The following is a 57,671-nucleotide window of genomic DNA, read 5'->3' on the forward strand; positions in this document are numbered from 1 at the left end:
AGGGCAGGTTGCCTACGTGTTACTCACCCGTCCGCCGCTAACCATCAGAGAAGCAAGCTTCTCTTCAAGTCCGCTCGACTTGCATGTATTAGGCATGCCGCCAGCGTTCGTCCTGAGCCAGGATCAAACTCTCCAATAAAGTATTGAAAAGAGCGATAAGCTCATTTTGAATCTGACGAGATTAAAAATCTCATTTGTGCTTCGAAATCATACAGTCCGAAGACTTGTACTCATTTCTCAGCGTCGATCTTGCAAGCAAGATCGTTACTCACTCGTTGTTCAGTTTTCAAAGATCAAACTTGTTTGTCATTTCTTGTGTTTCCCGTGTCAGCCGTGTGTTTCAGCGGCGACTTAAATAATATATCATACGGCTGAATCTAATGCAACAGTTTTTTTCATTTCTTTTCTTTCGTAGTTTTGCACACCAGCTAAAGCTATCGTATGGGTACCCTAACTTGTCTATCATAAATAATGTGCTCACAGGGTACAAATATATTAACACAATTATGAAAGGGTTTACAATACTTTAGCAATAAAATGCCTTTATCAATCCTAAACAGCCATATCTCCGTTATGCTTACGTGAGTCAATCTATACTCAAACAAACGGGAAGCCAGCTCTCTATTACAGAGCTGGCTTCCCGCTGATATAACAATTCCCCTGCTTCTTTACCAATCGCAATCCTCTAATTTAGTTTTGTATCCATGGATTACGACGCTTTTTATTGGATTTCCGTTGGTTGGAAGTTGCTACACCTTCCCTGGATGTTTTCCCGGACACGGATACCTTGGATTTATTCTTCAAAGGAGCCTTGGTTGTTCTACGTTTCGCAGCGGTCGGCTTATTCCCGGCTTGCTTGGACTTCGCCTCTGAATCCGCTCCAGCCTCTTCAAGCCCTACCTGACTTAAGTTAGCGTCGTCACGCCCCCCTTTTTTACCACCCTTACCTTGGCCTTGTGGAGGGTACAATTCACCGAAAGCACCAAGCGGGGACGGTGGGACCATGTTCTGGGTAGGGTACGGGTTCTGATAAGCATACTCGATAGGCTGGTTTGGCATCGTTGATGTGGACATTTCAGGCGGCATACCGTACGAAGGACCGTACATATTCCAAGCTGGATCCTGATAACCATGTGAAGGATAAGTATACTGAGGCACATGTGTATGTGAACCACATCCGCATGGAGGGTAAGGAAGCATCGAATATGGGGATATAAAAGGTGGCTGATGATTCATATGACTAGGTGCGACATACGATGGAAATGGACTATTCACATGGCCAGCTGGCGATATTGGAAATGAATTGTTTTGCATTTCTGGGGATAAATTTGGCATAACATTGTTGTGATTATGGCTCTGCTCCGCCCCAGTCCATGGACTGTTCGGCAGATCACTGCCACTATAAGGACTAACTTCCGGAATCCCCGGGAACGGTGCATTGTTGCTCGCTCCTGCCGTGTACATGTCTTGCTGAACACCATACACCTCTTGTACAGGGACAGGGATTTGAACATAAGGATGCTCCGCTGGCGCATGATGCAACTTATTACCACAACCGCAAGGTTTTTTCGTTGCTGGTGCAACCTCAGCTGGAGACTTTGTATTTGGCATTACAGGCAAGGGCATAATTTCAGGCGAAAGATTGGGCATTGTGTATTTCTTGGATTCTGCTACCGGTTTTACGTTAACTTCAGGTTTAACCTCTTCTTTTTTGTGCGTTTCCTTTTCAGGCTTCACTTCAGGAAGTACAGGCAACTGTGGCAGTGCCTCCAGTTCAGGCTTCACATTTGGCTTTTCCGGATTGGCTGGTGGTGGTACAGGAACTGGGACCGGAACTGGAACCTCTGCTACCGGAGCAGGAGGAACTGGTGCAACTGGCGCCGGTGGTTCCGGTTCTTTGACTCCTGTGTATTCCTTACCTTCTGGCGAAAGCTTTTCATGCGCAGCAATGTTGCTGGCACCCGTATTAGACGTGGTGTTTCCTTGTGCATGCATCGAGGGAATGTAGACCGTTTCCCCCACCAGCAGAGCGTTCGGATTTTTCAACTGCGGATTGGCATTGATCATATCTTTTAAAGGAACTCCCCAGGCTTGTGACAACTTCCATAACGAATCTCCTTGCTGAACCTTGTGACTGTGCAGCACGCCTTCCGGTTTCGGTGTTACTGGCTCTGCAGGGATTTTGACCTTCATGCCAATATCCAACTTGTCGGGATTTGTGATTTGCGGATTAGCCGCGATTAATTTGTCCAGCGCTACATTGTATTTTTGGGACAGCAGATATAATGTGTCGCCTTTTTTCACCATGTGTATTTTCACAGGGAACTAACCTCCTAGACGTCATACTTGGGCAGTACATTCGCCCATACCGTTACTACATCCTATGCAGAAACCGGGCTAATGACATCAACTAAACAAAAAAAATCCTCCTGCCTCTAAAATCCCCATACGCCAGGTATGCTGAATTTTATCGGACAAGAAGGATTCCTGTTCCCTATGCTATTCGCTCAATCTTAAGATTCCCACACTTTATAGCCATCTTTGTCAACAATCTGACGGAATGCTTCAAGCAGTCTCAGCGTTACCGGACCTGCTACACCCGTACCAATTGTTCTTCCATCGACTTCATATGCAGCGATAACTTCTGCAGCTGTCCCGGTGAAAAAGACTTCGTCTGCGATATACACATCATGCAGAGTGAATGGCACTTCTTTTAATTCAAGCTCCAGTTCGCCACATAGATCGATAATCGCTTGACGTGTAATCCCTTCAAGTGCTCCGAGATAACAAGGGGGCGTGTACACTACACCATTTTTGATGATGAAGATGTTATCACTTGAACCCTCAGTTACGTAACCTTGGGAGTTCAGCATAATCGCTTCACCAGCACCTGAATAGTTAGACTGAATTTTAACCAGGATGTTATTCAGGTAGTTCAACGATTTAATTTTCGGATTCAATGCGTCCGGAATGTTTCGGCGTTGGGATACAGACACTGCTTTCAATCCAGTAAGATATGCTTCCTCCGGATAGATCGCCAATTGCTCCACAATGATGATTACAGATGCCTTAGGGCAACGTAGCGGGTCCAACCCCAGATTACCAGGGCCACGCGATACAATAAGACGAATATAACCATTACGCATATCATTACGGCGTACCGTTTCAGCCATGACTTCCAGCATCTCATCAATGGACAGCGGGATGTTCAAACTGATGGATTTCGCTGAATCATACAAACGATCCAAGTGGGCCTTACATCTGAAAATGTTTCCGTTATAGATCCGAATACCCTCGAAAATCCCGTCTCCATACAAAAATCCATGGTCATATACCGAAACGGTTGCGTTCTCCTTGGTCACATACTGACCATCCAAATAGATCCATTGTTCTGCCACCGATGACTGCACCTCCATAAAATATCCATTCCTTAAACTCCGAAACGTTATTAACCCGTCCATTGTACACCAAATGACAAGCGATTACTCGCTCATTCTACCCCGACTTATGACAACCTTCTAACATTCACAACCACCATCAGGTCGATTACCTCGAAGGATATGTATAACAAGGATAGCTACCCAAAACGCGCACCTGACAATTCAATGCTTCAATCTCGGCCATGGCTGCGGTCAGTAAAACCGAATCGACCGTTTCCACAACATCAATGTAAAAATAGTAACTGCCCAATCGTTTCTTCGTTGGACGTGATTCAAGACGGGTCAGGTTCAGCTTCCGCCAGGCAAAAGCCGACAATACCTGATGCAACGCACCCGGTGCATCTTCTGGCAACGTCACCAGCAAGCTGGTTTTCACATGATCCGGTTTACGCGGAATGTTCACAGGTTCATGACCGATGAGCACAAAACGCGTATAGTTGTTGTCATGATCTGTAACTCGTTCAGCCATAATGTCCAGGCCATGCTTCTGAGCAGCAAGCTTTGTACCGATCGCCACCCAGCCCTTACCTGGATTTTTTTTCACAATTTCTACAGCTTCGGCTGTACTGTTCACGCCTTCAAGGTCTGCCCCAGGCGAATGCAGGCGAATAAAATTCTGACACTGTGGAATAGCCACAGGATGGGACATGATCTTGGTAATTCTACCGAAATCATACTCGCCGCTCTCCGTCTTAAATTCCGAGCCATGTCCAATAACATTCTGGATGGATGGGTACACCCATTCCGCTTGCATCGGAATGTCCACCTCGTTCACAAGCCAGTCCATATGGAGGCTAACAGAACCTTCAATTGTATTTTCAATTGGGATAACACTGTATTGTGCATTCCCGCTATCCGTTGCTCGAAAAACATCCGAAATCAGCTTGGAGTGAAGCAAATCTAACGGTTCACCGTTAAAAAGGAAATCAATCGCTTCATGAGAAACCGAGCCTTCAGGTAATACTGCAATTCGTTTCATGCATTAACTTCCCCTTTGATTCTGTCCAAAAATGGACGTTCGTCTTGATCAGGCAGCACGGTTACACCGTCCAAATCCGGATCGAGCCACAGTGCAGAAGCAGATATGCCCTCCCGCTCCATGGTGTCCAGCAAATATTGTTCCAATTCCGCTTTTCGTGTGTCATGACGATCTACCAAAGTCAACACAGTTGGCCCAGCTCCGCTCAGTGCAGCTCCCAAAGCTCCATGATCGACAGCGTGCTCCAATATTTCAGACATACCTGGTACCAATGATGCCCGGTATGGTTGGTGAATTCGATCTGACATCGCCTTCTGTATCATATCCAGTCGTCCACTTGCCAAAGCTGCAACGAGCAGCGAGGATCTGCTAATGTTATGCACGACATCAGACATGCCAAATTGCTCTGGAATCACATTCCTTGCTTTTGAAGTAGACAGCTGAAATTCAGGTACAATAACCAAAGCTTGCAGATCTTGATGTGGCTCAATGCGAATATGATCCACCCGCTCACCATCCCATGCAGCTGTAATAATACCGCCATATAGAGATGCACCCACATTATCAGGATGTTTCTCAAGGGATGTGGCCATATCCAAGAGCTTGGCATCGGATAATGGAGCGCCAATCAATACATTCGCTGCCGCCAGTGCACCAACGATGGCCGATGCACTGCTCCCGAGTCCCCGCGTAAGCGGAATATCGGAATACATAGAAATCTCCAATTCAGGTACGGATACCCCAGCTTCATTGAATACCATCTGTGCAACTTCGTAAATCAAATTCGATTTATCTGTTGGCAGGCCTGTCAAATGATTGCCGTGAAGATGAAATGTCGTCTGCTCGGCAGGTTTCATTTCCAACCAGGCATACAAAGACAATGCCAAGCCCAGGGTATCAAACCCCGGACCGAGATTGGCTGTGCTTGCAGGTATTTTTACGGTTACCTTTTCACGCAAACTCATACAGATTGCTGCTCCAGTTGTGCAATGGCTGCCATTACTGCTTCTTCCGTATCTTCAACAACAAGTGGCTCAGTCGCTACCGTTTTGATCGCAATATTAGGATCTTTCAGGCCATTACCTGTCAGCACACAAACGACAGTCTCTCCGCCTTTAAAGTACCCTTCACTCTTCAGTTTGTATACACCGGCAAGGGAAGCGGCAGAAGCAGGTTCTGCAAAAATCCCTTCACGAGAAGCAAGTGTACGATACGCTGTCAGGATTTGTTCATCCGTTACATAGTTAATCTGTCCGCCAGATTCCTCAGCTGCAGCTACTGCTGTTTTCCAGCTTGCCGGATTACCAATTCGAATCGCTGTTGCCACCGTTTCAGGTTCAAGGATCGGCTCACCTTTGACAATAGCCATCGCACCTTCAGCTTCGAAACCAACCATGCGTGGCAACGTGTTGGATTTGCCTGCCTCTTTATATTCCTTGAAACCTTTCCAATAAGCCGAGATATTACCCGCATTACCGACTGGAATAGCCAGAACGTCCGGTGCTTCGCCAAGTTGTTCAATAACTTCAAACGCCGCTGTCTTCTGTCCTTCAATCCGGAACGGATTCACGGAGTTTACAAGTGTGATCGGATGCTTGGCTGTAATCTCACGCACAATCTCCAGTGCACGGTCAAAGTTACCATTGATTGCGATCACTTTAGCTCCATAGATCATGGCTTGGGCCAGTTTACCCAGTGCAATGTTGTTATTCGGGATCAGCACGATACAATTGAGACCTCCACGTGCGGCATAAGCCGCTGCCGCTGCTGATGTGTTACCTGTAGATGCACACATGATCGTACGGCTGCCCTCTTCCATGGCTTTAGCAACAGCCATAACCATTCCGCGGTCTTTGAAAGAACCCGTAGGGTTCAAGCCTTCATACTTGAAGTAAACATTTAAGCCGAGTTCCTCAGACAGATTCTCTGCATGAATCAAAGGTGTGTTTCCTTCCTGAAGCGTAAGCAGGGGTGTATTTTCGTTAACTGGAAGGTGCTCTCTGTATGTTTGCAAAAGTCCTTGATATCTCATTGTGGGTAAACTCCTTTATGTTTTAATAATCTGAAATGATGACCTGTTGTACCGGATATGATTAACTTGTACGTTATAACTGAACTAATTGAGATGCCGTACGGGATACGAACAACTATCCTTCCACCCGATACACACTCTTAATGCGGCGAATGACACTGAGTGATTCAAAGTGTTTCAACACTTTATCCATGCTTGCCTTACTTGCATTATGTGTAACGATAATGATCTCGGCATCCGGGTTGTGCTCATTCGGCTGTTGAACAACCGAGGCCAGACTGACATCATATTCTGCGAAAATTTGTGTGATTTGTGCCAATACACCGGCTTTGTCGTCAACGTGTAGTAAAATAAAGTTTTTCGACACGATCTGCTCGTCGCTTTGCAGTCGCTTCGTCTTATAAGGCACAATCGCTTTTAGACCGTTTACGCCAAGTTTAAGGTTTTTGGTAACCGCCACAATGTCAGCTACAACAGAAGTTGCCGTTGGGAGTTCTCCCGCACCTGCACCGTAGAACATCGTCTCCCCTACAGCTTCGCCGTGTACATATACTGCGTTGAAGACACCGTTGACTGAAGCAATCGGGTGATTCTGTCTAACCATAGTCGGCTGAACGCTAATCGTGATCTCATCGTCAATACGGTCCGCAATACCAAGCAATTTCATCTCATATCCAAGTCTTCTGGCATACGTAATGTCTTCACGGGTTACGGAGGATATGCCTCTGACAGTTACATCCTTCAACTCCACATTGGTGCGGAAACCGAGTGTACTCAAGATCGCCATTTTGCGAGCTGCGTCAAGTCCTTCTACATCGGAGGTTGGATCCGATTCAGCGTATCCCAAAGCCTGCGCCTCGGCCAGCACCTCTTCATAGGATGCACCTTCCTGACTCATTTTCGTCAAAATAAAGTTCGTTGTTCCGTTCACAATACCCATAATGCGGGTAATTCGATCGGAAGAGAAACCTTCAATCAACGTACGAATGATTGGAATACCACCCGCAACACTCGCCTCATAGAAGACATCACATTGTTTTTCCTGTGCCTTCGCCAAAATCTCCGTACCGTGCAGGGCCATAAGATCCTTGTTCGCAGTTACGATATGCTTCCCCCGTTCCAACGCTTCAAGAATATACTCCTTCGTCTGATCAATACCGCCCATGACTTCAACGATGACATCAATATCCGGATGACGAATGACTTCCCAAGGATCTTCCGTAAGTTTGGCACGATCTACAGCAATGACACGGTCTTTCTCTGTATTTTTCACTGCGATCTTCTCGATGACAATCGGCGATCCAACCTGACTGCTCAGATCCTCCTGATTTCCTTCCACAATGCGAACGACTCCCGTTCCGACAGTTCCTAGACCCAACAATCCGACTTTTACCGGTTTCACTAACGATCTACCCCCTAATGTCTATTCTTGTCCGTCAGTCCTGTATGTTAAAGCCTAATTAACCTTGGCCTACAATACGCGTGCGCCTTACTCCAGGCATATCTTGCATTCGATCCAGCATTTCACCAATTTCGCCATGAAGATGTGTTGTTTCCACCGAAATGACCACATTGGCCCTTCCCTGAAGCGGGATACTCTGATTAATGGTAAGTACATTGGCCCCATAACCAGCTACATGTCCAAGCACACGAGACAAGATACCCGACTGATGCTCCAGATCAATGGAGATGGTTACAATTCTCTCGCGCTCAAGCTGGTTGATCAGATGAATTCCATCCTTGTACTTATAAAAGGCACTCCGGCTTAATCCGACCTGCTCAACCGCCTCATGCACTGTTTTAACATCACCGGAAGCCAGTAGCTCTTTTACCTGCATGGTCTTCACTACAGCCTCTGGTAAAATATCTTCCCGTACTAAGTAATAGCGTTCGTTCACAGAACGTCCTCTCCTCAAAGACTCATGTATTCATATAGTGGACATTATATAGGATCTATGCCAAAAGGGCAATACATGACACGCCTATTTTTTGAAATACGTTCCTCACAGTATACAAGTTTATCCCTCTCCCATGTCAGAAAAAACAAAAAAACGCAGAGCCGTGGGTCAACTTCCCACTTCTCTGCGTCCATATATTAATCTGTCTCTCCATGGAAGACGGCTACTTAGTAGTAACTGCTGCCTTCCACGAATTCGAATTCAAAGTCTCCGATGCGCACGATGGTGCCTTCTACAGCTCCGCGCTTACGCAACTCAGCATCCACACCCATATAACGCAGTGTACGTGCGAGTTTCAGTATAGCCTCATGCGAGTTCAGTTGCATCCGTTTCATCATGCGGTCAATCTTGGCACTTTCGACAACGAACATTTCATTCTCACGCACAATTTTGAAACCATCGTCTTCTTTTTTGTCCAGACTATATACTTTACGTTCAGATACATCTGCTACCTCTTCAACCACTCGCTCGTCTGGAGCCTGATCCAGCAGATCAGCTGCACGATACAGAAGTTCTTGAATCCCTTTCCGGGTCAAGGATGAAATTGGCATCACTTCAATATCAGGTTGAACTTCACGAACTTGCTGTAAGAATTGCTCCAGGTTCGCTTCAGAGTCTGGCATATCCATTTTGTTAGCTGCGACAACTTGCGTTCTCTCGGCGAGAAGCGGATTGTACAGCTTCAATTCGTCATTGATTTTCTGCCAGTCTTCAAAAGGATCACGTCCTTCTGAACCCGACATGTCCACCACATGAATAATAATACGGGTACGCTCGACATGACGTAAAAACTCATGTCCCAGTCCGATTCCTTCATGTGCGCCTTCAATCAGACCAGGCAAATCGGCCATAACGAAGCTACGACCTTCACCTACACCAACCACACCCAGATTCGGTGTAATAGTTGTGAAATGGTATGCACCAATCTTTGGCTTGGCTGACGAAACGACAGAAAGCAATGTGGATTTCCCGACACTTGGGAAACCAACCAAACCTACATCCGCCATAACTTTTAATTCGAGCACGATGTAACGCTCTTGTCCTTCTTCACCGTTCTCAGCAAGTTCAGGCGCAGGATTGTTCGGTGTGGCAAATCGGATGTTCCCCCGTCCGCCCCGACCACCACGAGCAATAACAACCTGTTGACCGTGACGTGTCATATCCGCCAGTACTTCTCCACTGTCTTCATCCAAGATGATAGTTCCTGGTGGAATGCGCACAATCATGTTCTCCGCGTTTGCACCATGCTGACTTTTATTACGTCCCTTCTCACCACGTGGGGCCTTGAAGTGACGCTGGTAACGGAAATCCATCAACGTCCGCAGACCTTCATCCACACGGAAAATGATGTCAGCTCCTCTGCCTCCATCGCCCCCGGCAGGTCCGCCGTTTGGTACATACTTCTCACGACGGAACGAAATAATTCCGTCCCCTCCGTCTCCGGCTTTCACATAAATCTTCGCTTTATCTACAAACATTGGTTAACCCCTTCTTCCTATATTCCACACGGCATTCTGAATTGTATAAACGTATCCTCAGACGGAAGCTGCTCCGTTCTGACTTTTTTTCCTTTGAGTACGGCAGTAAGCTGCCGCAGTGTTTCCGGATCGGGTGTTTGATCCCCATCCAGTCGGACAACTACATCTCCATGATCCTGTCCGAAGTTCAAGGTCAGTTTGCGAACCTCTCCCCAAGAAGACCGGCCGCCGCCATATTGATAGGCCCTAATTGCATCCGCAATCGCCCCGGTAAGTGACTCGCCATCCTCGGGAGAGACCAGAGCACTAAGCTGCAACTCATCTTCTATTTCCACATGCAATTCCAGCGCGATTCCACTGGCGCGAAATGACTGAAGATAAAATACGAGGGAAGGAATACCCAATCTGGAGATTCGGCTTTCTTCTGTAACCCGCTCTTTTATTCTTTCCACACATTGCAAGGATTTATCAAGTTTGCCCAGCCGAAGATATCCATATAACACCTGAAGGTCGTTCATCCAGTCGTGTCGATGATGATTTAATGAAGCAATTGCTGTCTTTTCCATGGATTGTATGATGGCTCTGCGTTCCGCCTCCGCCTGTTTCTTCATCGCATTCACAGAAATGAGCAATACTGCGACGGACCACAATGCGCACACGACGCTTGAGATCATCGCCGGATACAACATAACGAAAACCAAAGGAATCAGAAGTGAACATGCCGCAATCCACGGCACTCTTTTCCAAGATTTCATGGCTTCTCCCCGTTCTACAAAACTCGGTTGGTCTACACCCACCGTAACCAAGTATAACATGTCTTTTCTGCCAGTTCATTATCGAATAACCGTTGAATACAAAAAACCTCCGGCAAAAATGCCGAAGGCTCCTTAGGCGGAATGCCGATATTACGCTTCTACTGCAGCTGCTACAGGAGCAACGTTAACAGGATAGATGCTTACTTTTTTACGATCGCGACCCCAACGTTCGAATTTTACAACGCCGTCGATTTTCGCGAACAAAGTGTCATCTTTACCGATACCAACATTAGTTCCTGGGTGAATTTTCGTTCCGCGTTGGCGAACGAGAATGCTACCACCAGTTACAGTTTGACCATCAGCACGTTTAACACCCAGACGTTGAGCATTACTGTCACGTCCGTTCTTCGTGGAACCTACACCTTTTTTCGATGCGAATAACTGAAGATTTAATTTCAACATGATTGGTTGTCCTCCTTCTTTACTTATTTGAATTGCTGTATTTTAATATACTTCCCGTATGACTCTGCAATATTAGAGAGCATAACCACCATGGATTCGAGTAACAATTGTACCTGGGACCAGGTTTCCCCTCTCTCCAACAAAGGTAAAGAACCACTTAAAAAGCCATTCTTCATCTTGGCATCCATTTCGACACCGGTCAATGTTTCAATCGAGTTCACCGTACCCACTGTAACAGCGGATACCCCGGCACATACGATGTCTTCTCCCCGCTTGGCAAAATTAGCATGCCCTTCGATGGAAAAACGTTCGATGTTCCCGTCCTCATCACGAAAGATTTGAACGATAATCACTTATCGCACCTTCTTTACGCTTTGATTTTTTCGATAGTTACTTTAGTGTACGGTTGACGGTGACCTTGCTTCACATGGTAGTTCTTTTTAGGTTTGTATTTGTATACGATAACCTTTTGTCCTTTGCCATGTTTCTCCACTTTAGCCGTTACAGTAGCTCCGGAAATCAATGGTGTACCTGCTGTCAAACCTTGTTCGTTAGATACAGCCAGGACACGGTCGAACGTTACGCTTTCGCCATCGTTCGCAGTCAATTTCTCGATGAACAGAACATCGCCCTCTTGGACTTTGTACTGTTTGCCGCCTGTTTCAATAATTGCGTACATTTGCCTTGCACCTCCTCATGTCTCAGACTCGCCCGTTCTCAGGTGACAGTGTCCTTGCGGAACTGTTCTTATACCCGGCCAGTGCGGTTACAGCATGTGCAAGACCATTAGGCTAAACACATACTTGAAGATTATATCACGCAATATATCAAAAATCAATGCAAAGGTGAAATATATCTTTTTCCCGTACCATGACAGGAAGAACACGGCTCCACATAGGGTAACGTGCTCTCTTCCCGCACTTTTTTGCGTGTCAGTTCTAGCAAGCCCAGCTTGGTCCAGCCCATCACGAACGCTTTGGTCCGATCCTTCTTGAGCTCACCCTCCAAGGTCGCCGCCACTTCATGCCGATTCGAAGCTTCCTCCATATCAATGAAGTCGACAATAATCATGCCACCGATATCTCGCAGGCGCATCAGACGGGCAATCTCCACTGCTGCCTGCATGTTCGTCTCTGTCACGGTCTCTTCCAGACTGTCACCGCCAGCTCCCGTATATTTGCCTGTGTTCACATCCACTACAGTCAGAGCTTCGGTATGATCAATGACGATATATCCGCCTCCAGGCAACCACACTTTCCGGGCAAAATCCTTGTTCAACTGCTCCTGCACACCATAAGCAGCAAAGATGGACTCTGTTCCCCGATACACCTGTACTTTGGGTTGATGACCGGGACTTATCTCTTCCAGCAACGCTTTTACCTCGCGGGCTTGTCCTTCACTATCAGTGATGACTTCGTCACTGCCTGGCGTATACACATCTCTGATGATTCGCTGTACCATGCTATGATCCCGATGCAATAGGCTCGGGGAAGGCAAACTGTCCGCTTTTTCGCGAATCAGGTACCACTGCGCACGTAATGTTTCCAAGTCTGCCTGAATGGCTTCATGCTGTTCTTCTGCAGATACGGTTCGGATAATAAGCCCCTCTTCATCCCGTCTCAGTTGCTCTCCAAGTGCCTTTAGGCGGGAACGATCCCCCTCACGGCCAATTTTCTTGGATACCGCCACATAGTCAGCAATAGGCATGTAGACAAGCCAGCGGCCCGGAAGTGAATAATGAGTCGTCACCCGGGCTCCCTTGCCTCCTACCGGTTCCTTCAGAACCTGAACAATGACTTCCTGACCCGGACGAAGCAACTCCGAGATGGAAGGCTTCACCTTGGGCTGCTTCTCCAGATGGGGATGCAACACATCGTCCACATATAGAAACGCATTCTTTTTCTGACCGATATCCACAAAAGCAGCCTGCATACCCGGTAACACATTCACGACCCGTCCCTTGAAAAAGGAACCCAGCAGTCCACGCTCGCGTGTACGTTCTGCCGTGAATTCCACAGCTTTGCCTTCTTCCAGAAGCGCCATTTGCATGAGGTTATGTTCATTATGTACAATCATTTGTTTCATGGCTTCACCTCTAGAAGACAATTCAATTCATCCACATCCATTTCAGTATCTTTACATTTCTCATTGTACATGTATTAACCCATTTCAGAACAGGTCCACCAGAACACTACAACTTATCGCCATTTTGTTGAAAATAGGAACCGATAATGCGTTGTTCAGGCAATACTGCCATAATTCGTCCCTGTCTGTTCATCACGTATACCATATGGTATCTTTCTCTCTTTAATAGACGCAAAATAGTGTCCAAAGGTTTCGCTGGAAATGAGATTATTGGCTGCGCCAAACTGCCAGTAGCCGCATGCCGAGCGAAAGCACCCTCCCGATTCATGAGAAAACGGATAAAGCGATAGGGCACATTTCGGTAATCCGTCAGGTTAGAATAGAACAAAAAAAGACCGATTAACAGAATGTTGAGCGGTAGGCCGTAATCTCCGGTAAGCCATCGGCTGATGGCAACCAAAATTACCCCTACGCTACAGAGGATGCTAATTCTGTAAGTCCACATTAATGTTGTATAGTAGGGTGCCCACAGACTGACAAGCGCCTGCACAATTTTACCGCCGTCCAGAGGCAGTAAGGGTAGCAGATTAAAGAGGGCAATGAGCAGATTCCCCTGAATGATGTAGTTCAGAAAAACAGGATCGCCCAGATTGCCATACTGCAGCAGCCATACCACGCCTACCATTAGCATGTTTTGCAATGGACCTGCCAGAGCGATCATGATTTCCCGGAAGGCCGTGATGTTGCCTCCATCTTCAATAACCGCCACCCCTCCAAAAGGGAGCATCTGGATGGATACGACACGACAGCCCAGAAGGGCCGCCGCCGCAGCATGTCCACATTCATGAATGAATACGATGGCAAACAACGTAATGAGTTCAATGAAATGTCCAGTCAGAAGAGAAGCCATCATGATAATTACAAAAAATGGGTGAAACGTAATACGCACTCCCCACACCCTAATCAAGGGCAACGACTTCCGCTGGGTCTACGTACTCCTCACCCTCTTTGACCGCAAAATAGAGCGTGGCCGGTTGTTCACCACCCGTAGTCTTGAGACTCCCTACCGCATTCCCCGCTTCAACCCAATCGTTCACGTTCACTTCACTTTCGTTCAACCGACCGTATATTGCCGTGACATTGCCTGTATGCTGGATGACAACCGTGAATCCACTTGCTGCATCTCCGATAACCTCCATGACACGCCCTGCATCCGAACTGGCGACCTGTATAAGTTCTGCACCTGCGGCATCCGGAACGATCTCAATTCCCTTCATGCTAAGCGCAAATGGCTGAACCACTGTGCCCGAGATCGGTTTGCCCAGTAACTGCCGAATACCGGAACCATTGACAGCATCCGTCGTATGTCCGAGAACCGGTAGAAACGAAGGCGTTCCTCCAAAGTGCCGTTCATACCAGGCTGCAGCAGAGGCAAAATCCATATCTCGATGGAGTGCATCGGCAATTACTGTTTTGGGTGATGTGGTCCACGAGGTATCCAATTGAAACAGCCCCCATACTCCGCCAAATATCAAAGCACTAATGGCTGTCCGCCTTAAAAGTGACTTGAACAGGTTGAATCTCGAATGCCCGCCTGGAACGAAATGACCATTCTCTTTTTTCCATAACCATTCCGGGTCTCTTTCCTGCATCCCTTCGCTAGACGTAAACGGCTTCCGGTGTATGATCTCATTCTTGTCCAATAGTGAACCTACTTTTTGCTCCTGCAAGACTTCCACAGTCGCACCGTCCATCAGTCGCCGAATGCGTTCTTCTCGTCTCTGCTTGATTCTGAGTTTCGTGTTCATGGAATGTCCTCCCGCCGAGGCTTGTTTACTACATCCTATGAAGAGGCGGTTGATAATATGAACAAGCCTGACGGCAGGCAACAAAAAAAGCCGGACTATAAGCCACGGCTGTCATGTATTCAGGTGATGAATAAGTTCGTTTAACGAATTAACCCATTCCGAAGAACTTTTTGAAGCGGGTAAAAGCACCCTTTTTCTGCTCCAGCTGCATCAATGGGACCGTATCTCCCAAAATGCGTCGTGCAATATTCCGATACGCAATCGCTGCAAGTGAATCCGGATTCATGACCGTAGGTTCTCCTGAATTGGCCGCTTTGATGACTAGCTCATCATCAGGTACGATACCAATCAGGTCAATATTAAGTACTTGTAAGATACCATCGATATCCAGCATGTCACCCGATTTAACCATATTATTGCGAATTCGATTCACCACCAGCTTCGGTGATTGAATGTGTGAACTCTCCAGCAGCCCGATGACACGATCCGCATCACGTACTGCAGCATTTTCCGGTGTAGTGACCACGATGGCCTGATCTGCTCCTGCTACCGCATTTTTGAAACCCTGCTCTATACCGGCTGGGCAATCAATAATGACGTATTCAAAATCTTTTTTTAGTTCAAGGATAATATCCTTCACCTGTTCTGGCGACACCGAGTTTTTGTCTCTCGTCTGCGCCGCAGGCAACATATATAATTCTTCGAAACGCTTGTCTTTGACCAAAGCCTGATTCAGACGGCAGCGGCCGTCCGCAACGTCGCACAGATCGTAAATAATACGGTTTTCGAGTCCCATCACGACATCCAAATTACGAAGGCCGATATCGGTATCTACCAGACAAACCTTTTTGCCGAGCAGCGCCAGCGCTGTCCCGATGTTTGCCGAGGTGGTTGTTTTACCCACGCCGCCTTTACCCGAAGTGATCACGATCGCCTCTCCCATGAGCTACACTCCTTTAAACACATTAAAATCTCGGCGCAACCGAACGATATTGCTCATCTTGTCTATCTGCATCTGATTGTCCTGTAAGTAAGCAAATTCCATTCCGGTCTCTCGGCTCTCCCATTCATCGGGAGGACGACTGATGATATCCGCAATCCGCAGCTGCGTCGGTGCAAACACCGAAGCGGCAATGATGGCTTCTTCGTCCCCGCCAATTCCGGCATGAGCCATACCTCTGAGTGAACCCAACACATATATATCTCCGGTACACGTCACCGTGCCCCCCGGATTGATATCCCCAAGAAACAGGAGATTTCCTTCATGATGAAGCACCTGGCCTGAACGCACCATACCACACATGGTTACAATCGGCGGCGGTCCTTTAACCTCCGGTTGGAGTGCAGGTGAGTCAATGGATCGAATAAGCAGATTCCCTTTTTGCTTCAATATATCGAGGATCGCTTCTTTCTGGTCCTCTGTCACTTCGCGGGCACCCAACTTGATATCCACATGAACAATCGGTCCGGTCAAAATATTTTGATGGCTGTGTTCCAGCTTATAGCGGAGCTCATAGAGCAATTCCTCGAATTCACATTGATCGTCCAACAGGAAAACCAGGCCGTCTCGGATGCCTTTAATCGTTACGTGATTCGATTTTACCGTCATAAGCCTGTCCCTCCCATCTCATTACATTTCGTGCCCGGGGCCCCAAGTTCCTGCTTTGCGCTCCATAAATGTATTTAAGAAGCTTCTTCTGTCTTGCTCCGTCTCTTGCCGATCCGCTCCAGTTGTTTCCGAAGCGGGACATAAATGATCAAGGCAAACACAAAATGAACGAACAAATTAGGAATCATGTATTCAAGCAACGCCCAGTCAAAGGTCACATGGTTAAGTTGGAAGAGCTTGTACAGGAAGAACAGCATGGTGTCATTAAGCAGACTTCCCAAAATGACAACCGATACCATAACCGGCAGAGGTGCACGCGGTGCTTGAAAAATGAGTCCCATCATGTATGCCGATAATCCCATGGAGAATCCGTAAGGTCCAATCATCTCGCCGTAGAATACGACGTCATGTAATAGTCCAAAAAATATACCGAGCACTAGTGCTGTGTGCCGATGATGATATACAGCGATAAACAAAATTACGATATAAACCAGATTGGCAGAAATACGCATCTGCCATCCAGAAGGAATGAGCAGAGGTAAAATCGTGCCTTCCGCAATGAACAAAACGAATAACAGCAGGAACAAGACTTGCTTGCGCGTCACCATTATTCTTTTACCTCAGGCGGGATAATGACAATCAGCTCTTTCCAGTCAAGGAAGCTTGCATACGGCTCAATTGTAGCTGTTTGCGTTAAACCATATTCACTTTTCTCTACACTCTTAACTTCGCCAATCCGCATATACTTGGGAAAGTTATTAATAATCCCGGAGGAGATGATTTCATCACCCTCTTTGATGTTTGAATCCTCTGAGATTTTGGTCATCTTGAGCATGCCCGTCTTCGGATCATAACTCTCAATCATACCAAACACTTTCTCCTTACCTACTGCCGTTGCTGCAATGGCATTGGATGTCGGATCATTGGCGTCCATAGACGTTAACAGATTAACCGTTGATGTATATGAGCTGACATGACTGATTACGCCGACCAGCCCTTCCTGCGAGGTAACGGCCATCCCAGGCTTAATTCCCGCATTATCACCGATATCAATGTTAATGGTTCTGCTGTTTGGATCTGAATTGGCACTGATAACCTGAGCAATTCGTGAACCATAATTATACCGATTCTTCTGTTCTTCGGTGAAATTGAGCGCTTTCTGAAGCTGCTCATTCACTTGCTCCATATCATTGTACTTCAGCCGATCTCGGGTATAGTGCCCCATCGCGATGCGAAGCTCTTCATTCTCTTCATATACCGTACGCATGTTCGCTACATCTTTGAAAAAGCCCGCTACATAGGAAGCGGGCTTGTAAAATACGTATTGTACAAATCCAACTGAATCCTTCAGGAATTTCTCCGGCCAGGATAGAGTGGTTCGCGGACTGAGCGTAAAGCCCATTAACGCGATAAATGTAACAAGGCCCACCAGCAAAACAAAAAGTCTTTTGTTGCCTAGCAGTTTAAACAGTTCGAACACCCTCTAACATCCATTATTCTCTTCCGAGCCATGCCCGGCGGGGAGACTGTCAGACCTGTAGTCCCTGCGAGAATATCAGCTGATCCTCCCCTGTTAAGCGGGTAATAGCTCATCCCCGGGGTTAACCGGGTACTCTATAACGATACCTTGCCACTTAGTCGCAATGCCAAGTTAGGCAAATACCAATTAACGTTTGGAACGAACTGCCGAACTGCTTCTGCTTTTGAACAAATGAATATTCTCTAGCGCTTTACCTGTTCCGATCGCTACACAATCCAACGGGTTCTCAGCCACAATGACAGGCATTCCTGTCTCACCAGCAAGAAGCTTGTCCAGATTGCGGAGCAGTGCTCCACCACCTGTAAGAACGATACCGCGGTCCATGATATCGGCTGCAAGTTCAGGCGGGCATTTTTCGAGTGTTACTTTTACCGCTTCAACAATCGCATTCACGGTATCAGCCAGCGCTTCGCTGATCTCGTCCGAAGTAATCGTGATCGTCTTCGGCAAACCTGTAACGAGGTCACGTCCACGAATTTCCATCGTTTCTACTTGCTCCAGTGGCATTGCTGATCCGATGTCCATCTTCAATTGCTCTGAAGTACGCTCACCGATCATCAGATTGTATTGGCGTTTGATGTACTGGATAACGGATTCATCCATCTCGTCACCCGCTACACGAACCGAACGGCTCGTTACAATACCGCCAAGAGAGATGACAGCCACTTCCGTTGTACCGCCACCAATATCGACAACCATACTACCCGTTGGTTCCCATACAGGCAGATCTGCACCAATTGCAGCTGCAAAAGGCTCTTCAATCGTATAGGCTTCACGTGCTCCAGCCTGTTTGGTTGCATCTTCAACCGCGCGTTGTTCTACTGCCGTAATCCCGGATGGTACACATACCATCACATTTGGATGACGCTGGAACATGGAGCGTTGTTTTTGCGCCTCACGGATGAAATATTTGATCATCGTTGCCGTTGTATCAAAATCAGCAATAACGCCATCTTTCATTGGACGAATAGCACGAATGTTACCTGGTGTACGACCAATCATTTTTTTGGCGGCTTCACCTACTGCCTCGATGCTTTTTGTATCTGTCCGTATAGCAACAACGGAAGGTTCCCGCACCACAATTCCTTTTCCTCGTACATAAACCAACGTATTTGCTGTCCCCAAGTCAATACCCAAATCTTTCGTAAAACCACCAAACATAACATAATCTCCTTTTCTGCCTCATATAGCCGCTCTATTCTGATCCAGAGCGTAACAATTTCATTCCCACGCAACACGTGGAGCTAATATTCGCATTTGTTTTTTTGCATTTGTAAAGTGAACCTATCTTTTACGGACAACGCCGTTAACATTCATAGGAAAACATCAACGCCAACCATTATATTATACTAAGCCCTTCTCCTTCAAACTTACGTAAGTTCCATCTCCGATAATAATATGATCAAGCACGTCAATGCCGACAATAGCACCTGCTTCAATCAGTCGCTTGGTTATTTGGATATCCTCCGGACTCGGCGTAGGATCACCACTGGGATGGTTGTGTGCGCACACAATCGATGCGCTGCTGCATTTGATGGCAGCCCGGAACACTTCACGCGGATGTACAATCGAAGCGTTAAGGCTGCCCATGGAGAGTGTTTCCTGGGCAATAATATGATTTTTGCTATTCAGAAAGAGACACACAAAATGTTCTTTCTGCAAGTAACGCAATTGTTCCATCAGGATGTCAGCTGCATCACGCGGTGTACGGATTGAAGTCGACTGTGTGAGTCTGCTCTTGGCAATCCGATGCCCCAGCTCAATGCCGGCTTTCAATTGCACAGCCTTGGCATTGCCGATCCCTTTCATCGCAGTCAATTCTTCCAGGCTCAGATCCATTAACGAGCGAATGCCACCCGCTTCGGCGAGAATCCGCTGTGCCATATGCACCGCGGATTCCTGTCTTGTGCCTGTTCGAAGTAAAATCGCCAGCAATTCAGCATGGCTTAAGGCGCCCGCCCCGTATTCCATCATGCGTTCTCTCGGGCGTTCTTCCTGGGGGATGTCGCGCATCATGTATTGAGGCGACTCCATATGTTCCCTCTTTTCAGTTCAAAACGTCAGTTGGCTTAACTCAAGTTCGCGGCAACACATGGACGCCAAACCCATCCAACATATCACTCAGCAAGGATAAGGGCAGGCCAACCACATTAAAATAACATCCTTCAATACGGTCGATCAGTGAAGCGCCAATGCCCTGAATGGCATAAGATCCTGCCTTATCCGAAGGCTCTCCTGTCTGCACATAGGCACGGATGGTCGCATCCGACAGTTCTTTCATCGTTACATCGGTTTGACGGTAATGAACAACCGACTGTCCGTTGCCTGCATCAATACAAGCTACGCCGGTAAACACCCGATGTACACGTCCCTGTAGACGGGATAACATACGTTCAGCATCCGCTTCGTCTATGGGTTTGCCTAGAATCTCACCATCCAAAACAACAACGGTGTCACTACCAACAATAATCGCTTCCTGCTCACGGCCTTCAAGCCCGCGATACACGGCAAGTGCCTTGCGCAAAGCAAGCTCCTGTACCGTCTGTTCAGGTGTCCACTCTGGTGGTGTGTCTTCATCGGCATGACTTGGTATTACATCAAACGCTAAGTGGAGTGATGCGATCAGTTCTTTGCGCCGAGGCGATGTGGAGGCCAGAATAATAGGGCGCTGCTGATTGTTATCCATAATGAACGGCTCCTTATGCTACGGCAACATCCTGTCCGGATCACGATAATAGATGTCACTGATTTTAATTTTTTTCGTCATAACTCGTCATTCTCCTACAGTCTGCGATACAGCCACACAGCGGCAATCATACCGATCAGACTAAGAAGGCTCATTTGAAATTGAAGTGAAATATCATAACTGATAATGTCCAGATCAGCCTGTGGCGACCAACGTATGGTCGTGGCTTTCGTAAGAAAGGCTACTGCCTTTACAGGCTGCAGTGCCTTGGCGATCCACGCTCCGGCCATCCAGCCGAGCAGCAGAAACAGCAATAACATGCCGAAGTTTTTTTTCATCGGTAATCTTCCCTCGCCATTTTTTGACACCCACATTATTATACGGGGTTTTGTACGTCAATACAAACACAAATCCGGCAAGGGGAACTATTTCCAGTTCCTTGCCGGATAGGTATTTCCAAGCGTTGTTATGGGAAAGAGCGTGTTACTGCTTAATCGCTTCAAGCCATTTCTTCTGCTGCAGTACATATTCCATCAGATCGGATTGTACGGACCACATGTGCACATCATCCGGGTTTTTGTTGTACTCTGCGATAGCCGTAATTGCACTGTTCATCGATTTCTCCATACCGCCGATAATAGGTTGTACTTCTGCGGTCAGACCGGGTGAAAGACTATTCAAACCGGTCATCCATGACTGGTGTTTATTCTGGATCGCGGTCATCGCTTCTGCAGAGACTGCTGCCGGAGCAGACTGTCCCAGCTGCTGAATGGACAAGGTAGACAATTGTTCGACCAATGCAGAACTGTTCGTAAAGAAAAGCTGTACATCCTCTTGCTTGCCACCAAATATAGCCGGATTGACCTCAGGGTTCACGATCTCCTTAACGTACAGTTCAACTCCCTGAGCTTTAAGTCTGGTGCTAAGCAGCTTAGCCTCTTCACGATCAGCCGAAATGCCTGCATATACCCGATTGCCATCTTCAGGATCAGAACCTGCGGCTATACCTGCCTGTGCCAACTCAAGCTTGGCCTGCTCCGCTCGTTCGGGGGAACTGAATACACCGTATTGAAGTGCATAATACGTGCTGCCAGTTGCAGCTGTCTGGAGCTGTTGCTCTGTGCCTGTACCGCCCTCCTGACCTGTCACGGTGGAAACCGCCTGATTGACGGGAAGAAGATCGCCTGGTTTCGCGGCTCCTTCTTTATTGAAAAAGGAAAGAATAACCATGCCAAAGAGTGCTCCTGTAACGAGTGCCCCGGTGATTGAACCAATCATTTTCCAGCCCCTTGGGGGGCGATTGCGCTTATAGGAATAGTTCTCTGAATCTGCAAGCCAGTCGTGGCCTTGATCATCATGCGTATTGGACAGATCACGACGCTCTTCTTCAGGATCTCCTGAATGATTATAAAAACCGTAACCGGATCGGTTCCCAACATAATGGGCCTCATCCAAGTTCAAGTTCGAATCATGGCTCGCTCGCTCATCAGGTTCAGGTACAGTAGAGCTTGTCAGCACCGTCTCTCCCCAGTCTCCGGGGATATCCTCTGGCGTCCAAGACGGGGTTGTATCCACCCGCTTAGGCACTAGCGGTTGATTGTTCTGTAAATCTTCACTCAACGTCACCAATGGACTGGACGCGGATATCCTCTTGTTTTCAGGCTTGTCCGACTCTTGATCCCCGAAGCGAAACGTCATTCTAGCATTGCTCACCCGTACCCTCTCCTTTGTCCCATTTATATCAGCTATATGCAGAGACGGGAGAATACATTCCGTATAACGCAAAAAACCGCCTGCTTCTTATCGAAGACAGACGGTTTCTCAATTGATTTATTTCAAACCTTTGGCAAGTGTATCGCCAACTTTCCAGATATCACCTGCGCCCATGGTAATCACAAGATCTCCTGGTTGCAGACGATGCTGCAGATCAGCCACAACTTCCTCTTTCGTTGGGAGGTAACGTGCAGAAGCATTACTGTTTTGAACGATCAGTTCAACCAGTCTGGCTGAGGTTACTCCTTCAATCTGTTTTTCGCCCGCAGGAGAATAGATATCCGTAATAAGCACCTCATCCGCTTCCGCAAAAGCACGACTGAACGCATCCAGCAGGAAGAACGTCCGCGTATAACGCTGTGGCTGGAATACGGCAATAATGCGTTTGCCTGTTGCTTTGGCGGCACTAATCGTAGCTTCAATCTCAGTCGGGTGATGAGCATAATCATCAATGATGAGCATATCACGTGCCTCGCCCAACACCTGGAATCTGCGTTTGGCTCCGTGGAACTGGATGATTGCTGCCACAATCTTCTCAAATGGAATGCCTGCTTCCAGACAAGTAATCACCGTAGCCATCGCATTATAAACGTTATGCTTACCCGGCACTGATAATTCCACCGTACCCATAGCAGCACCCTGATGATTCATCGTAAAGGAGATACGACGATCGCCCAGTACAATATCCGTTGCCGTATAATCCGCAGCACGATCAATACCATACGTTGTAATCCGTGACTTGAGTTCTGGCAAAATCGCTTGAACATTCTCGTCGTCAGAACATACAATCGCTGTTCCTTCCGGACGAATTTGGCTCAAGAACTGCACATAAGCCTTTTTGAGCTCCTCAAAATCACTGTTGTAATTCTCCAGATGATCTGCCTCAATATTGGTTACAATACCGAGCCATGGATGGTACTGCAAAAACGAACCATCGCTCTCGTCCGCTTCAGCGACTACCCAGTCGCCTTGACCGGCCTTCGCGTTGGTACCCACATTCATGATTTCTCCGCCAATGATATATGTCGGGTCCGTATCACATTTATCCATAACAAGTGCAATCATGGATGAAGTGGTTGTTTTACCATGCGCTCCGGCCACAGCCACACCTTTACGTTCGTTCAACAAACGTGCAAGCATCTGCGAACGATGCAGAATCGGAATGTTCAGCTCTGCAGCTGCTACCCGTTCCACATTATCCGCAGGCGCTGCAGTAGAGTAGACAACCAAGTCTGCTCCAGTGACGTGCTCTGCCGTATGTCCGATATATATTTTCGCTCCCTTGGCTGCCAACTTCTCGGTCAACTCTTGTGAAGCGACATCCGATCCGGTAACGGTGTATCCCATTTCCAGCATAACTCTTGCGATGGCACTCATGCCATATCCGCCAATCCCTATAAAATGAACGTGTTCCGATGTATTTAACAAAACTTTCACCAACCTTTTTCAGAATCGGTTTGATGCAAAAGGGCTGCCCGCACATCCGCAATCAGGTACAGTGTGCCGGAGACCACCCCCAGATCTTCCGCTTCCGTCCGTGACTTCAATAGATCAAGTGCCTTTGCCCATTCGGGCTCGACGATGATTTCCAGCTCCTGCTTCGCAATGGCGGGACGTACCCGTTCGACAATTTGCAGCAATTCGGCTGCATCCATTTTGCGTCGGAAATCTGGCTCGGTCAGGATCAGCGTATCCACTAGTGGCAGTATATGCTGCAAATACGCTTCGTGATGCTTATTCGCCAACATACCCATCATCAAAATTAACTTGTTGTAAGGATAAACTTCTCTAATGCTCTTGGCCAGCGACTCAGCCCCCTCCGGATTATGTGCTCCATCGAGCACAATTCGGGGTTCATCGACGACTTTTTCGAATCTCCCTGCCCAGAATGCATTCTCCAGTCCAAGTGCAATATCGTTGTCATCCAGCATAAACGCCATGTATTGTCTGAGCAATTCAAGCACCATCAGTGCAGCCGCTGCATTGTCACATTGGTGTGAGCCCTGCATGCGGATGCGAACGTCCAGGTCACGAAACGGTCCTGTAAAATGGAAAGATTGTCCGCTCTCATTACTGTCCAGTCTATGATAAGAGAATTGATCTCCGGCCAAATACACGGTTGATTGAAGCTGCTGTGCTTTCTCCTGAATCACTTTCACAGCTTCGGGTTGAGTCGCGCAGGTCACCACAGGTACTCCCGGCTTGATAATGCCTGCCTTTTCTCCAGCAATCAGCTCAATCGTATCTCCCAGCACATCCGTGTGATCCATACCAATGTTAGTGATGACGGACACAACAGGTGCAACAATATTCGTTACGTCCATCCTTCCCCCTAGCCCCGTCTCCCATACCACAACGTCAGGGTAGCATTCTTCTGCATAATACAGAAGCGCGAGAGCCGTGGACACCTCAAACATCGTTGGTGATCCAAGCGGAGTGGAGGCCATTTCCATGACCAGTGGACGTAACCGGTTGGAGAGCTTAAGCAGAATCTCTTCGGGGATATCCTCACCGTTGTATTGAAAACGGTTCGTAAACTTGGTGATATAAGGCGACGTAAAGGTGCCCACATCGTATCCAGCCTGAAGAAGCACTGACGTCAAAAAAGCGCAAGTCGAACCTTTGCCGTTCGTTCCCGCGACGTGAATAAATTTGAGACGTTGGTGTGGATTGCCTAACATGGACATCAGACCCTCGATTCGTTCCAATCCAGGTCTTATGCCAAAAGGAATAAGGCCATTGATCCAGTCCACGGCCTCGTCATACGTAAGTAAAGGAGCTGCTGCATCTGTCCCGTCTAATTCCGTCATCTGATTCACCTTCGGTCCCGAGTTTGATTGAAAAAAGCGGCCGGATGGCATACTAGCTCTCCATCCGACCCAGATATATTAACCTTTGAGTTCCTTGATTCGTGCAATCACTTTATCCCGTTTGTCGGAATAATCTGCTTGCTTGGCGCGCTCTTCCTCAATAACCTTGGCAGGAGCTTTGGCAACAAAGCCTTCATTCGCCAGCTTTTTCTCCACACGGAGTACTTCTCCCTCAAGGTTCTGCAACTCTTTCTCCAGGCGAGCCACTTCCTGTTCGATATCAATAAGACCTGCCAGTGGCAAGTAAAGTTCTGCCCCCGTAATGATCGCAGTCATTGCCTTATCCGGTGAGCTTAGATCCAGCCCACTATCGAACTCGGACGTATTACAGAAACGTTTGATGTAATGGCTGTTACGTTCAATGATGCTGGACGTCTCAGCACTATTAGCTTTGACCATCAACTCGATCTTTTTACTCATAGGCACGTTCACTTCTGCACGAATGTTCCGAACTGCACGGATGGTATCCATGAGTAGGTTCATCTCGGCAACAGCCTCTGGGTTCTCAAGAGCAGGATCGTATACCGGCCAAGATGCCAGCGTAATCGTCTCGCCTTCATGCGGCAGATGCTGCCAGATCTCTTCGGAGATGTATGGCATGAACGGATGAATCAGGCGCATGGTCTGATCGAGCACATAAGCCAGCACGGATTGTGTTTTTTTCTTGGCAACCGGATCTTCTCCATAGAAGGACAGTTTCGCAAACTCAATGTACCAGTCACACAGGTCATCCCAGATAAAGTTATACAGTACACGGCCCGTTTCCCCAAATTCATACGCTTCGATTAGACGCGTAATATCGCGGGAAGTTTCGTTCAGACGGTGCAAAATCCAATAATCGGCTGTACCAAGCTCTCCGCTAATGTCACGTTCCTCATAGGTGAATCCTTCCAGATTCATCAATGCAAAGCGCGAAGCATTCCAGATCTTGTTGGCAAAGTTACGAGCCTGCTCCACCCGTTCCCAACGGAAACGCAGATCCTGACCTGGCGTGCTGCTGGTTGAGATCATGTAACGCATTGCATCTGCGCCGTATTTCTCAATAACATCCAGCGGGTCTACACCGTTGCCCAGTGATTTGGACATTTTACGTCCATCTGCGTCACGAACAAGACCATGCATCAGCACATCCTTGAACGGAATCTCATCGGTGAATTCCAATGCCGTGAAAATCATACGTGCAACCCAGAAATATATGATGTCATACCCTGTCACAAGTACACTTGTCGGATAATAACGTTGCAGGTCTTCCGTATCTTCCGGCCAGCCCAATGTGGAGAACGGCCATAAACCAGAGCTGAACCATGTATCGAGTACGTCTTCGTCCTGTCTCAACTTGCGGCCAGCATTCTCTGGCAGCGTCGTCGGATCTTCAGCAGATACGATGATTTCACCCGTTTCCTCATCATACCAAGCAGGAATACGATGTCCCCACCACAGTTGACGGGAAATACACCAGTCACGAACGTTCTCGATCCAGTTCAGATACGTTTTCTCGAAACGGTCTGGAACAAAATTAACCCCTTCGCCGCTCTGTTGCTTCTGAATCGCTCTCTCCGCAAGTGGCTTCATCTCAACAAACCACTGTGTAGACAGATACGGCTCGACAACAGCTCCGGTACGTTCACTGTGTCCAACCTGATGCGTATGATCCTCGATGTTGATCAATACACCCTGTTCTTTCAAGTCAGCAACAATCTGCTTGCGGCAGTCACTGCGATCCAGCCCTTGATACTTGCCGGCCTCTGCATTCATTGTACCGCTCTCATCCATAACCGTAATTTGAGGCAGATCATGACGAAGACCGACTTCAAAGTCATTCGGATCATGCGCAGGCGTAATTTTAACTGCACCACTTCCGAACTCTTTATCCACATAATCATCAGCGATAATTGGAATTTCACGTCCAATGATAGGCAGTACAAGTACTTTACCAATCATATCTGCATAGCGCTCATCCTTCGGATGAACAGCAACCGCAGTATCCCCCAGCATCGTTTCAGGACGCGTCGTTGCCACGGTAACGTAGCCACTTCCGTCTTTGAGCGGATAACGCAGATGGTACAAGTGACCCTGAACCTCTTTATATTCAACCTCAATGTCGGACAGTGCTGTCCGGTTCACCGGGTCCCAGTTAATGATGCGTTTGCCTCGGTATATAAGGCCTTTTTCATACAATTGAACAAATACTTTGCGTACCGCTTGGGACAGACCTTCATCCAGCGTGAAACGTTCACGTGAGTAGTCAAGCGACAGTCCCATTTTGCCCCATTGTTGACGAATGGTAGTGGCATACTGATCTTTCCAGTCCCATACCTTCTCCAAAAACTTCTCGCGTCCCAGATCATAACGAGTCAGACCTTCTTCACGCAGCTTCTGCTCTACCTTGGTTTGGGTAGCAATACCTGCATGGTCGGAACCCGGAAGCCACAGCGCATCATAGCCCTGCATCCGTTTTGTGCGGATCAGAATATCCTGCAGTGTAAAGTCGAGCGCATGCCCGATGTGCAGCATCCCGGTCACATTTGGGGGTGGAATTACAATCGTATACGGCTCGGCATCCTTACGTTGACCGGCTTTGAAATATCCGCGCTCCATCCAGGTGGAGTACCATTTGTCCTCTGCCGCCTTAGGATCGTAAGTGGTCGGCATTTCTGTTGCAGCTGATTTTTTTTCCTCAGACATGTGTCATTCCTCCGTTACTTCATCATCTTCGCCAAAAAAAACAAAAAAAACCTTTCATCCATCAAAGGACGAAAGGTTAGCTTTCGCGGTACCACCTTTGTTTCACGCAGACAGCAAGATAAACTTCACCCTCTGTACATAACGTGACACTTCAAGCAGATAACGGCTGCTACCGGCCCATCCTACCTCAGCAATAAATGAAGATACATCTCATTCATCCCTTGTATTCAAACAGGCAACTCCCGGGCGACTTCGATCAGTTGGTTCCTGCGGAATCTCACAGCGTTGCAATTCCACTCTCTGAAAGGTCATACTGTCTACTACTCCCGTTCCACGTTGTTCTTCAAAAAACCTACACACATCATACCTTGCTCGTGCGCGATAGTCAACCTGACAACAGCGGATAAAGAGCGCTGGAATGCAGGTTCAGGACGAATCATGCAAAAACCCGCAATCCTCAAGGGGATCACGGGTCGTAACGAAGGCTTTAACTACGGATTAAGGGATGTACAATATCTGACCTTCTTCCACAACCTGTTCAGATAATCGGTTATACAACTGAAGTTCCCTCGTGCTCAACTGGTATCGATCTGCAATGGCATCCAGTGTATCTTCGCGCTGAACGATGCACAGTTTCACCTTGCGGAATGGGGTCTGGTCCACGATCGTCCCCAGGAACAGATTCTTCCACTCCACATCATCAGCCGGATATGTTTCTTCCTGTACCACACCAGCAGGAACCTCATCTCCTCGCTCCACTTCAGCATCGCGTGCTGCTCTGCCAGAGGATAACAAGGAAGAGATACCTACGCCCTCTTCTTGCCGTGGTGCAGATTCTTTCTTGCTGCCAAAAGCAACCTTCAGCTCCGGCTTGTCTTCCGTCTCAGCCACAGGTTCAGGAACAAATGCTTCGTTCTGCACGAACTCGTCTACCCCAGCCGCTTCAAAAGACGGTCGGTCTTCCTCAGCGCTGCCTGGTTCGGACGAAGCGAATACCCCCTGCCAGTTCTCCGCCTGTGGTTCAACTGGAACATCGGCAACTGCCTGATTCTCCTGCTGAGGTACAGATCTCGCTGATTCGAAGTGCCATACGTCCGGTGCGTCCGGTACATCTGGTGCTGCCAACTCATTAGATGATTGAGCAGTAGGCTCTGAGACTGCTTGATCTGTACTTCTCGGGTTGGCAGGCAATGCATCCACGGAAGGCTCGGACCACGCAGAAGGCTCTTCCTCCAGAGGCAGCAATGGTTCCGACTCAGGGTAAGAAGCTAACCGATCAGCGGTCTCGGCCATAAATGACGAGATGGGAGAAGGTTCGCTGTATTGCTCATGGGATGCCAATTCATCTCCATTCGCTGCCAGAGATGCAAGATCTTCGTTTGCATCAGGTTGTCTGTTTTCATTAGCGTACTCCGCACTTTGCTCCTCGGACTGAAGTGGCTCGGCCGAAGACGCATTCGCATAATCCTGGAGATCAGCGAATTCCGGGGCACCGTATGCAAGTTCTGCTGCATTCGCAAGTCTCTCTTCTTCACTCCGCTGGAGCAGATACTCTTGTGCAAATGCATTGGGATCGATGGCGGGCTGTTCTGATTCCTCGGAACGATTGGATTGCTGAATGTCAGGTGAGTGAACAACTGTAAACTCATCTGCCGACCATACTTGAGGCTCCTCAACAGGAAAACCCTCGATGCCTCGCAGTGATAACACGCCTGTAATGTTCAGACTGCGATTGGATAACAGATCCACGTCAAAATTTTCGATCTCGATGGAAATATCATCAATCGATCTGACCCGGTTCAGCGGCACCGTGATCTCCACAGGAATGAAATGTTTGAGCTCCTCTGAAGCCTCATTTTCTCCTCTGTACGCACCTGTAAGTAAAAGATGTCCTCTTAACGTGGCATGATCATCCTGTCCTATGACTTGAATGCGCGGGTATAGTTCAATTTCCTCCAATTCCTCAATTGCAGGGACTCCCTCAGACAAATGAACGCGCTCATAAATATCGAACCGCAAACCATAAGGTTGATTCAACAAAGGTGGCGTCCTCCTTTCGGCATATGTTCACCATGATCCTTCTCATGGGACTGATCCATGGTCCAAATCCTTCGTTACCCCATCTATATGCCTTGAATGAGATGAGCATGCCACCTTTTGAAAAACCTTGCTATATATGTTCAACTCATGGTTATTTACACTGTCACTCCAATGACAGAACAACCCTCTGATCGCTGTTATCCCCAGATTTTTTCGATTCCTATTTATAAAAGGGAAAATCCAGGGATAGCTTATGCTTCCGAAGCAGCTTTCTTTCAGAAAGCTTTAAGGCGAACGCTTTGCTTCTTCTGATTGTTTCTGTCCTTTGCGTTTTCGTGTAAATAGTTAATCGAACTTATATAGAGTACTAGTAAGACCCCTCGTGCTCTGCCAATTGTGTGAAATCGGGCGGCCAAGGATCATTCACTTCAATCACGGCTCCAGTTAACGGGTGGCTAAACTTAAGCACCTCTCCGTGAAGTGCCTGTCGCCCAATGACATCCGTTCTCCCACCATACAACTCGTCACCAATAAGCGGATGTCCTACATAACTCAGATGTACGCGGATTTGGTGTGTTCGTCCTGTATCCAGCTTTAATCGTACAAGGGTCGCTCGTTCCCACACTTCGCCGATCTCCACATGGGTAACCGCTTCCTGTCCACCTTCCGAGACACGTCTGCGCTGTTTGTGATGTCTATCCTTGCCAATCGGAGCATCAATTTTGTGGAGTTCAGGGGATAATTGTCCCCCAGCAATGGCTACATAATGGCGACCAATCTCTTTGCGGCGCATTGCTTCATCCAGTTTGGCGAGGGCAAACGCATTTTTGGCATACAGGACAGGCCCGGTTGTATCCTCATCCAGTCGATGAACATGGCGTACGCTCGCCTGAATTCCGTTCATTTCATAATACGAGGCAACCGCGTGATCCAGCGTGATGGCCTGATCAGCACGGCTTCCATCCGGATGCAGTTTCATGCCTGCCGGTTTGTGCATAACCAGACAAAAATCATCCTCATACAATACATCTACCTCAGCCCAGCGTGGCTCAACATCGATTGGCTGGGACGCAAAAAGGGCCAGCCGAAGCCGGTCCCCTGCGAGTTGTATTCCTCGGTTTGCTTTAAGCTGACGGAGCAGTTTCTCCGGAAACTGAAGCTCAGACAATAGCCACTGCTCTGCGGCCATCGGTTTGTCCGAACTGCCTGTTACGGCTTTCCCTGGCATCAGCTCAAGCCATTCCCCGCGGCGTTTCCAACTTTTGATGGTCATAGCGATTGAAGAGCCTTCCGGTTCGCCTCGATTGTATCGTCAATATCCTGCTCCGTATGCACACCAGAGACAAACATGCCTTCGTATTGCGAAGGCGCAACACTCACACCTTGATCAATCATGGCCGCAAAATAACGACGGAATTGATCCAGATTGCTTTCTTTGGCAATATCATAATTGGTTACGGGAACGGCACTGAAGAATGGACAAACCATGGAACCAACACGGTTAATGGTTATCGCAACACCCGTCTCCGCTGCATTTTTCTCAAAGCCGGCTTGCAGACGTGCAGACAGTGTCTCCAGACGGTCGTAGACCTCTGGTGTTAACAATTTGAGCGTCGTATATCCTGCGGCCATAGCTAACGGGTTCCCGCTCAGTGTACCTGCCTGATAGATCGGACCTGTTGGTGCAATCTGTTCCATCAGATCCCGGCGACCACCATAAGCACCAACAGGGAGTCCGCCACCGATAACTTTACCCAGACAAGTCAGGTCAGGCGTAACCCCAAACCGTCCCTGAGCACAGTTCAACCCTACGCGGAAACCGGTCATCACTTCGTCAAAAATAAGCAGGCTGCCATATTGCGTCGTCAAACTGCGCAAGCCTTCAAGGAAACCGGAAGCCGGAGGCACAACGCCCATGTTACCCGCCACAGGTTCCACAATAACAGCTGCCAGTTCTTCCCCATAACGTTCAAAAGCAAGCTTCACGGACTCCAGATCGTTATAAGGTACCGTAATGGTATTCACAGCTACGCCTTCAGGCACACCTGGACTATCTGGCAGACCCAGCGTTGCAACACCTGAACCCGCCTTGATCAGCAAGCTGTCCGCATGTCCATGATATGATCCTTCAAACTTCAAAATTTTACTGCGTCCGGTTACCCCCCGTGCCAGTCGAATGGCACTCATTGTTGCTTCCGTACCGGAATTCACCATCCGTACGATATCGATGGAAGGTACACGCTCACAGACCAGTTTGGCCATCTCGGTCTCCAGCAAAGTCGGCGCACCAAAGCTTGTTCCTTTCAGAGCTGTCTCACGCAAAGCTTCTACAACATCAGGATGTGCATGTCCCATGATGAGTGGACCCCACGATCCCACATAGTCAATAAAAACATTGCCATCAATATCGTAGATTTTGGACCCTTCGCCACGCTCTGCATAGATCGGGGTAAGTCCCACCGATTTGAATGCGCGTACAGGGCTGTTCACACCCCCGGGTATGTACTGCTTCGCTTCTTCAAATGCGCTACGTGAGCGCTCATCATTACGACGATTACCTTGTTGTGCAGTCATGAGTATCCTCCTTAATCTAATTTATTTCTCAGCCAACCAGCGGGAGGCATCTTTTCCGTAATACGTAATAATCATATCTGCACCTGCACGTTTCATACTGAGCAGAATTTCCATCGCGACTTTCTTCTCATCGATCCAGCCTTGAATCGCCGCTGCCTTAACCATGGCATACTCGCCACTTACATTATAGGCAACAAGCGGAAGATCGAATTGATCCTTAACGGTGCGCATAACATCCAGATAGGAAAGGGATGGTTTTACCATCAACATGTCCGCTCCTTCGAGCACATCCGTCTCTGCTTCACGCAAGGCTTCACGCGCGTTCGCCGGGTCCATCTGATACGACTTGCGGTCTCCGAATTGTGGCGTGGAATCTGCTGCCTCGCGGAATGGGCCATAAAATGCGGAAGCATATTTTACGGAATAGGACATGATCGGAATATGACTGAATCCATTCTCATCCAGCCCGGCACGGATCGCTTGTACAAATCCATCCATCATGTTGGATGGTGCAATAATGTCCGCTCCTGCTTTGGCTTGGGACACTGCCGTTTGCACGAGCAGATCAAGTGATTCGTCATTTAGCACATCTCCGCAGATGTGACCGTCAATCTCCACGGTGTGTACCATACCGCAGTGACCGTGATCCGTAAATTCGCACAGACAAGTATCTGCAACAACCAGCAGTTCCGGGTACCAGGATTTGATCAATCTTGTCGCTTCCTGCACAATGCCATCCTCAGCGAAACCAGATGAACCCACACTATCCTTAGTCTCCGGAATACCAAACAATAGCACTGCTGGAATTCCCAGCTCAGCAATTTCCGTTACTTCCTCCTGAAGACGATCCAGCGAGAAGCGGAATACACCAGGCATCGATTTAATTTCGGATTTCACATTTTCTCCATACGTCACATAGATCGGTTGAATAAAATCATCTACGGTGAGATGGGTCTCTCTGACCATATTGCGAATACCTGTGGATTGGCGTAAACGGCGATGCCGTACAATAGGAAAACTCATATGTGTAAAACCTCCCTGAAAGTTAAATAGAGCAAAAAGGGAAGCGCGCTGGTATCCTGTCGATTTCAGCACGCTTCATATGTTGACATATTACATGGATCAATTTCATAACTCGCTAAAAATGGATTTCGCAACTAAATATAGACAGATTGAACCTCTATATCTAGCCTTGATTGAAGCAGCTAAAGGTATTATGAAATTGATTCCCATGTGTATTAATTCCGAAGGACGCCTTCTTTGGTGCCTGTCCGTTTCCAGTCGCATAGAACGGTGATCAGACTATCCATCGTTGCTTCCTCTGCCATCAGTGTAACATGTAGTCCAGCGGCCTCTGCCGTCTTCGCTGTAACAGGTCCGATACAAGCAACCTCCACATTTTTCAATAAAGGCAGTGGATCCTGCAATCCCATCCGTTTCAACATGTTCATGAAGTTGGTAACCGTCGATGAACTTGTAAAGGTCACCGCGTGAATACCGCCTTCTTCAAGCAGCTTGAGCAGTTCGTCATCATCCTCACCAGCTAGGATCGTATCATAGATGATAGCCTCGGTGACTTGAAGTCCTCGTTCTCTCAGCTGGTCACGTAACCACGTACGGGCAAGATCGCCGTGCGGAAGCAGTACTTTCTGGCCTTCCTTCAGCTCACTTTCAAAAGCCTCAAGCATGCCTTCGGCCTGGAAAGGACCTTTGACAACCTCTGCAACGATGCCATGTTTACGCAAAGCATCTGCTGTAGACGGTCCTACGGCAGCAATTCTCGCTTGATGAATCGAACGAATGTCCTTGCCTTCCTGTTCCAGATGACGGAAGAAAAACTCCACCCCGTTCACACTTGTGAAAAACACCCAGTCATACGTATTTAAAGCACTGAGGGCGTCTTTGACACTTTGCTGCGCAGATTCACTGGACGGCATAACCGTCTCAATCACCGGAAACTCATACGGTTCCCCGCCAAGTTCCTCAATGCGATTCACAAGTTCACTCGCCTGACTGCGAGCACGTGTGACCAGAATTCGTTTGCCAAACAGCGGCAGCGCTTCTGCCCATTTCAATTGTTCCCGTTGATTCACGACATCCCCCACCACAATAACAGCTGGCGGTTGGAAATTGGCTGCGATCACTTTCGCCTCTATATCTTCAAGGGTACCTGTAATGGTATCCTGTTCCGCTCGTGTTCCCCAACGAATCAGAGCTACTGGTGTTTGCGCTGGACGACCATGACGAATCAATTGTTCGCTGATATATCCAATTTTGGCAACCCCCATCATAAATACAAGTGTGCCCGTTGCATTCGTCACTTTATCCCAATGGATGCTGCGATCAAGCTTGTCCGGACTCTCATGCCCCGTAATGATAGAGATAGAGGACGCATAGTCACGGTGAGTCACAGGAATTCCGGCATACGCAGGCACACTTATTGCAGCTGTAACCCCAGGTACAATCTCAAACGGAATTCCGTTTTTGTGCAGCAAATCCGCCTCTTCGCCCACGCGTCCAAAGATAGTTGGATCGCCACCCTTAAGCCGAACTACAACCTTACCTTCCAGAGCCAGATCAACCAACAGTTGATTGATCTCTTCCTGTTTCATCGTATGCCGATCAGGGCGCTTGCCCACGTAAATCTTGACCGCACCGGGTTTCATCTGTTTTAACAATCTCGGACTTGCCAAACGATCATAGACTACAGCATCGGCTTTACCGATGGATTCCCATCCTTTTACCGTAATTAGCTTCGCATCCCCAGGACCTGCTCCTACCAAAAAGACCTTTCCCACCATGTCTTCATCCCCTAACTTCTGCCAGTATCTGCTCTGCTCCCCGTTCAATCAATCTCCAAGCCACTTCTTCTCCCAGACGAACTGGATCTTTGCCAGTCAGAGCTTCCTTAAGAATCAGTCCACCATCTGGCGTGCCAACCATACCTGTTAATTGTAACGTGTTTTCTCCATTCAGGGAATCCGCATCTTCCTGAGGCAGCCATACCGCATGAGCACCAATTGGAACCTGACAGCCCCCATTCAGTACACTGAGAAAACGGCGTTCCGCCTGTACAGGAAATGCTGTCTCCGGATCGTTATACAGCTGCAACAAGTGTAATAGCTCCTCATCGTCTTCACGACATTCGATACCAAGCGCGCCCTGACCCACGGCCGGAAGACAAGCTGTTTCGGTCAAGTACTCGGTAATCCGGTCTTCCCAGCCCATTCGATACAATCCTGCCGCAGCCAAAATAATTGCGTCGAGTCCTTCAGTCTCCAGCTTCCGCAGACGGGAATCAATATTGCCGCGAAGTGATTCCAATTGCAAATCTGGGCGATAGGCCTTCAATTGACTGGATCGGCGCAAACTGCTTGTGCCGACTCTCGCTCCTTCTGGCAGTTGATCGAGCGTAAGTCCACCATTGGAAATCAATGCATCTCGTGGATCTGCACGCCGGGGAACAGCCCCATTAATTAATCCTTCGGGTAACTCGGAAGGCATATCCTTCATGCTATGCACAGCCATATCAATGGTACGATCAAGCATCGCCTGTTCAATCTCTTTGACGAACAAACCTTTGCCCCCCACTTTTGACAAGGTTACATCCAGAATGAGATCTCCCTTCGTAACAATCTTATGTACTTCAAAGTCAAAAGCTAATCCTTCCCGCTCACAAATATCGCGTAAATCCTGAATAACATGGCCTGTCTGGGTTAGCGCAAGCGCGCTCTGTCTACTACCAACTTTAATTGTACGCATGTCTACACTTCCTCCTGATTACGGGATATCCAGTCCCCGATTTCTTCTTCCGTCCACCACCGGAAATGGCCTGTACGAATATCTTCTAATATGTTCATTTCAGTTAATTGTCGGAGCAACGTGCTTCTGAGACTCGGTGAGGATACACGTAACTTTACCTCAGTCCTCATCTGGTGCAAAAACTCCAGATACGTCTCATACTCATCACCGAACTGTTCTTCAAGTGTAGCACGTATCTCAGCTGCTGCTGCCGGCCCCGCTCCTGCTGTGGATATCGCTATGTTTAATCTCCCACGCCTGACCACGCTTGGCGTAATAAAGTCGCTGTACTCGGAAGACATCGCATCATTCACCAGTATGCCCGCGGCCTCAGCCTCCCGAACCACAGTTGAATTGACCTCTGAACGGTCAGTCGCTGCATATACGAGAAAGGCCCCCCGCAAATCTCCATTGCGGTAGGACCGGTCTATCCATTGAATTCGGGATTCATGATGCAGTTGTTTTAATACGGAAGTAAGCTCCGGACTAATGACCGTAATCTGTGCCTCGGCATGCAGCAATCCCTTTATTTTACGCTCGGCAACACGTCCACCGCCAACCACGCAACACTTCTTGCCAGAAATATTCACAAATATCGGCGTGTAGCGATCCATCCCCTTCACTCTCCCGTCCAACGATGAAACGCTGAATACGCATTGGATAAAAAACTTATTATGACAAATCCGTATCCGATCAGTGTCCATCTTGCCATAATAATCGTTGAGAACTGTTTCCTTCTCTTGGATACGAAGTAACCCACATAGATGGCTATAGCAAGGCCTGTGGCAATAACTTTGAGATCCAAAAGCAGTGTCCATCGTGTTTCCGCCACAATGGATAATACCGCAAGCATCACAGAAACACCAAGGAGCGGTGTACCAATCAAAGTAGCACCATCCATGTATTTGCCGATCACTTCCAGGCTCGGCATCCGCCGCATCGTATCATTCCACTTTTTTTTCTTCAGCTTGTGATGCAGGAACAGATATAACAAGGCAAATACCGTACCAACGGTTAACGCCGCAAAACCGAGATTTGCCAAGGTAATATGCATAATAAGTAATCCATGTACGGTTTGCCAATTGTGCAGTGATATCTCTCCAGCCGTGAACCATAGTCGGTTCAATACAGTTACGGAAAAACCAACAACATTCAGCAACAGAATCACAAATTCAGAACGCTGGATGCGAGTCATGGCGAGAGACATCAGAACGATACTGAATGAAAATATAAACAAAAAATCAAAGGTCGTGTAGATGGGGAAATGGCCCTCGGTCCACATCCGCAATATGACATGTGTGACCTGTAGCCCCCAAACAACAACAAGAAACCCTGTGCCTGTCCGCTTCGCCCCCGCATTGCGTCGAATGCAGTCCGAGAAATAGAACAGTAGGCTCAGGGCATACATATAAATCAGAGCTTCATAGACTTGTTCAGCAAGGGTCAAGCTGCCCACCCGCCTTATACGCCTGCCGGAGCATAAGCCGGCACGGGGTCTTGCCGGTTTTCGTTAAGGTGAGCGGCTGGTTTACCCAGAGCCGTGGCATCACTCTGATTTACTTTTTCAGCAGCCGTCTCTACTGCATCTTCCAGAGCAAAAATCTGAGTAAACATGCGCAGAGCTTCATCACCTTGCTTCGTACCTGCCATTTCTTTGATCCGGTTAATCGGATCTGTCGTCATTTGATTCACAATACTCTTGGTCAAACGACGAATGACTTTACGTTGATGTTCATCGAGCTCAGGCAGTTTATTGAACAGGCTATCCATCGTTTCTTCATGAATGGAGACACCTTTTTCCTGCAAAGCACGAATGACGGGACGAACGCCCAACGTTTTGAGCCAATGGTAATAATCCTCCATCTCAAGCTCAATCATTCTCTCAATCTTGGCAGCTTCCACCTTGCGCATCTCCAGGTTGCTCTCCACGATTCCTTCCAGATCATCAATATCGTAGAGGAAGACGTTGGATAATTCACCAATCGCCGGATCAATATCGCGCGGAACTGCAATATCAATCAGGAACAATGGACGCGATTGCCGACGCTTCATGCTCTCACGAACTACACCAGCATCCAAAACATAGCGTTCGGCCCCAGTGGAACTAATCACAATGTCGACTTCATTAAGTCGCTCTAATGCCTGTTCCATGGTACAAGGTGTTCCCCGGAACTTGGCTGCCAATTCTTCGGCTCTTGCGAGCGTACGATTTGCCACGATGACTTCGGATGCTCCGTTGGCATAGAGATGTTTCACGGTCAGTTCACTCATCTTGCCGGCACCCAAAATCAGCACCTTCTTGTCTGTGAACATGCCAAAGATCCGCTTGCCCAGCTCAACAGCAGCATAACTGACGGATACGGCGCTCTCCCCGATGGAAGTCTCCGAATGTGCCCGTTTACCCAACGTAACTGCCTGTTTGAACAGCATATTAAACCAAGTACCTGTTGATTTCTCTTCCTGAGCTTTAAGAAAAGCCTGTTTCACCTGTCCAAGAATCTGAGTCTCACCAATGACCATGGAGTCTAATCCGCAGATCACACGGAACAAATGGCGCATGGCTTGATCATCTTCATATATATATAAGTGTTGCGTAAATTCTTCCCGTGGTACATTAAACCATTGTTCCATGAATGTTCGAATAAAATAACCACACATGTGAAGACGGTCTACCACAACATACAACTCGGTACGGTTACATGTGGCCACGATTACACCTTCCAATACACTCTTGGTCAGCTTGAGCTGCTGCAGCGCTTCAGACAAGTCCTTTTCTGCAAATGTGAATCGTTCCCTAACCTCTACAGGCGCCGTGCGATAATTCAAACCAACGACAACGATGTGCATTGCAAGTTCACCTGCCTAATAAATTTCCAATCAAAGTGCTTACTGCATATGTCTATCCATTTATGATTGACATGGTTAATTATATCACACATCATAGCCGTGACCGGGTCATTTTTATGAAATGTTTATGAAATCACCATGTTCATCATCATATGCACTGTCATTTATTGTAGTGTCTCACCAAAGTTCACCGTTATGCGTTAAAAAGTGCTTAATATGAATATTCATAACGATTCGGATATTTAAAACAAATAGCCATGGAATTATTCCATGACTATTAAAATTTGGGAGGTTATGGGATATATCGAGATTAAAAATAACATTGAATCAGAGTGAAATCAACCCTTTTTCCAGAAGATTGTAAAATAAATATGTCCAATTCGGAATATTCGATCTCTCATCAAAAAATCCCCTGCAACCTCCGCATTGGCGAGTGCCACTACCCGGAAGAAACAAGGGAATCTCATTACATTCATATACGTATATAAGCATACAGCTTCAGGTTAATAAGCCTCAAGCTCAAACAACCGTTTTTGATAACGTGCAAGGGTCTCATCAATTTGATGGAGCTGATCAGCAGTCGCATCTTTTCTAGTGTCCAGCAGTGAATCAATCTCCGCATACACACGGTTAATTTCGCGTTCTACATCTCTGGCTTGGAACAGATGTTGCAATTCAAGCAACGTATTTTTGTATTCATAGATCACTCGGGTGTTCTCCCCGGTTTTCTCCACAATTTTACGGACAGTGCCTTGAGCATAAACATACGTCATGGTGAACCCTTTATAGATCCGATGAACGACCCCGTCGCCCTTAAAAGTCATAAAGAGCTTCCGGACAACGTTAGTCAGATGCAGATTCACCAGGCGGCAAGATAACTCACAGATATAAAACCCTTCTATACGGTCAAAAGGGAAATGAACTTCTTCTCCACTTATATCCCCCAGCACAACCTGCTGACAACCATTGTCCAACACCTTCACCCGATGATGGAGTCTGCCGTCTTCTGTCATGCGCAAAAACTGATGCATCTGGGGTTCTGACAATTTCATAGTGGCCTTGACGTACTCTGTGGCTAACCGCTGAGCCATACAAATCCCTCAATTCTTTCCCGATTGTTTTGCCTTCCTGCACATGTAGCAGTCATCTCAAAATTCTTCAGGCCGGCAAGACCGGTATTTTGGTACTGTTGGCAATATGCACCTATGCTCATTATACACTACCATAACGTTAATTCGCTCCAGACCCACATGATGAATTCTCACGAAATTCCATAAAAAATCCGATCAATCTTGATCTTATCAACGATTCACTTCGCATGCTCACTTTCCTGCACTCAAACGGTATGATATCTCGGTTATCCGTTAATTCCGTTGGTTTCTTTCTCTTCAGAAGCATTCTCTGCATCCAGTACTTCTGGTGCATACTTATCTATGCGGGCATGGCGGGTAATGATGTCCCATAACTCTTCTTTCCCCAATCCCTCTTCGGATGAGAATGGTACAAACAAATCCCCTGAGCGAAGACCCAGTGATTCCTTGATGACTTTGATATGTTTGGCTCTGCGTGTTTTTGGAATCTTGTCCATCTTGGTTGCGACTACAACCAAAGGCAGTCCGTTATGACGAAGCCATTCATTCATCATCTTGTCATCCTTGGATGGCTCATGTCTCATATCCACCATCTGCATAACCAGTTTCAATTCCTCACGTCCGAGCAAGTATTTCTCCATCATTTTGCCCCAGGCAAAACGCTGCTCTTTAGAAACTTTGGCGTAGCCATACCCTGGGAAATCGACGAAGTAGAGATCCTGATTAATTTTATAATAGTTCAGTTGCTGCGTCTTACCCGGTGTTGAGCTTGTCCGAGCCAGATTTTTACGATTGATCAAACGGTTGATCAGGGAAGATTTCCCCACATTGGAGCGTCCCGCCAAAGCAATCTCTGGCAGACCGTCCTCAGGGTATTGTTCAGGCCGAACGGCACTGATAATAAATTCAGATTGATTTACTTTCATATTGTATCTGTCCTCTCTTGAACGCTGTGCTAAGCATAACCTGTTGAAGGTATTATGCCATGGATTGTTCTATCATACCAAAAAAACCGTTCCAGCGGACGCCGAAGCCTCCGCAGAACGGTTTACTCTTCATACGAACCTTTCGGATATGTGGATTACAGGTGAATTCCTGCCTGCTCAACAAGTGCATGCTGCAGCACCTGATCCATATGGGCTACTGGGACAAATTCCACATCTTCCTTGATGCTGTCTGGAATGTCACGCAGATCCCGTTCGTTATCCTTAGGCAATAATATTTTTTTATAGCCGGCACGATGGGCTGCCAGTGATTTTTCTTTCAGACCACCAATCGGCAGTACACGCCCACGCAACGTGATTTCACCAGTCATAGCGATATCCTTCGAAACATGTTTGTTCGTCAAGGCTGAGATTAACGCTGTTGCCATCGTAATCCCCGCAGACGGACCATCCTTCGGAATCGCTCCTTCCGGAACGTGGATGTGGATATCGTTCTTCTCATGGAAGTCTGGTGCAATCCCGAGCTGCGTAGCTTTGGAACGGGTGTAGCTGAATGCGGCTTGAGCCGATTCCTTCATGACATCCCCCAGTTTACCTGTGAGGGTCAATTTACCTGTTCCAGGTACGACAGTCACTTCAATGACAAGAGTATCTCCACCCACTTCAGTCCATGCGAGACCGGTTACGGTACCAATCTGATCTTCCAGCTCGGCCATGCCATAACGGAACTTGCCAGGTCCAAGGTAGTCTTTGACCGCATCTGATGTGATGTTGATCTGACCTTCCACACCGGATACGATGTTCTTGGCCGCTTTCCGGCACAACGAAGCCATCTGCTGTTCCAGATTCCGTACACCGGACTCCCGTGTATATTCACGAATTACACGCAACAGCGCGTCATCCGGGATTTCCAGTTGCGCTTCTTCCAGACCATGATCCTGCTTCTGTTTGGGCAGCAAATAGTTTTTCGCAATTTGCAGCTTCTCCAGCTCCGTGTAACCAGGGATGTTGAGCATTTCCATCCGATCCAGCAAAGGACGCGGTATGTTGTGTACGGTGTTGGCAGTTGTTATAAACATAACGTTGGATAAGTCAAACGGCAATTCTACAAAGTGATCACTAAACGTATTATTTTGTTCCGGATCAAGCACTTCAAGTAGTGCTGCGGAAGGATCTCCGCGGAAGTCTGAAGCCATCTTATCAATCTCGTCCAGCAGGAATACCGGATTGAGTGAACCTGCCGTTTTCATCCCCTGGATGATACGCCCAGGCATGGCGCCTACATAGGTACGTCGGTGACCACGAATCTCCGCTTCATCCCGCACGCCGCCAAGAGATATTCTTACAAACTCCCGACCTAGCGATCTCGCGATCGAACGGGCAAGTGATGTTTTACCGACCCCTGGAGGCCCAACCAGACAGAGAATCGGCCCTTTGAGCTTCTTGACGAGCTTCTGGACAGCCAGATATTCAAGCACACGCTCTTTGGGCTTTTCCAACCCGTAATGATCTGCATTGAGCACGTCCTCGGCTTTTTGGATATCCAGATCATCTGCTGTCATCTGACTCCAAGGAAGGCCAAGCAGCCAATCCACGTAGTTACGAATCACTCCACCCTCGGCTGAACTTGCAGGCATTTTCTCCAGTCGATCAATTTCTTTCTCGACCTTTTCTTTCACCTTGTCCGGCAAGCCGAGTTCTTCCATCTGAGTACGAAGTTCCTCGACCTCACCCGCACGGCCTTCTTTTTCACCCAGTTCTTTCTGGATCGCTTTCATCTGCTCGCGCAAATAATATTCCTTCTGCGTTTTCTCCATCTGTTTCTTCACACGTTGGCTGATCTTACGTTCAAGCTCCAGCACTTCGCGTTCGTTGTTCAGGATGTCCAGCAATTTCTCCAGACGTTCCCGAACGTCGATGGTCTCCAGAATTTCCTGTTTATCCTTGATCTTTAAGGACAGGTGACTTGTAATGACATCGGCCAGGCGCCCCGGTTCTTCGATGTCGGACACTGCTGCAAGTGTCTCGGGTGTCACTTTTTTGGACAGATTAATATAATTCTCGAACTGGTTCAGAACGGTACGCATCAAGGCATCCGTCTCCGGATGAGTATTCTCCTCTTCAGGCAGTTCTTGTGCCAGCACTTCGTAATATTCCTCGTTGTCCGTATATTCAATAATTTCAGCCCGTTCCAAGCCTTCCACGAGTACACGAATCGTACCGTTCGGAAGCTTCAGCATCTGTCTGACCTTGGCCACGGTTCCGATTCTGAAAATGTCCTCTTGTGTTGGTTCCTCAATATTTACTTCGGCTTGGGAACATAGGAGAATCAAATGTTCTTCTACCATCGCTTTTTCTAAAGCCTTGACCGATTTCTCCCGGCCCACATCGAGATGCAGTACCATACTCGGGTAGACGAGAAGTCCTCTTAAAGGCAGTAAAGGAAAACGACGACCTTTCGCTTTGCTCGGTCCCATCGCTTTCGCACCTCCAATGGCTCTCAGGTTGTAGTCATTCATTATTCTATCAAATGTTCACATAAAAAACCAATGAAGGGAAGCGCTTAGCAGCTTCCCGAATCTGTAACCTGTCCTGGGCGAGGCACGTCCGCACGCAAATAGGAAGCGGATGCCGGTGGAAAAATCTCTGTTGCAGGTGCAATCGCCTCATCTGCAAGCTTCGTTTGTTCCATCTGTTGCGATTCCGGAACCCAGGCGAACACTTCACGGAATACGTCCTGTACCGTATCTACCGGAATAACGCGCAAGCCCTCCAGATTCTCAAAAATGGACTGCCAGTTCTCCGCCGGAATAATAACGGTCTTCGCTCCTGCCTGAAAAGCAGCCTCCACCTTGGCCAGTACGCCACCAATGGGCTTCACCCGACCATGGATACTGATCTCGCCAGTCATCGCTGTCTCATGATCCACAGGGCGCCCCTGAATGGCTGATGTAATGGCAGTCGCCATAGCGATCCCGGCGGATGGACCATCAATAGGCGTCCCGCCCGGGAAATTCACGTGTAAATCGTAATCATTCGGACGAATACCCATGGCTTTTAATACGGTTAACACATTTTCAACCGAGCCTTTAGCCATACTTTTTCGCCGGAGTGTACGTGAACCGCCTCCAATCTCTTCTTCATCCACAACCCCTGTAATGTTGATTCGGCCTTGATCCTTGAGAGCCGGAACAGCAGACACTTCGATTTCCAAAATGGTTCCCATGTTCGGTCCATACACCGCCAAGCCGTTAACAAACCCCACCTGCGGCTGTGAAGGGACCTTGCGATCAGGCCGTGGCTGGATCTGACTGCTACCCGCCACCCACTCCACATCGGACGCCTGGAGTGTCTCACGTTTCTCTGTTAGCGCAAGCCCAGCAGCGAGCTGGATGATATTGACCGCTTCACGTCCATTGGTTGCATATCGCTTGACCACATCAACGGCATCCGGACATGGACTGAACCCAATTTTCTGCACAGCATCTTCTGCAATTCGCCCGATCTCCTCAGGCAATAAAGGACGGAAATAGACTTCCATGCAGCGGGAACGTAAAGCTGGTGGCAGTTCATGAGGCGAACGTGTCGTTGCTCCAACAAGGCGGAAATCGGCCGGCAGGCCATTTTGAAAAATATCGTGGATATAAGCAGGAGTATGCGTGTCTTCCGAGTTATAGTACGCACTCTCCAAAAACACCTTGCGATCCTCCAGCACTTTCAACAGCTTATTCATCTGAATCGAATGCAATTCACCAATTTCATCAATAAAAAGCATTCCCCCATGCGCTTTCGTGACAGCGCCCGGTTTCGGTTGGGGAATACCTGCAACGCCCATGGCTCCTGCTCCCTGATATATCGGATCGTGGACCGAACCAATTAAGGGGTCCGCAATTCCACGCTCATCAAAACGGGCTGTTGTTGCATCCAGCTCTGTGAATTTCGCGTCTGGCTTGAAAGGAGAAGAAGGATTCTTCTTGGCCTCTTCCAACACAACCCTTGCGGCAGCTGTCTTCCCGACTCCGGGAGGGCCATAAATAATAACATGTTGCGGATTCGCACTGCATAATGCAGCTTTAAGGGCACGCAGCCCGTCTTTTTGCCCAACAATATCGTTAATGGTAGCTGGACGCGTCTTCTCCGACAACGGCTTGGTGAGTGAGATTGAACGCAGCTTGCGCAGCTTCTCCAGTTCCTTGCGAGATTCTCGCTCAACGGCACTGCGGTTCGTTTTCTGACCACGTAGCAGGTTCCAGAAATACAAACCAATCACCACTCCAAAAAATAACTGAATCAACATGATGACCATACCAAATTCCATGTCTTCACATCCTCCTATTTTGTCGCTATTCTCATATGAGATCATGCTAATACTTGGTAGTATAGCCTTTTCAACGCGACGTAAACGGGAGATGCGGAATTTGTATGCTAGAAAATAAAAAGCCCACCATCGCTGGCGGGCTGTTACGAAAACTAGATATGAATCAATCAGTGCGAACGACCAGGAATAACACCTGTCTCTTCATAGGCTTCGACGATTTTGTCGATCTCTTTTTTCAATTCCTCAACCATGATTTCTTCAGGCACTTTACGGATCATCTTACCATGGCGGAACAAGAGACCTTCTCCACGAGCACCGGCAATGCCGATATCCGCTTCCTTGGCTTCACCTGGACCATTAACTGCACAACCCAGCACCGATACTTTAATCGGCACCTTAAGTTTGGAGATATACTCTTCCACTTCGTTGGCAATGGAGAACAGATCGATGTCCAAACGTCCACACGTCGGGCAGGAGATCAATGTAGCTGCATTCGTAATGAGTCCAAAAGTTTTGAGCAAATCACGAGCAACCTTGATTTCTTCCACCGGGTCCGCGCTAAGCGAGATCCGCATCGTTGAACCAATACCCATGGACAGCAAGGCTCCCATACCTGCAGAGCTTTTGATCGTTCCAGAGAACAGTGTACCTGCTTCGGTAATCCCGAGATGCAACGGATACGGAATAATTTGAGCTGCTTTGGTATAAGCTTCAATCGCCATCGGCACATCGGATGCTTTGAGGGACACGATAATATCATGGAAATCCAGTTCTTCCAAGATACCAATGTGATACAATGCACTTTCTACCATAGCATCAGCTGTAGGATACCCGTACTTCTCAAGCAGATGGTTTTCAAGTGAACCTGCATTTACCCCGATCCGAATTGGAATACCGCGATCTTTACAAGCCTTAACTACTTCTTCGACTTTAGCACGTTTACCAATATTACCTGGATTGATCCGCACTTTATCAATGCCGTTCTCAATTGCAAGCAATGCCAGCTTGTAGTTGAAATGAATATCTGCTACGAGCGGTATGTTGATGCGTTTTTTGATTTCCTTGATAGCTGCAGCAGCTTCCTCATTATTTACCGTTACACGTACCACTTGACAGCCGGCTTCTTCCAGTCGCAGAATCTCTGCAACTGTTGCCTCTACGTCTGCCGTTTTGGTTGTACACATACTTTGAATAATGACTTCGTTACTGCCACCGATCGTTACGTTTCCCACTTTCACGGGACGTGTATCTTGTCTTAAATACATGAGTGATTTCTCTCCCCACAACGTCAAAGCTCCACCCTGACAGAGACATGAATTCGCCTTCTGCCAAAGTGGAGAACTGACAAGTCTATATTTCAGAGTTCAAACAGGTTTCAGGCTTTCATTAGGCGCTTTCTTCCTGCTTATCGTCCTTCGATTGGCTTAGTTCAGGCACGACTCTTTTCTCAACGACTTCTTCGGTAATGACACAGTTCGTAACATCTTCACGTGAAGGCACTTCATACATGATTTCAAGCATGATGCCTTCAATGATGGCACGCAAACCACGTGCACCTGTATTACGTTTGATTGCTTCTTTTGCAATCGCGAGCAATGCAGCTGGTTCAAATACCAGATTCACATTGTCCAGCTCAAGCAGTTTTTGGTATTGTTTGGTAAGCGCGTTTTTCGGTTCGGAAAGAATCCGTACCAACGTATCTTCATCCAGTGGCTCCAACGTGGAGATGACTGGCAGACGGCCTACAAATTCCGGAATCAGACCGAATTTCAGCAAGTCTTCCGGCAATACCATGCCCAGATATTCACCTGGTTTCAGATCTTGTTGCTCAGCAACAGTGTTGAAACCAATGACTTTTTTACCGATCCGACGTTTGATCATTTGCTCCAGACCATCAAAGGCACCGCCGCAAATGAACAGGATATTCGTTGTATCGATCTGGATAAATTCTTGATGAGGATGTTTACGACCACCTTGTGGTGGTACAGAAGCCACAGTTCCTTCAAGAATTTTCAAGAGTGCCTGTTGTACACCTTCACCCGATACATCACGAGTAATGGATGGGTTTTCGGATTTACGCGCTACTTTATCAATCTCATCGATATAAATAATGCCACGCTCTGCTTTTTCCACATCATAATCAGCAGCTTGGATCAGCTTCAGCAGAATGTTTTCTACATCCTCACCTACATAACCCGCTTCTGTTAATGAAGTAGCATCAGCAATAGCAAAAGGTACATTCAGAATTTTTGCCATCGTTTGCGCAAGCAACGTTTTACCAGAACCCGTAGGTCCTAACAGCAAAATGTTACTCTTCGACAACTCAACATCTTCAATCTTGCTTTGTGTGTTGATCCGTTTGTAGTGATTATACACTGCAACAGACAATGACTTCTTCGCTTGTTCCTGACCAATAACATATTGATCCAGGATATTACGAATTTCTTTCGGTTTTGGAATATCTTTGAGGTCTACTTCTTCATCATGACCGAGTTCTTCCTCAACGATTTCGGTGCAAAGTTCGATACATTCGTCACAAATGTACACGCCTGGTCCAGCGACCAGCTTACGTACCTGTTCCTGAGATTTACCGCAAAAAGAGCATTTCAGTTGCCCTTTCTCATCGTTAAATTTAAACATGAAACCACCCCTTTAGGAATTGATCGGTCTACTGAGCACCTGGTCAATAATGCCGTACGTCTTAGCTTCGTCAGCGCTCATGAAAAAGTCACGGTCCGTATCCCGCTCAATTTTCTCAAGAGACTGACCCGTACGATCGACGTATATTTGATTCAGTTTCTGACGTGTTTTAATAATCCATTCTGCGTGTATCTTAATATCCGCAGCCTGTCCTTGAATACCGCCAAGCGGCTGATGAATCATCACTTCGCTGTTCGTCAGCGCATATCTCTTGCCAGGCGCACCGGCTGTCAGCAATAAAGAACCCATGCTTGCTGCCATTCCTACGCAAATGGTAGATACATCCGGCTTGATATATTGCATCGTATCGTATATACCCATCCCTGCGGTGACAGAACCACCAGGTGAGTTAATGTACAAGCTGATATCCTTTTCAGGATCGTCGGCTGCCAAAAACAAAAGCTGTGCTATGACAAGATTGGCTACATCGTCATCAATCGCACTGGTTAGAAAGATAATGCGATCCTTCAGCAAACGCGAATATATATCGTAAGACCGCTCGCCTCGATTGGTTTGTTCTATAACCATTGGCACCAGACTCATGAGACCAACCTCTTTTCTACATGTAATTAGACATAGGCCACCTGTAAAGCAAACCCAAATTCATTCTAACACTTTCCTGTGACAATGTCATTTTTCACAAGTGTGTCAGACATCAGTTCGTTTACTTTTTTGCCTGATCATATTTAACCATGTTTTCTATGTATGTGCAAATTGAAGCCATCCTATGCCGTATTGCCATTTTTTATTTGCACGAAGTGTCATAGGTATGTAAAAAGTGTACACCGATCAATAAAATTAGTATCCATCCATATTATTACTTCATTTTCTATAAAATGGATGTCATAATTTAAAAATAAGGCACGCAATAGTTCACGTGCCTTATCGTTTATTCAACTGACAAGTTGATAACAGCTTGTCTTATTTTTCGTCAGCTTCTGCAACAACTTCTTCAGCTGGAGCTTCAACCGGCTCAACAACTGTGCTGTTCTCAACAAGAACGTCAATCGTTTTACGCAGTTTAACTTCATCGCGAAGGCTGTCCAGGGAACCATTACCCTCGAGGATGCCACGGATCTCTTCAGCAGGACGCTTGTAAGATTCAGCCATTTTTTCGAGTTCTTGATTCACTTCTTCGTCAGATACTTCAATGTTTTCCGCTTTACCTACAGCTTCAAGCACCAGGTTGTTGCGAACACGTTTGGAAGCATCTTCTTGCATTTGTCCTCTCAGGTCAGCTTGAGTCTGGCCAGAGAAGCTCAGGAACATTTCAAGGTTCATACCTTGGTTGCGCAGACGGTTGTCGAAATCACGCATCATGTTTTGTACTTCGCTCTCAACCATTGCAGCAGGAATGTCCACTTCAGCGTTCTCAGCCACTTTTTCTACAACTGCATTTTCTTGAGCAGCTTTGGCTTCGTCAGCTTTACGGGATTCCAATTGTGTTTTCAGGTCAGCTTTGTACTCTTCCAGTGTGTCGAATTCACTAACATCTTTAGCAAACTCATCATCCAATGCAGGAAGCTGTTTGCGTTTGATTTCGTGAATTTTCACTTTGAATACCGCTTGTTTGCCAGCAAGTTCTGCTGCATGGTAGCTCTCTGGGAAAGTCACTTCTACGTCTTTGAAGTCGCCTGTGGAAAGACCCACAACTTGCTCTTCAAATCCAGGAATGAATGTGTTGGAACCCAGTTCCAGGGAATAACGCTCAGCTTGTCCACCTTCGAAAGGTACACCATCAACGGAACCGTCGAAGTCGATTACTGCAACGTCACCGTTTGCAGCGGAACCTTCGTCGATTACAACGAGTTCAGCGTGACGTTGTTGAAGACGCTCAAGTTCTTCAGTCACTTCTGCGTCAGTTACTTCACCTTTTGCTACAGCAACTTCGATTCCTTTGTAGTCACCCAGGGTAACTTCAGGTTTCACAGTTACTTTCGCTTTGAACTTGAATGTTTGTCCTTTAGCGAATTGTTCAACATCTACGTCAGGACGATCAACCGGGAAGATATCCGTTTGGTCGATTGCTTCTGTATAAGCTTCAGGAAGCAAAATGTCGATTGCTTCTTGATAAAGGCTCTCTACACCAAAACGTGCTTCGAAGATGGAACGTGGTACTTTACCTTTACGGAATCCAGGTACGTTTGCTTGTTTTACCACTTTATTAAAAGCTTTGTCGAGTGCTGCAGTTACACGATCTGCATCCACTTCAACCTCAAGAACCCCAAGGTTCTTCTCTATCTTTTCCCAAGTTGCTTTCATTGTATACTTTCCCCTCCAAAATTCACATGTTCACGTAGGCAATCACGTACAAAATAACCATTTTAGTATAAACAAGATTAGATTCTTTTTCAAGGGGAATCCCTTGATACAGTTTAAGGAAAACGTTTCCGGCCTCGATTAACCGTCCAAACCGGCAGATACAAACTGTTTCATCGAACGATAAGCCTGCTCCAGTCGAAAGCGCATCGCGCCTGTCACAGCATACATTGAGCGGGTATTTTCCTCATCATGCGAGCCACCCAGACTGTCTGCAACGGTCATATGTAGAGCTGCTGCCCATATATCTGTCATGGAATCATTTTCTTCCAGCATCGATATATAATCACGGGTTCCATACACCGCCATCACATATTGTATCCACAGTTCCTGGGCAAAATAAAAGAGCGTAGGTTCATGAACCTCCGTCTGATCAGCCACTCGTTCCAGAATCTGAACGATTTGGAGCGGGAATTCCTCTGGTTTAAGAGGCACGGTATCAATCTCGACCTCTACCTGCTCTTCGCCTCTCGTAAACAGGATCATACCTTGAACACCTCGGCGACGCAAGGTTTGCAGCACCCGGAATTGAAGTAAAGGGTGAAGCGACTTATCTTTTAACCAACTCGTAAGTGCCTCGTCAATCTTAGGCAGATCAAGATAGGCCAGCTGCTCCAAAGCCAGCATCGTCTGTTCAGACAGTGGCTCTTCCATCACTGTGCGAAGCATCTTATCTGCATAGCCATCATCCTGTTCAAGCTTCAAACGAGCATGATGCCTCGCCATGTCTTCCTCACTAACCTCTTCCTCTTCCCGTTCCTCATGAACGGCAGGCGAAGTTTCTTCATAATGAGGAAACGCAGCCTGAAGCCATTCGAGCAGGGCCCGCCATTCATCATAGTGGCGCTCTTCCTGTCCCTGACATTGCAGCAAAAAGTGAAGCAATTTCATCGCTTCACCATACCGTTCATTTTCAAGCATCACTGTCAATTGAATCTGGTAATAGTCCAGCGTCTTAGGAAACAGCACAATATTGTTGTTGTGCTCGGTTTCCGGGGTCGTGGATTCCTTAATGGGAGCACCTCCTCTGTATCCTGAATCTCCAGTCGGAATCAACATAAATAGATGTATATATTAAAACGATTGTCGATCTATTTTCTGAGTTCTCCTGATATTCTAACATAACCTTAAATATAATGAAAAAAACGTTACTGCCGCCAAATATCATATACGAAAAACAGTTTAAAATAAAACGCTTGATATTCCTGTTTGTATATGATAAAATCAATTTTGCTTGAAAAAATTCATGTCTCAGTAGCTCAGCTGGATAGAGCAACGCCCTTCTAAGGCGTCGGTCGGGGGTTCGAATCCCTCCTGGGACGTAAAAAAAGAGAAGCTTCCCTCGGGAAGCTTTTTTTCGTACTTGGGATGAGAACCCCAATGGTTCGTCGGAGCATCCACTTCGTTAGCACCACTTCGCAGTCTCGACTGGAAGGAGAGTATCCCTCCTGGGACGTATTAAAAAGAAGCTTCCTTCGGGAAGTTTTTTTTGCGTTCTAGGGATAAGAACCCCAATGGTTCGTCGGAGCATTCGCTTCGTTATGAGCTCTAACCCGCTCTATTGGAGCATCCGCATTTGCTCACTCCAAGAGCGAAACGTCGCAGTAACGAATGTTCTAATGAACACAGGGCACTTTATTTACTCCAAAAGCAGCATTATGGAATTCTAACGAATCTTAGAGAGCTTATTTCAACATTTCGAGGTTGATACCACAAATATATGCAGTAAGTTGCCTGATTAACGTTGCTGAGGTTCGTTAGAATCCGAACATGGCGGTTATCCGCTTAATAAGACCTCTTAGATTCGTTAGAGCTTATCAGGTCAAAGGTAGTCAATGCGTCCGCGTTCCAGTGGGTGCTTTTTTTCATTTCATTGCTCAATATTGACAACGAATGTTATGCTTGCGGAGTGGATAATGTAACAATCCATACATATTAACTCATTAGGAAACAGGAGATTTTATCATGTCATCTTCAATACAGCAGCACTCATCTATCCAAGCCGAGGAAGAACATTCTTCGACATCCAAAAGATTCGGCCTGTTATTGGCAGGCATTATCGTCATCGCCGCTACCATGCGGTCACCGATCACGGCAACCGGTCCCGTCGTGGAGATGATCCGCTCAGATACAGGTATCGGTCATACAATGGCGGGGCTTCTAACCTCGCTTCCTTTGCTTGCTTTTGCAGCAGTCTCTCCGTTTGCACCACGTCTTGCGAAACGTTTAGGACTTGAATCAGCCTTGCTGATCGCTATCATCATCGTAACTCTCGGGGTGGCGTTACGTTTATCGCCCTCTGTCTTGGCCTTATATGCAGGAACCGCAATATTGGGTTGCGGCATTGCGTTAAGCAACGTGCTTTTACCCAGTTTGATCAAACGTGATTTTCCACTGCGTGTTGGTATCGTGACCGGACTGTACTCCGTATCGATGAATATATTTGGCGCCATCGCCTCAGGCATGAGTGTGCCAGTAGCAGGAGCAACTTCTATAGGTTGGCGCGCTTCTCTGGGGATGTGGGCCTTGTTATCCATTCTCGCACTACTCTTGTGGCTCCCCCAGGTCGCTGCGGGACGCCAGCGAATGTTATATGTTGCCACCCAGAGTGAAGGGACACCTGTGCGTCTGCGGACATCATCCCTGGCCTGGTTCATTACATTATTTATGGGTCTGCAATCTCTAATCTTCTATACGACGATTACCTGGCTTCCCGAGATTCTGGCCGAGCAAGGCTTCAGCCCCACCTCAGCAGGCTGGATGCTCTCCTTGATGCAGATGGTTAGCGTACCCGTTACCTTTATCGTTCCGATCCTCGCTGGTAGAACGAGAGACCAGCGTATGCTAACCACGATAACGTGCTCCTCTTTAATTGTCGGGTATGCTTTATTGTTAAGTGGACTCCCTTCGCTCGTTACCATCGGCGTCACGTTGGCTGGCATAGGTGCCGGCGCTTCGTTTGGACTGGTAACGATGTTCTTCGTCCTTCGTACCAAAGATGCCAGACAAGCTGCCAGTCTGTCTGGTATGGCCCAGTCATTCGGTTATATACTGGCAGCAGTGGGACCTCTGCTGTTCGGCATGCTTCATGACTGGACAAAAGGATGGACCCTTCCATTGCTGATACAGGTTCTTCTGGCCATCGCTTTACTCATCGCAGGCATCCAGGCCAGCAAGAATCGAATGATCGGTTAGTCATACAATTCATTTATATAGAAAGAACAACATGAAACGGCCTCCATCCTGCAAAATCAGGATGGAGGCCGTTTGTGCATTGAACAATTCCTTCATTAATCTAAACAGCTTCAATGAGGAAGAGCTTACTTCACTTTTACTGTGATCGTATCTGTGCTGGTAACTCCGGCTGCGTTAATTAACTCAGCTCGATACGTGTACGTGCCCGAAGCTTTCCCGGACAGTGTACTCACAGCGCTTTGAGCAAGAGGTGTAACCGCACGGAGTTCTTGCGTGTCGATCAATTCATCATTTTCATAGAGACGGTACTCAGAGGCATTCGTCCCCCACCACAGGTTCATCGTCACCTTATAGTTGCCGTCGCCATCCCAGTTATCCTGAGAGAGAACTGCTTTGCCAGGCGTTGCATTGGTAATCTGAACAGTCAACGTCTGACTCCGTGTTGTTCCCTTGTCATTCGTTAACTCGGCCACATACGTATATGTGCCGTTGGCTTTGCCCGTGATCTTCGTCTGAGCAGACTGCGCTGAAGGCGCGTTATAAGTCAACTTCTGCGTATCAACCAAAACCCCGTCTTCATATAACTTGTAGCTGGTTGCGTTCTCGCCCCACCACAGGTTCATGGTAACGATATACGAGCCTTCTGGCAATCCGTTGCCTACCCAGTTATTGTGAGACAATACAGGCGTGCCTGGGGCCTTGGTGGCCGGAGTTTCAGGTTCGGTCTCCACGGCTTCCAATTTCAATGCCGTATTGGCTGTACCCGAAAGCCCCTGTTGGTCTTTTACCGTAAGTTCAACGGTATATTCCCCTGCTTCGATCCCTTCCAAAGGAAGGCTGAAGGCGCCATCCGCTTGTACTTCAAAAACACCTTCTTTTTGAATCGAACCATCTTCTTTTTTTACAACATACGTTGCTTCCAAAGAAGCTGCCGGATCAAACGCAATGTCCCATCCGCTCGCAAGCGCAGGAGCAACTCGGAAGTACAAATCTTCCACGCTACCATTAAGGACAGCAGATTCATCCACTGTGAACTCCAACGCTTCTGGTGCAGTTACAGCCGGAGCTGTCTTTTTCACCAAAAATGGAGAAGTATCTTCCTTATAGGTTTTGCCGTCCGTACCAATGGTAGTGATATCAACGGTGTATAAACCATCTGGAATCTCTGTCACTTCATCGGTTGTGTAGTCCGCATAAGTGCCGTTCCAAGCAAGGTTATATCTTGCATTTGCACTAAAGTTAAAATAGTTACCGAAAATGGAGCCGATATATCCATCTTGATAATAACCACCTTCTGGGTTAAGGCCATCATAAATCTCAATCAGGGCGAAAGTCATTGGATTATAGAATTCCATCGCTACATTCAGCGTATCCAATGTACCATCAGCCTTCAGTGGATAGTGGAATGGATTTTTTTCAGTACCTTTTACCGTTTCAATATATTTCACTCCACTCAACGTAACGTTGAAATGAGCAACATATGGCACAGTGAAGGTATTGGTTCCGTTCGACAACTCAATGTATCCTTGAGCTTCTGTAACCGCGGTAACTCCTCGTGGAACGGTGATTGTCACTGCAAGTTCTTCCTCACCATTCAGTGTGAACGAACTCTTGTCTACCGCAACGGATACACCAGTGACATTACGCGTCGGATTCACATTTACGGTGTAATCTCCACCAGTACCATTCAGAGATTCAACTTTGATCGTTTTAGTGATCGTCTTTTCGTCTGTGCTCAGGAAATTACCGTAGTTGATGCTTCCGGTGATATTTTCCTTTTCAACAACAGAGCCACTCTCTGTGTATTGAGTAACATCAAGCACTTTCACAAAAGCAGCAGGATCGATGGTGTTCACAGCCTGAATGCGCCCTGCACCTTGATCAAATACATCAAACTTGGTCGTATCCAGCACTTTACTATTGTTCATGAGCGCTACTTTGATATCAAATGGCGTCCAGTCCGGATGCTTCTCAATCAACAGCGCAATCAAACCTGCTACATGAGGTGTAGCCATACTTGTACCTGTTTTACGATCATAAGCTTGTGCGTAATCTGCGTCTGGCTCATCCTTGCCGTAGGCAGGAATCGTAGACAGAATGCTTGTACCTGGTGCCACAATATCCGGTTTGATATCCAGCGTTACCTTTGCAGGTCCACGTGAACTGGATGAATTCATCTCATCACCCGGAGTTTGGGAACGTTCAAAATCACTAAAACTCACTTCAACAGCTTGTCCTGCGTCCAGTTCAGCCTTGATCACATCTCCATCTTCCTTGGACATGCTCAGTGTCGGAATGAGTTCAAAGTTATCGCCCAGACTTACACCGATCGGACCGGGAATGTTGTTATATACAATAACAGCGACGGCTCCAGCCGCTTTTGCATTGGCGATTTTCTCTACAAATGCGAGTTCACCACGCTGAATCAATGCTACTTTGCCTGTAAAATCCTTACCTTCAAAATCAGCTGGTTTACCCAGTGCTGCAAATTCAAGTCCAAATTTTCCTGTCAAAACAGTTTCAGGGTCTGCTGACAGGCTCCAGCCCATCAGATCCAGACGGTAAACCGACTCTGTAATAGACAGTGGAGCTTCAGTCGGAGCAATTACAGACTCTTCTTCCACAGGAGCAGCTTCAGGAGAAACTTCAACTGGTGCAGAAGTATTTTCTTCTCTTGTAGCTTCTTCTGCAACTTCTTCAGAAACCACGTCCTCCACAGCTGCAGCACTTTCTTCAGTAGCAGTTGCGGGTACGCCTTGTTCTGAAACTTCAGGTGCTTCTATTCCAGGTGCTGTCCCCAGTTCAGGAGATTGTTCAACCTCTGGCACAGGTTGTTGTTCAGGCAACACTTCTTCGCCTTCTTCACCAATCCAGAAGTGAGTATCAGCTGTAATAAGCTGGCTAGGACCTGTAGAGTTACCTACGGTAATGGCCATGGCAGATGCACCCGGAGAACCCAGTGTATAACGGTTAGGTCCACTGTTACCACTTGCTACAACCGCTGTCACACCGGACAACATCGCATTGTTAAGGGCAACCGAAGTAACATAACTCGGATCGTTGGCGGCGTTACCCAACGAGAGATTGATCACGTCCATGCCATCTTCAACAGAACGATCGATTCCGCCGAGTACCCATGACGTTTGACCACTACCATACGGTCCAAGTACACGGTAAGCATAGATATCTGCTTCAGGAGCAACACCAACAATGCCGTAGTCCCCTGCTTCACGAGCAGCAATGGTACCGGCTACGTGCGTACCATGGGATGTGTAATAGGCACTTCCATTAGCATTAAACTCAGGTTCACCTGACACTTTCCATTCTTGATATGTTGCTTCATACGGATCGCTATCATTGTCAACAAAATCCCATCCACCCTTATAGGCTGGCTGTAGATTAGGATGCTCATAGTCAATCCCTGTATCAATGACACCCACTTTGACGCCATTTCCTTTGTAACCCAGATCCCATACTTCAGGTGCACCAATAAAAGGCGCTGTGTCTTTCATATACGGGTTCACTTCATCTGTCTCGGGAGCTATTGTAACTTCAAGGTCAGGATATACACTGACCACGCCTGGTAGCTGAAGCAATTGTCCCACTTGGTTTCCTTTGATCTCAATGGCTACACCATTCAGGGCATATGCATACTCTTCCAATACTTCATGTTTGATTTTCT

The 57,671-nt window shown here is 47.4% G+C and carries 47 protein-coding genes, 1 tRNA gene, 1 rRNA gene and 2 other annotated features (1 of these 51 running past the window's edge); of the genes, 2 read left to right on the forward strand and 47 right to left on the reverse strand.

The window, feature by feature from the left end; translation table 11 throughout:
• From PAHA3_RS27205 to PAHA3_RS27430, 46 genes are all read right to left on the reverse strand, one after another.
• Nucleotides 1-139: ribosomal RNA gene (locus PAHA3_RS27205) — 16S ribosomal RNA — on the reverse strand; the annotation flags it as partial.
• Nucleotides 140-690: 551 nt separating this feature from the next.
• A complete protein-coding gene (locus tag PAHA3_RS27210) occupies nucleotides 691-2,319 on the reverse strand; it encodes a LysM peptidoglycan-binding domain-containing protein (RefSeq protein WP_062837790.1) in 1,629 nt (542 codons plus the stop codon).
• A gap of 194 nt (nucleotides 2,320-2,513) precedes the next feature.
• Nucleotides 2,514-3,398, reverse strand: a complete 885-nt coding sequence (ilvE, locus tag PAHA3_RS27215) for a branched-chain-amino-acid transaminase (RefSeq protein WP_017692630.1) — start codon at nucleotides 3,396-3,398, stop codon at nucleotides 2,514-2,516.
• Nucleotides 3,399-3,546: 148 nt separating this feature from the next.
• On the reverse strand, nucleotides 3,547-4,419 hold the full coding sequence (pheA, locus tag PAHA3_RS27220; RefSeq protein WP_062837791.1) for a prephenate dehydratase: 873 nt from the start codon (nucleotides 4,417-4,419) through the stop codon (nucleotides 3,547-3,549).
• The gene (gene thrB, locus PAHA3_RS27225) at nucleotides 4,416-5,384 is read right to left on the reverse strand and encodes a homoserine kinase (protein ID WP_062837792.1); all 969 of its coding nucleotides are present in this window, start codon (nucleotides 5,382-5,384) and stop codon (nucleotides 4,416-4,418) included. Before thrB ends, pheA begins: the two co-directional genes overlap by 4 nt.
• Nucleotides 5,381-6,451: a threonine synthase gene (thrC, locus tag PAHA3_RS27230; protein WP_036605915.1), complete on the reverse strand. Its 1,071-nt coding sequence runs from the start codon at nucleotides 6,449-6,451 to the stop codon at nucleotides 5,381-5,383. The genes thrB and thrC overlap by 4 nt, the downstream gene beginning before the upstream one ends.
• Before the next feature lie 115 nt (nucleotides 6,452-6,566).
• A complete protein-coding gene (locus PAHA3_RS27235; protein WP_062837793.1) occupies nucleotides 6,567-7,853 on the reverse strand; it encodes a homoserine dehydrogenase in 1,287 nt (428 codons plus the stop codon).
• A gap of 58 nt (nucleotides 7,854-7,911) precedes the next feature.
• Nucleotides 7,912-8,349 (reverse strand): ACT domain-containing protein, encoded by a 438-nt coding sequence (locus tag PAHA3_RS27240; RefSeq protein WP_017692625.1) that lies wholly within the window; start codon nucleotides 8,347-8,349, stop codon nucleotides 7,912-7,914.
• A gap of 227 nt (nucleotides 8,350-8,576) precedes the next feature.
• On the reverse strand, nucleotides 8,577-9,887 hold the full coding sequence (gene obgE, locus PAHA3_RS27245) for a GTPase ObgE (protein WP_062837794.1): 1,311 nt from the start codon (nucleotides 9,885-9,887) through the stop codon (nucleotides 8,577-8,579).
• Nucleotides 9,888-9,904: 17 nt separating this feature from the next.
• Complete coding sequence (locus tag PAHA3_RS27250) at nucleotides 9,905-10,702, reverse strand: Spo0B domain-containing protein (protein WP_235599580.1); 798 nt, start codon at nucleotides 10,700-10,702, stop codon at nucleotides 9,905-9,907.
• 90 nt (nucleotides 10,703-10,792) lie between these two features.
• Nucleotides 10,793-11,104 (reverse strand): 50S ribosomal protein L27, encoded by a 312-nt coding sequence (rpmA, locus tag PAHA3_RS27255; protein ID WP_017692622.1) that lies wholly within the window; start codon nucleotides 11,102-11,104, stop codon nucleotides 10,793-10,795.
• A 23-nt stretch (nucleotides 11,105-11,127) separates the two neighbouring features.
• Nucleotides 11,128-11,457 (reverse strand): ribosomal-processing cysteine protease Prp, encoded by a 330-nt coding sequence (locus PAHA3_RS27260; protein ID WP_036605912.1) that lies wholly within the window; start codon nucleotides 11,455-11,457, stop codon nucleotides 11,128-11,130.
• 14 nt (nucleotides 11,458-11,471) lie between these two features.
• A complete protein-coding gene (rplU, locus tag PAHA3_RS27265) occupies nucleotides 11,472-11,783 on the reverse strand; it encodes a 50S ribosomal protein L21 (protein ID WP_062837795.1) in 312 nt (103 codons plus the stop codon).
• Nucleotides 11,784-11,797: 14 nt separating this feature from the next.
• Nucleotides 11,798-11,882: a sequence feature (ribosomal protein L21 leader region), on the reverse strand.
• A 56-nt stretch (nucleotides 11,883-11,938) separates the two neighbouring features.
• Nucleotides 11,939-13,189 (reverse strand): Rne/Rng family ribonuclease, encoded by a 1,251-nt coding sequence (locus PAHA3_RS27270; protein WP_062837796.1) that lies wholly within the window; start codon nucleotides 13,187-13,189, stop codon nucleotides 11,939-11,941.
• 106 nt (nucleotides 13,190-13,295) lie between these two features.
• The gene (locus tag PAHA3_RS27275) at nucleotides 13,296-14,156 is read right to left on the reverse strand and encodes a M50 family metallopeptidase (protein ID WP_062837797.1); all 861 of its coding nucleotides are present in this window, start codon (nucleotides 14,154-14,156) and stop codon (nucleotides 13,296-13,298) included.
• Nucleotides 14,149-14,997 (reverse strand): M23 family metallopeptidase, encoded by an 849-nt coding sequence (locus PAHA3_RS27280; RefSeq protein ID WP_062837798.1) that lies wholly within the window; start codon nucleotides 14,995-14,997, stop codon nucleotides 14,149-14,151. The genes PAHA3_RS27275 and PAHA3_RS27280 overlap by 8 nt, the downstream gene beginning before the upstream one ends.
• A 148-nt stretch (nucleotides 14,998-15,145) precedes the next feature.
• Entirely contained in the window at nucleotides 15,146-15,940 is a 795-nt protein-coding gene (gene minD, locus PAHA3_RS27285) for a septum site-determining protein MinD (protein WP_053783092.1), read from the reverse strand.
• A gap of 3 nt (nucleotides 15,941-15,943) precedes the next feature.
• On the reverse strand, nucleotides 15,944-16,606 hold the full coding sequence (gene minC, locus PAHA3_RS27290) for a septum site-determining protein MinC (protein ID WP_017692615.1): 663 nt from the start codon (nucleotides 16,604-16,606) through the stop codon (nucleotides 15,944-15,946).
• Nucleotides 16,607-16,680: 74 nt separating this feature from the next.
• Nucleotides 16,681-17,214 carry a rod shape-determining protein MreD gene (gene mreD / locus PAHA3_RS27295; protein WP_062837799.1) on the reverse strand — a complete coding sequence of 178 codons (534 nt, stop codon included), beginning with the start codon at nucleotides 17,212-17,214 and terminating at the stop codon, nucleotides 16,681-16,683.
• The gene (gene mreC, locus PAHA3_RS27300) at nucleotides 17,214-18,086 is read right to left on the reverse strand and encodes a rod shape-determining protein MreC (protein WP_062837800.1); all 873 of its coding nucleotides are present in this window, start codon (nucleotides 18,084-18,086) and stop codon (nucleotides 17,214-17,216) included. The genes mreD and mreC overlap by 1 nt, the downstream gene beginning before the upstream one ends.
• 186 nt (nucleotides 18,087-18,272) lie before the next feature.
• The gene (locus PAHA3_RS27305) at nucleotides 18,273-19,307 is read right to left on the reverse strand and encodes a rod shape-determining protein (RefSeq protein ID WP_024633969.1); all 1,035 of its coding nucleotides are present in this window, start codon (nucleotides 19,305-19,307) and stop codon (nucleotides 18,273-18,275) included.
• A 183-nt stretch (nucleotides 19,308-19,490) separates the two neighbouring features.
• Entirely contained in the window at nucleotides 19,491-20,180 is a 690-nt protein-coding gene (gene radC, locus PAHA3_RS27310) for a RadC family protein (protein ID WP_036673540.1), read from the reverse strand.
• A gap of 40 nt (nucleotides 20,181-20,220) precedes the next feature.
• Entirely contained in the window at nucleotides 20,221-20,832 is a 612-nt protein-coding gene (locus tag PAHA3_RS27315; protein ID WP_062837801.1) for a Maf family protein, read from the reverse strand.
• Nucleotides 20,833-20,927: 95 nt separating this feature from the next.
• Nucleotides 20,928-21,170, reverse strand: coding sequence for a DUF4321 domain-containing protein (locus PAHA3_RS27320; protein ID WP_047841183.1), 243 nt, complete (start codon nucleotides 21,168-21,170; stop codon nucleotides 20,928-20,930).
• A gap of 145 nt (nucleotides 21,171-21,315) precedes the next feature.
• Nucleotides 21,316-22,545 (reverse strand): SPOR domain-containing protein, encoded by a 1,230-nt coding sequence (locus PAHA3_RS27325; protein ID WP_062837802.1) that lies wholly within the window; start codon nucleotides 22,543-22,545, stop codon nucleotides 21,316-21,318.
• 117 nt (nucleotides 22,546-22,662) lie between these two features.
• A complete protein-coding gene (gene murC, locus PAHA3_RS27330) occupies nucleotides 22,663-23,982 on the reverse strand; it encodes a UDP-N-acetylmuramate--L-alanine ligase (RefSeq protein ID WP_062837803.1) in 1,320 nt (439 codons plus the stop codon).
• A 56-nt stretch (nucleotides 23,983-24,038) separates the two neighbouring features.
• Nucleotides 24,039-25,415 carry a bifunctional folylpolyglutamate synthase/dihydrofolate synthase gene (locus tag PAHA3_RS27335; protein ID WP_062838041.1) on the reverse strand — a complete coding sequence of 459 codons (1,377 nt, stop codon included), beginning with the start codon at nucleotides 25,413-25,415 and terminating at the stop codon, nucleotides 24,039-24,041.
• Between the two features lie 78 nt (nucleotides 25,416-25,493).
• Nucleotides 25,494-28,160, reverse strand: a complete 2,667-nt coding sequence (locus tag PAHA3_RS27340) for a valine--tRNA ligase (RefSeq protein ID WP_062837804.1) — start codon at nucleotides 28,158-28,160, stop codon at nucleotides 25,494-25,496.
• 61 nt (nucleotides 28,161-28,221) lie between these two features.
• Nucleotides 28,222-28,503 (reverse strand) — a binding site (T-box leader).
• Between the two features lie 155 nt (nucleotides 28,504-28,658).
• Nucleotides 28,659-30,200, reverse strand: coding sequence for a LysM peptidoglycan-binding domain-containing protein (locus tag PAHA3_RS27345; protein ID WP_062837805.1), 1,542 nt, complete (start codon nucleotides 30,198-30,200; stop codon nucleotides 28,659-28,661).
• Between the two features lie 367 nt (nucleotides 30,201-30,567).
• Nucleotides 30,568-31,473, reverse strand: coding sequence for an RluA family pseudouridine synthase (locus PAHA3_RS27350; RefSeq protein WP_062837806.1), 906 nt, complete (start codon nucleotides 31,471-31,473; stop codon nucleotides 30,568-30,570).
• On the reverse strand, nucleotides 31,470-32,774 hold the full coding sequence (hemL, locus tag PAHA3_RS27355) for a glutamate-1-semialdehyde 2,1-aminomutase (RefSeq protein WP_062837807.1): 1,305 nt from the start codon (nucleotides 32,772-32,774) through the stop codon (nucleotides 31,470-31,472). The genes PAHA3_RS27350 and hemL overlap by 4 nt, the downstream gene beginning before the upstream one ends.
• A gap of 21 nt (nucleotides 32,775-32,795) precedes the next feature.
• Entirely contained in the window at nucleotides 32,796-33,797 is a 1,002-nt protein-coding gene (gene hemB, locus PAHA3_RS27360) for a porphobilinogen synthase (RefSeq protein WP_062837808.1), read from the reverse strand.
• A 215-nt stretch (nucleotides 33,798-34,012) separates the two neighbouring features.
• A complete protein-coding gene (gene cobA, locus PAHA3_RS27365) occupies nucleotides 34,013-35,575 on the reverse strand; it encodes a uroporphyrinogen-III C-methyltransferase (RefSeq protein WP_062837809.1) in 1,563 nt (520 codons plus the stop codon).
• A 4-nt stretch (nucleotides 35,576-35,579) separates the two neighbouring features.
• Nucleotides 35,580-36,536, reverse strand: a complete 957-nt coding sequence (gene hemC / locus PAHA3_RS27370) for a hydroxymethylbilane synthase (RefSeq protein WP_062837810.1) — start codon at nucleotides 36,534-36,536, stop codon at nucleotides 35,580-35,582.
• 2 nt (nucleotides 36,537-36,538) lie between these two features.
• Nucleotides 36,539-37,189 (reverse strand): precorrin-2 dehydrogenase/sirohydrochlorin ferrochelatase family protein, encoded by a 651-nt coding sequence (locus PAHA3_RS27375; RefSeq protein ID WP_062837811.1) that lies wholly within the window; start codon nucleotides 37,187-37,189, stop codon nucleotides 36,539-36,541.
• A gap of 5 nt (nucleotides 37,190-37,194) precedes the next feature.
• Nucleotides 37,195-38,022 carry a cytochrome c biogenesis protein CcsA gene (gene ccsA / locus PAHA3_RS27380; RefSeq protein WP_371327970.1) on the reverse strand — a complete coding sequence of 276 codons (828 nt, stop codon included), beginning with the start codon at nucleotides 38,020-38,022 and terminating at the stop codon, nucleotides 37,195-37,197.
• Nucleotides 38,023-38,036: 14 nt separating this feature from the next.
• Complete coding sequence (gene hemA, locus PAHA3_RS27385) at nucleotides 38,037-39,422, reverse strand: glutamyl-tRNA reductase (RefSeq protein ID WP_062837812.1); 1,386 nt, start codon at nucleotides 39,420-39,422, stop codon at nucleotides 38,037-38,039.
• A 503-nt stretch (nucleotides 39,423-39,925) separates the two neighbouring features.
• Nucleotides 39,926-40,513 carry a hypothetical protein gene (locus PAHA3_RS27390; RefSeq protein ID WP_062837813.1) on the reverse strand — a complete coding sequence of 196 codons (588 nt, stop codon included), beginning with the start codon at nucleotides 40,511-40,513 and terminating at the stop codon, nucleotides 39,926-39,928.
• Nucleotides 40,514-40,779: 266 nt separating this feature from the next.
• Nucleotides 40,780-41,439, reverse strand: coding sequence for a ribosome biogenesis GTP-binding protein YihA/YsxC (gene yihA, locus PAHA3_RS27395; protein ID WP_062837814.1), 660 nt, complete (start codon nucleotides 41,437-41,439; stop codon nucleotides 40,780-40,782).
• 155 nt (nucleotides 41,440-41,594) lie between these two features.
• A complete protein-coding gene (gene lon / locus PAHA3_RS27400; protein WP_062837815.1) occupies nucleotides 41,595-43,934 on the reverse strand; it encodes an endopeptidase La in 2,340 nt (779 codons plus the stop codon).
• Between the two features lie 86 nt (nucleotides 43,935-44,020).
• Nucleotides 44,021-45,775, reverse strand: coding sequence for an ATP-dependent protease LonB (gene lonB, locus PAHA3_RS27405; protein WP_062837816.1), 1,755 nt, complete (start codon nucleotides 45,773-45,775; stop codon nucleotides 44,021-44,023).
• Nucleotides 45,776-45,942: 167 nt separating this feature from the next.
• Nucleotides 45,943-47,040, reverse strand: a complete 1,098-nt coding sequence (ispG, locus tag PAHA3_RS27410; protein ID WP_017692591.1) for a flavodoxin-dependent (E)-4-hydroxy-3-methylbut-2-enyl-diphosphate synthase — start codon at nucleotides 47,038-47,040, stop codon at nucleotides 45,943-45,945.
• A gap of 121 nt (nucleotides 47,041-47,161) precedes the next feature.
• The gene (gene clpX, locus PAHA3_RS27415) at nucleotides 47,162-48,415 is read right to left on the reverse strand and encodes an ATP-dependent protease ATP-binding subunit ClpX (protein ID WP_062837817.1); all 1,254 of its coding nucleotides are present in this window, start codon (nucleotides 48,413-48,415) and stop codon (nucleotides 47,162-47,164) included.
• A gap of 12 nt (nucleotides 48,416-48,427) precedes the next feature.
• Nucleotides 48,428-49,018 carry an ATP-dependent Clp endopeptidase proteolytic subunit ClpP gene (clpP, locus tag PAHA3_RS27420; RefSeq protein ID WP_062837818.1) on the reverse strand — a complete coding sequence of 197 codons (591 nt, stop codon included), beginning with the start codon at nucleotides 49,016-49,018 and terminating at the stop codon, nucleotides 48,428-48,430.
• A gap of 378 nt (nucleotides 49,019-49,396) precedes the next feature.
• On the reverse strand, nucleotides 49,397-50,737 hold the full coding sequence (tig, locus tag PAHA3_RS27425) for a trigger factor (RefSeq protein WP_062837819.1): 1,341 nt from the start codon (nucleotides 50,735-50,737) through the stop codon (nucleotides 49,397-49,399).
• A gap of 138 nt (nucleotides 50,738-50,875) precedes the next feature.
• Entirely contained in the window at nucleotides 50,876-51,853 is a 978-nt protein-coding gene (locus tag PAHA3_RS27430; protein WP_371327971.1) for a hypothetical protein, read from the reverse strand.
• 189 nt (nucleotides 51,854-52,042) lie between these two features.
• Between PAHA3_RS27430 and PAHA3_RS27435 the strand changes: the two genes are divergently transcribed.
• A tRNA-Arg gene (locus tag PAHA3_RS27435) sits at nucleotides 52,043-52,116 on the forward strand.
• Nucleotides 52,117-52,759: 643 nt separating this feature from the next.
• Entirely contained in the window at nucleotides 52,760-53,989 is a 1,230-nt protein-coding gene (locus PAHA3_RS27440) for a CynX/NimT family MFS transporter (protein WP_062837820.1), read from the forward strand.
• Between the two features lie 125 nt (nucleotides 53,990-54,114).
• On the opposite strand, the gene PAHA3_RS31185 is transcribed toward PAHA3_RS27440, so the two are convergent.
• Nucleotides 54,115-57,671, reverse strand: the 3' portion of a protein-coding gene (locus PAHA3_RS31185; RefSeq protein WP_062837821.1) for a S8 family serine peptidase. It continues 376 nt past the right edge of the window; only the last 3,557 of its 3,933 coding nucleotides appear in the window; its start codon lies off the right edge, out of view; its stop codon occupies nucleotides 54,115-54,117.

The organism is Paenibacillus amylolyticus (assembly GCF_001570725.1).
GTDB lineage: Bacteria > Bacillota > Bacilli > Paenibacillales > Paenibacillaceae > Paenibacillus > Paenibacillus amylolyticus_A.

What these genes read in the sequence shown, in the direction of transcription:
- pheA (WP_062837791.1), bottom strand. Translation starts at nt 4,419, where the DNA reads ATGAAACGAATTGCAGTATTACCTGAAGGCTCGGTTTCTCATGAAGCG.
- thrB (WP_062837792.1), bottom strand. Translation starts at nt 5,384, where the DNA reads ATGAGTTTGCGTGAAAAGGTAACCGTAAAAATACCTGCAAGCACAGCC.
- thrC (WP_036605915.1), bottom strand. Translation starts at nt 6,451, where the DNA reads ATGAGATATCAAGGACTTTTGCAAACATACAGAGAGCACCTTCCAGTT.
- obgE (WP_062837794.1), bottom strand. Translation starts at nt 9,887, where the DNA reads ATGTTTGTAGATAAAGCGAAGATTTATGTGAAAGCCGGAGACGGAGGG.
- PAHA3_RS27250 (WP_235599580.1), bottom strand. Translation starts at nt 10,702, where the DNA reads ATGTTATACTTGGTTACGGTGGGTGTAGACCAACCGAGTTTTGTAGAA.
- rpmA (WP_017692622.1), bottom strand. Translation starts at nt 11,104, where the DNA reads ATGTTGAAATTAAATCTTCAGTTATTCGCATCGAAAAAAGGTGTAGGT.
- rplU (WP_062837795.1), bottom strand. Translation starts at nt 11,783, where the DNA reads ATGTACGCAATTATTGAAACAGGCGGCAAACAGTACAAAGTCCAAGAG.
- PAHA3_RS27270 (WP_062837796.1), bottom strand. Translation starts at nt 13,189, where the DNA reads ATGAAACAAATGATTGTACATAATGAACATAACCTCATGCAAATGGCG.
- PAHA3_RS27280 (WP_062837798.1), bottom strand. Translation starts at nt 14,997, where the DNA reads ATGAACACGAAACTCAGAATCAAGCAGAGACGAGAAGAACGCATTCGG.
- minD (WP_053783092.1), bottom strand. Translation starts at nt 15,940, where the DNA reads ATGGGAGAGGCGATCGTGATCACTTCGGGTAAAGGCGGCGTGGGTAAA.
- minC (WP_017692615.1), bottom strand. Translation starts at nt 16,606, where the DNA reads ATGACGGTAAAATCGAATCACGTAACGATTAAAGGCATCCGAGACGGC.
- mreD (WP_062837799.1), bottom strand. Translation starts at nt 17,214, where the DNA reads ATGGTGACGCGCAAGCAAGTCTTGTTCCTGCTGTTATTCGTTTTGTTC.
- PAHA3_RS27305 (WP_024633969.1), bottom strand. Translation starts at nt 19,307, where the DNA reads ATGTTTGGTGGTTTTACGAAAGATTTGGGTATTGACTTGGGGACAGCA.
- radC (WP_036673540.1), bottom strand. Translation starts at nt 20,180, where the DNA reads ATGGAGTCGCCTCAATACATGATGCGCGACATCCCCCAGGAAGAACGC.
- PAHA3_RS27315 (WP_062837801.1), bottom strand. Translation starts at nt 20,832, where the DNA reads ATGGATAACAATCAGCAGCGCCCTATTATTCTGGCCTCCACATCGCCT.
- PAHA3_RS27320 (WP_047841183.1), bottom strand. Translation starts at nt 21,170, where the DNA reads ATGAAAAAAAACTTCGGCATGTTATTGCTGTTTCTGCTGCTCGGCTGG.
- murC (WP_062837803.1), bottom strand. Translation starts at nt 23,982, where the DNA reads ATGAGTGCCATCGCAAGAGTTATGCTGGAAATGGGATACACCGTTACC.
- PAHA3_RS27335 (WP_062838041.1), bottom strand. Translation starts at nt 25,415, where the DNA reads ATGACGGAATTAGACGGGACAGATGCAGCAGCTCCTTTACTTACGTAT.
- PAHA3_RS27340 (WP_062837804.1), bottom strand. Translation starts at nt 28,160, where the DNA reads ATGTCTGAGGAAAAAAAATCAGCTGCAACAGAAATGCCGACCACTTAC.
- PAHA3_RS27350 (WP_062837806.1), bottom strand. Translation starts at nt 31,473, where the DNA reads ATGACCATCAAAAGTTGGAAACGCCGCGGGGAATGGCTTGAGCTGATG.
- hemL (WP_062837807.1), bottom strand. Translation starts at nt 32,774, where the DNA reads ATGACTGCACAACAAGGTAATCGTCGTAATGATGAGCGCTCACGTAGC.
- hemB (WP_062837808.1), bottom strand. Translation starts at nt 33,797, where the DNA reads ATGAGTTTTCCTATTGTACGGCATCGCCGTTTACGCCAATCCACAGGT.
- cobA (WP_062837809.1), bottom strand. Translation starts at nt 35,575, where the DNA reads ATGGTGGGAAAGGTCTTTTTGGTAGGAGCAGGTCCTGGGGATGCGAAG.
- hemC (WP_062837810.1), bottom strand. Translation starts at nt 36,536, where the DNA reads ATGCGTACAATTAAAGTTGGTAGTAGACAGAGCGCGCTTGCGCTAACC.
- PAHA3_RS27375 (WP_062837811.1), bottom strand. Translation starts at nt 37,189, where the DNA reads ATGGATCGCTACACGCCGATATTTGTGAATATTTCTGGCAAGAAGTGT.
- hemA (WP_062837812.1), bottom strand. Translation starts at nt 39,422, where the DNA reads ATGCACATCGTTGTCGTTGGTTTGAATTATCGCACGGCGCCTGTAGAG.
- PAHA3_RS27390 (WP_062837813.1), bottom strand. Translation starts at nt 40,513, where the DNA reads ATGGCTCAGCGGTTAGCCACAGAGTACGTCAAGGCCACTATGAAATTG.
- yihA (WP_062837814.1), bottom strand. Translation starts at nt 41,439, where the DNA reads ATGAAAGTAAATCAATCTGAATTTATTATCAGTGCCGTTCGGCCTGAA.
- lon (WP_062837815.1), bottom strand. Translation starts at nt 43,934, where the DNA reads ATGGGACCGAGCAAAGCGAAAGGTCGTCGTTTTCCTTTACTGCCTTTA.
- lonB (WP_062837816.1), bottom strand. Translation starts at nt 45,775, where the DNA reads ATGGAATTTGGTATGGTCATCATGTTGATTCAGTTATTTTTTGGAGTG.
- ispG (WP_017692591.1), bottom strand. Translation starts at nt 47,040, where the DNA reads ATGTATTTAAGACAAGATACACGTCCCGTGAAAGTGGGAAACGTAACG.
- clpX (WP_062837817.1), bottom strand. Translation starts at nt 48,415, where the DNA reads ATGTTTAAATTTAACGATGAGAAAGGGCAACTGAAATGCTCTTTTTGC.
- clpP (WP_062837818.1), bottom strand. Translation starts at nt 49,018, where the DNA reads ATGAGTCTGGTGCCAATGGTTATAGAACAAACCAATCGAGGCGAGCGG.
- tig (WP_062837819.1), bottom strand. Translation starts at nt 50,737, where the DNA reads ATGAAAGCAACTTGGGAAAAGATAGAGAAGAACCTTGGGGTTCTTGAG.
- PAHA3_RS27430 (WP_371327971.1), bottom strand. Translation starts at nt 51,853, where the DNA reads ATGTTGATTCCGACTGGAGATTCAGGATACAGAGGAGGTGCTCCCATT.
- PAHA3_RS27440 (WP_062837820.1), top strand. Translation starts at nt 52,760, where the DNA reads ATGTCATCTTCAATACAGCAGCACTCATCTATCCAAGCCGAGGAAGAA.